This is a genomic window from Vibrio cyclitrophicus (assembly GCA_023206055.1).
Classification (GTDB): domain Bacteria; phylum Pseudomonadota; class Gammaproteobacteria; order Enterobacterales; family Vibrionaceae; genus Vibrio; species Vibrio cyclitrophicus_A.
The window spans coordinates 1845483-1903153 of sequence record CP065367.1 but is presented as its reverse complement, the minus strand read 5'-3'; the positions used below and the strand labels follow the sequence as shown (position 1 = coordinate 1903153).

The window sequence follows — 57671 nt, the reverse complement described above, 5'->3', positions numbered from 1 at the left end:
TGAATCACATTCACATGCGCCTCGTAAAACTGCTCCAGAAACTGCGCGTTATACAAAGCTTCCACTTTAATTTGGGTCTCTTCTTCAAACTCGCGCACGATAGCCTGCCAGCCTGTTTCACCTGCTTCAATCGATCCTGCGACATGGCACCAAAATTCGCCTTTCACACGCTTCATTAATAACATTTTCATTTGTCCGTTGATCTCTGAAATAGCGACACCGGATACAATCGAAGTATTGAATGGAATCATAACGTTACCTTAGGTTGAACAAGAGGGCGGCAAGGCTACCATCCTTCGTTTGTGAAGTTGTCTTCTATGATTAAAAACGAGAGGCCACTCATCAATTAATGAAGTTCAAGCCATAACTCATGGGTTCAGTGTTAACCATCTCGCTTAGCTATCCAGTAATAGAACCATTTCTTATTTGAGGCGCTTTTCGATAAAGAGTAGAATCGCCGCCTTGTACTGTGTTTAAAGCCTTTAAACATACACAGTAGACTCACAACCATTTATCACCATGATATAAGTATTAAGACGACTATGCACTCATCAAACTCAACGCACGACTCAGAAAACAGCCACACACCTGAGCATTGCTTCACTCGCTTTCAACAGCCGATCGAGTCATATTCGTTGCCTGAGCGTTTCACCTTCCCATTTTATTACGAACCGCACCCACTGTGTGAAATTGCCTCTTATCAGCTTCAACAGTATCTAGAAACTCAAACCGATTGGCAGCATGACTTCGGACTCGATTCTGACGCTGGTCGCGGCAAAATGTTTGGTGTGTTACTGGTGAAAAGTCCTGAAGGTGAATTGGGGTACTTCTCAGCTTTCTCTGGAAAAATCGCCGACCAAAACCTACTGCCTCACTTTGTTCCTCCTGTATTCGACATGCTGAGCAGCGACAGCTTTTTCCATCAAGACACGGCTGACATGATGGCTGTGAATGCGAAATTTAAAGCCCTGCAAGTGAACGCTGAATACCTAGAACTGTGTCAGCAGCTAGCACAACAGAAAGCACAGGCAGAACAAGAGATCGAAGCGCAACGTTTGTTGATTATTGAAGGCCGAAAAACGCGTAAAGAGCAACGTGAACAAGGCAAAGAAAACCTTGATGAGCAAACTTTCGAACAGCTAAATAACGAGCTTAACAAAGCCAGTGTTGCCGACAAGAATCAGCAGAAGTACCTTAAACTCAACTGGGAACAAACTCTGAATGAGCTTCAAGGCAAAGTTGACGTGTTTACGACTCAATTAGCTGAACTCAAAGAGCAAAGAGCTCACATTTCTCATCAGCTTCAACACAAGTTGTTTTCACAATACGCTTTCCAGAATGCGGAAGGTAACATTGAGGATCTAAACCAGATCTTTGAAGACACGCCAAACAAAGTGCCACCAGCAGGCTCAGGCGAATGCGCTGCGCCCAAATTGCTGCAATACGCGTACTTGAATGGTTACACGCCATTAGCATTGGCTGAGTTTTGGTGGGGTCGTTCGCCGAAATCTGAAATCCGAAAACACAAGAAATACTACGCCTCTTGCCAAAGTAAGTGTGTACCGATTTTAGGCCATATGATGAAAGGTCTTGAGGTCGACCCAAACCCATTGCTAGAAAACCCAGCAGAAGGCAAAGAGCTGGATATCTTGTTCCAAGATGAGCACATCGTTGTGGTACACAAGCCTGCAGGTTTTCTATCCGTACCGGGTAAAACCATCAAAGATTCGGCATACACACGCGTTCAAGAAATGCATCAAGATGTTGAAGGGCCCTTTGTTATCCACCGTTTGGATATGGCGACCTCCGGCATTCTAATCTTCGCCCTCACTCGACGTGCGAACAAGAGCTTGCAGAAGCAGTTCATTACTCGTGAAGTCGAGAAGCGTTACGTGGCAATGATTGAAGGCGTTCTAGCAGAAGATGAAGGTTATGTTCGACTGCCATTGCGTGGTGATTTGTATGACCGCCCTCGTCAGATTGTCTGCTTCGAACACGGCAAGCCTGCAGAAACCAAATGGGAAGTGATTGAGCGAAACCAAGACACCACCAAGGTTTATCTGCACCCGAAAACTGGCCGTACGCACCAGTTACGGGTTCACTGTTCACATGAAGAAGGCCTTAACATGCCTATTGTCGGTGATGGCCTGTATGGTAACAAAGCTGACCGACTGCACCTACACGCAGAAAGACTTACGTTGCACCACCCTGTGACCAAAGAGTGGATGGAATTCCAGTTCGACGCTGAATTCTAAAAGCTCTCACTAGTACCGAGCTTTGATAAGGAGTCACAACCGCTTGTGGCTCCTACCTCTTTTGGGTATATCTCCACGCTTATTGCACTACATCAAGATTCACTTTGTTGTGAAGAGTAGCATGCCCACCTCCTTCTCTCCTTGAGGCCTTTGATATGTCATCAGCTGCTTTGAATTTACAATCCAATACACAACCTCCTTCTATGATGGCGCCTCAAGCACTAAGCTTGGAACCACTCACGAATAAGAAGCCAGACTTAAACTCGGCGATGTTGAATCTCATCGAAGAAGTAAAAAACGAACTCCCACTTTACGAGTCAGAGACGTTTATCTGTGGGCCAAAAGGAAACTGCTCGGGTTGCTCTAAGAAACTACTAGAGATGGTCGACAGTGAGTTAATGTATTGGGAACACAGTATTTCAATCGGCCAAGGCCCTAATTTCGAAGAATTACGCCGTTTTGGTAAACTATGCAGTAGCGTAAGACGCGGCTTAGAACGCAATGGCTTGGTAGAAAAGCGCCCAAGAAAAAGATAAAACACTGATTCACAGCGAACACAATCTATCGCTTAACATTACAATCTAAACGATTCACTAACTGGTTGAACTCATTAGCTATAAGAGTGATAATATTTTGTAATACAATTAAGCGATCAGACAATATCCAAAAAACTTTCGCCACCTTCTTTAGCGAATCCATTCTACATGTCTGACATGCCTATGCCTTCTGAAACACAACATCACATCCATTAGAAATCTTTTCTTGGGATAACGAGGAGAGACCTTGAAGAAACCACAACCAGTACTGGGTAAGACCGGTATGCTATTTTTCCTCGTCATCATCAGTGCGTTTCCTCCATTGACCATCGACTTGTATTTGCCAGCCCTTCCACAAATGGTTGAGGTGTTCAATACCGACCAATCGATGGTCAACCTAACCCTGAGCAGCTACTTCGTGACCTATGCGGTTGGCCTATTGTTCTGGGGACCGCTTAGCGAAAAATTTGGCCGCAAGCCTATCCTATTGATTGGCTTAGCAAGCTATATGGTCGCGAGCGTGATATGCGCAATGACCAACAGCATCGAGCAATTGATTGGTGCTCGTGTATTCCAAGCCTTTGCTGGCAGTGCTATCACTGTTATCGCATCCGCCATCGTGAAAGACCTTTATGACGGCCGAGAACGCGAAAAGATCATGGCGACTATCATGTCATTGGTGATCATCGCGCCTATGGTCGCGCCTGTATTTGGTGCTTTCTTGCTGAAAATCGCATCTTGGAGAATGATGTTTGTCACTCTCGCTATTTTTGGTGCGTTCGCCTCAGCATTAGCTTTCTGCTATCGAGAGACGCTCGAAAGCAAATACCAAGGTTCTATATTCCGTTCATGGGGAAGAATGGGCGTGGTCATGAAAAACCGCTCGTTCGTCAAACTACTGGTCATTTTCTCTATCATTCCGATGGCATTGATGGGCTTTCTTGCGGCAGGGTCTTATATTTACATCAATCACTTTGGGTTGACCGAACAACAGTTTAGTTACGCGTTCGCATTCAATGCATTATGCGCCTCATTTGGTCCTACAATTTACATGAAGTTGTCCTACCGAATGCCGGTTCAAAGAGTCATCTCAGGATGTTTTACTTTGTTGGCGCTTGCGGGAGTCTTCACCCTAACCATCGGTGACCTGTCACCTTGGTTCTTTGCTTTCATCGCAGCCCCAGCCACTTTAATGGCCATCATTATGCGAGTACCCGGCACTAACTTGATGCTGAACCAACAAGACCACGACACAGGCTCTGCAGTTGCACTGATTCAGTTCTTTAGCATGATCTGTGGCTCACTAGGCATGGTCTTAGTTTCAATCCGTCCAGACTCGTTGATTGAAAACCTCGGCTTTATCCAATTATCCGTTGGCACACTAGGTGGCTTGATGTGGCTGATGGTCAGAAATAAAGAGTATGTGACGACAAAGCTGAATTAAGGTGTTCAAGTAACCTCAATACAACACACGAAACCGCCCACATGGGCGGTTTTCTTTTAAGCTAAAACTTGAATCATTTGGGCTATAGGCTTTCGATAGCTTGCTCTTCTTCAGTTTTGTATTCTTGCGTACTTAAATCCGGAATCAACAAGGCAGCAGACACCGCGGTGAGCATCCCAACCGCTAATATCAAAAACATCGCCGCAAATCCTGCGGTTGCTGAATAGACCGAAGAAATAAGCCAATAGGCTATTGGCGCGCTACTAAAACTCAAGGTGTATTTGAGAGCATAGATTCGAGAACGCCACGCTGGTGCTGAGTAATGCCCAACCAACCAGTCATTCACTGGAATTTGCGCATAGGTACTCAACATCAGCCCCATAAATACCGGAATAAGCCACCACCCCTGCACTACAGTCGTTAATAACAAAAACGCCAACTGGCAGACAGTAATCAACACCAATAGCTTTTTGACTGACATGCGCTCAATCAGTTCGCCGATCGACAACTGGATAAAAGCTGCACACACAAAAATGAACGTTGTCAAAGCCCCTGAGAAACCAATTGATGAAGTCAGTTGAGTGTGCAAAACCTTAGGTAAAGATGTCGTCGTGGTTTGAAAAACAAGACCACCAACAAAGGCTATCAGCCCTATACAAGCGATTAAGCGAGCGACCTTATTGGTAGAAATCGGCTGCATGTTGTCATTCTGCTCAACCTTGTGCTGACAGGGTTTAACGTCGCAAACATAACAGTACACAACGCCAGCAAAAATGCAGACCACACCCGGAATCATGAATGAGACTCTCCAAGAGAAAGTCTGTGACAAATACGTCGTCACTACCGCTGCTAACGCTAACCCCAGGTTGCCATACAAGCCATTAACCGCGATCGCTCGACCCGTTTTTTCAGAAGAGCCAAAAACAAGTGCAGTGCCAACGGGATGGTAGATAGAGGCAAACAAACCGATAACACATAGGCCAATACTAATTTGAAAAGCGTCTTGGGCAAACCCAGTCGCAATAGCTGCTGAACCTGTCCCAAAGAAGAACACCTTCATTAATCCTGTGCGGCTCCAATAGTCGGCAAGCCAACCTACAGGTAAAGACATCACGCCATAAACAATCATTGCTGCACTGCCAACGCTCAATAGCTCGGCATAGCCCATCCCCCACTCTAAATGCAACGTCAGCACGGCACTTGGGAAAATAAGCAAAACATAATGATTGAGGCCGTGGCCAAGATTGAGAGATAACGAATTGAGTAAGCGCTTCATGATAGAACCTTATTAGTCGGTGACATCAGAAGTTTAACTGGCTATGATTTGTCTCATAGCCCACAATAAGACAATCTTTTACTAAAATGAGCCAAACACCCAAAGCCATCGGTTCAACGTCAACCGCGATTACCTTGGACATTGATCAGCGACCTGCTGTCGTGGTTCCCAAGTCGTATCCAAATGGGTTTGTTATTGATTGGCACTTCCACCGTTATCATCAATTAGTATGTGCACGCTGTGGTGTCATGGCGGTAGAGACAGAAAATGACTTGTGGTTGATTCCACCGCAACGCGCGGTTTGGGTTCCCGCTTACCAAAAACACAAGGTTTACATGTATGGCGATGCAGAGATGAAGAACCTCTACCTGCATCAAAACATAGATCTCGACTTACCCAGTGAAAGTTGTGTGCTCAACATATCGGCCATGCTGAGGGAGATCATCAATCACCTTGCTGAGTATGCCGAACAGGCAGATCAAGCTCTCTTCAGTCAGCCTTATCGAAACTTGATACAAGTGGTATTGGATCAACTGAAAGTCGCACCGCAAGCCTCAGTGAATATTCCAACCCCCTCCGATAAACGGTTAGTTCCGATCTGCGAAGCGATCTTAGAAGATCCGGCGAATAACCAATCATTAAAGGAATGGGCAGAGCGAGCCAACGTCAGCAGTCGAACACTGAGTCGTATGTTTAGAAGTGATTTAGGAATGTCATTTATCGATTATCGACAACAAGCTAGGTTGTTTAGCGCTTTGAAATTGTTGGCAAATAATAACCCCGTTACGACCGTTGCTTTAAGCTGCGGGTTTTCCAGTTTCAGTGCGTTCAATCAGCTCTTTAAACTCAACTTCGGGGTCACTCCGGGTAAGTTTTTCAGTGACCCTTTGTAGACTGTATAGTAATAACAGACACAAAAAAGGCGCCGATTAAGGCGCCTTCTTATAGAAACGAGGTCTCGTTATGCTGTTGCAGTTTGACGTGCTGGGTGTTTGATAAACACAGCAACCACAGCCACGATTGCAAGAGCGAAACAGTAGTAAGAATTAGCCACGATATCCAAAGGCGATAAGTTAAATACCGAACCTAATAGCAATACCTGTGCACCGTAAGGTAATACGCCTTGAATCACACAAGAGAAGATATCCAGTAAGCTTGCAGAGCGACGTGGAGAAACGTTATTTTCTTCAGCTAATTGGCGAGCCACACTACCAGAAACAATAATCGCTACCGTGTTGTTTGCAGTACATAGGTTCACCATAGACACCAAGCCAGCAATACCTAGCTCACTCGCACGACCATTCGCTTGCTTAGAGTGTGAAGAACCAAATGCACGAATTAAACCGCTCACTAAGTTTGTCAAGAAAGCCAGTCCGCCTTGGCGACGCATCAGCTCACTCAAACCACCAATCAGCATCGATAGTAGGAAGATTTCCTGCATATTGCCGAAGCCTGCATAGATATCTTGAGCGTAATCCGTCAAGCCGTAGTTCTCAACAGAACCTAGGCTCACACCACCTGCCAGCAAGATACCAATGGTCAGCACAACGAATACGTTCATGCCAGATACCGCAAGAATCAGGATGGTGATGTACGGTAGTACTTTCAGCCACTCAATTGGGCCTGTTTCAGGAACTTGAGTTGCTGTGCTATTGAAAGCAAAGATAACAATCGCGATCAATGCAGCTGGAAGTGCAATGCGGATGTTCTCTTTAAATTTATCTCTCATCTCACAGCCTTGCGAGCGGGTCGCGGCAATGGTGGTATCAGAGATGATAGACAGGTTGTCACCAAACATCGCACCACTCAAAACAACACCTGCTGTCAGTGGAATGCTCATACCTGCTGAATCTGCAATGCCCAATGCAACAGGTGCTACCGCGGCGATGGTGCCCATCGAAGTGCCCATTGCTGTCGCGATGAATGCAGAAATAAGGAAGATACCCGGCAGAATCATGCTAGTTGGAATAGCAGATAGGCCAAGGTTTACAGTAGCGTCGACGCCACCAGAGGCTTTAGCTACAGCGGCAAAAGCACCCGCCAATAGGTAGATCATACACATTGCGATAATGTCTTTGTGACCCACTCCACCTAAGAATTGTTCGATAGCACGGTTCAATTTATCTTTGCTTAGCAGCAACGCCAACATAACAGCAGGCAAAGCCGCAATCGGAGCTGGAAGCTGATAGAACGCAAAATCGACGCCTTGCAGTGACAAGTACGTACCTACGCCAATAAACAGCGCTAGGAATACGATCAGAGGGATAAGCGCAACTGCCGAAGGGGCAATTACCGCATTAGAATTTTTTGAATTAGACATGGAACATCAACGCAATAGAACAGGAAGGTGAGCAGACTAATGTCACACTTAGAGCTTGTCAACGTCTAGACGTCTAAACGCCCAATTTAATGCAAAGTGATAGGCACACTATTGAACATCACATAATAGAAAAGGCTATTTACTCACCAGTAAATAGCCTTTTGAGAACAGAAAGCTTTTCGAGAACCGATAGCTTTTCGAGAACAAATAGCGTTTACACAGAAGCTAGCTTTTGCCTGCTTAGTGCTGCTGCTCATTTAGCTTTTTTCTTGCTTAGTTTTTTTGTTGGAACGTCACTTGATATTCACCAATGCCTTCGTAATGGAAGGTCGTTGGCTTATCGAAGCCCATCTCCACGATACCGCAGTAAGAGCCTGTGATAATTGCTTCACCCGCTTGGAAATCCACACCACGACGCGTCATGTAGTTAATCAACCAGTAAATTGGGCTTGGTGGCAGTGTATTCGGATGCTTACCGTCGAATGTTTGAACTTGCTCGCCTTGAGTTACTTCAATACTGATCTCAGCAGAAGTGAACGCTTTTTCGCGATCAATCTCAGGGCCTATGAACAAGCCTTGGTTTACTAGGCCGTCAGCAAGTCTTTCATAGAACTCGGCACCGCTGTCATCAGCAAAGCGAGATTGCATCAACTCAAGAGCCATATGGCAAGAACCAATCGCTTCATTGATTTGCTCTTCGCTGTAACCTTCTTGGTTTGCAGGCAGGCTCTTTGTAAGCCTAAAAGCAATTTCAGGCTCAACGCGCACTACGTCGTTGTCTGCAAACAGTTCGCAAACTTCGCCTTGTTGAACGCTACCCGAAAAGATAGGTGCAACAACAAACTTGTCTTCAGCCAGAGGAAGTAAACACTTCCAACCACCGACTTTATCGCTCTTGAGATCGATCATTGATGATTGGATCTTCAGGGCATCTTCCAAGTTGTTCGGACGGTACTGTTCGTCTAATCTTGGTGCTTTAGTTCCCGCAACGCGGCGACTTAGCAATTCTTCAGCTGCTTGCTTAAATACATTTGTCATATAATACCACCTTTATTTTTATGACCAGTATAATATCGGATTTATTGAAGCTTGAATAGACAATTCAACAACGAAGCAACGCCGAAAATTAAGCCATCAATTTTCGCATATTCTAGACGCAAACAACTGAAACTATTTTGATTTATACCAATCACAGTAAGTAAGTGTTCAGAAATAGCGCCGGAAAAAGGTTTGAGAACAAGGCATCATTTTTTGATGAGTAGTTATTCTACAATCAAAAATTATAACGCAGTTATCGAGCGTTTTAACCAGCTAGGCTGACCAGTTATTTACTACGATTGGTATTAGATATAAGAAAAGCCAGTAAGTTGGTTACTGGCTTTCTAGATGTACGATTGATGATTAGGCTTTACTGCCCTTTCAACGTCTTCTTAAGGTTTTGCATGAAGTCTCTGAAGTGAGGCATGAAATTCACGAACAGAGGATGCTTTCTATCTTGCATCATCAATGGGCCTAGCAAGCGAATGCTCACCCCGAGTCGCGCTGCAGATTGCTCGTCTAAACCACTGTCTTGTTTGATCTTCTCAACAATCGCGAACATATTTTCTCTGTCTTCCATTTCAAACTGCATGGTTTGAAGTTCGCGGTCTTCTTTAACGCTCACTTCTTCAATAGTGATGCGGTAGTTATTGTGTTTGCCTGTAAATGCTTTCATGTGGATCTCCTACAATGCTGTGAAATGTTTTGGCTAGCTCTTCATGAATCGTTCTAGCTTAGGTTTAACCGTCATCGACATCACGACCATGATCGTAAGGCCAACAGGAAGCGCGGCAATAAATCCATTAAACCATCCACTGGTAAACGCCGATGTATCCGAAAATCCAATATTATTTGCCGCTGTGACAAATGCCATGATGGACTCCATGATGAATGCCATAATCAATCCGACGATTAGGTTGCGAGCTTTCTCGCCGTAATTAGGTAATACCTTAGCGACCAACTTAGTCACCAAAGTCATCATCACCGTGCCAATTGGCATCATAATCACGACAGCAAGGCCTAACGAAGAAAGCCAGTTGCCGATAAATGCCTCACCGAACCCAACATTCATGTAAGTCATCACAGCCGTTAAGCTACCGCCAATCGTTAGCATTAAGCTCATCATGACCAAAATTTTGTATAAAACCGGTGTGCCTTTTTGCTCAGGAAGAGTTGGCGTTAGAGTTGCTTGAATCGTCATATCTATTTCCTGTCTTGAATTTACGAACAATTAAGTTGATAATGTCAACTATAAATACAGTGGTTGATAATGTCAACTATATTTCTAAGGATCGTTTATGTCTGATAACACATCGCTAGAATCTATCTTTCGTTTAGTGCACTCTTTGAAACGTCAAATGGGCGAACAGATTGAGAGCTTAGACTCAGAGATCGCACCTATGAACATTCGCGTCATGAAGATCATTACTAAGAAGTCTCCATGTACCGCTATCGATATCGCACACTTCCTAGATCGTGATAAAGCACAAGTCACTCGGCTCATTAATGCCTTGATCAATCAGGAACTTGTGAAGAAGTCTCCGAACCCGGAAGACAAGCGTAGCCAGTTACTGGTTCTGACCGATAAGGGTCAAGAGATCATGGGTAAGGTCTCGAATATTGATCGAGAGATGCTGCAGATAATGACCAAAGGCATGGCCGATGATGAGTTAGAACAGTTTCGAAAAATCGCGAACAAAATGGCTAAGAATCTCGAAAGTTGCTCTAAATAAGAAGAAATCCTTTCAAACAAGCCACTCGTTTCAAAAAGCAAAAACGCCACCGAATCCTACGATTGGTGGCGTTTTTGTATAAGCTGGGTTTGTACAGCTTATCGGTTTAGCTATGTCTATCTGGATACAAGCTCTAATTCGATGCCAGTTTCCACCATGCTTGAACAGGTACTGGTTCTGAAATCACCAAACGCTCACCCATCACAGGGCTCACCATTTGCACATCTCGCTCTTTGCTTATCGCGAGAGCTTGTTCCATTGGGTCTTGCCAATCGTGCATAGAGAGATCAAACGTACTGTTGTGGATTGGCATCATCACCTTACCTTGCAGGTCGATGTGCGCTTGAACACTTTGCTCTGGGAACATATGAATATCCGCCCAAAGAGAGTTATACGCGCCCGTTTCAACCATGGTTAAATCAAACGGCCCATAGCGCTCACCAATCTCTTTAAAGCCGCTGAAGTAACCGGAGTCACCGCCAAAGAAGACTTTCTTGTCTGAAGCGTCAATCACCCAGCTACCCCACAGTGTTTGGTCACGGTCAAGTAAGCCACGACCAGAAAAATGCTGTGTCGGCGTCAACGTGAACTCAATGTCTGAGACCGTTGCCGATTCCCACCAATTCAATTCGATGATCTTATTTTTATCCACGCCCCACTTTTCCAAAAGTGCGCCTACTCTTAATGGCACCAAGAATGTACCCACTTTGTCGGCGAGCACCTTAACGGCACCTTTGTCTAAATGGTCGTAGTGATCATGACTAATCACTACCACATCGATATCGGGTAGCTCTTGTACTGAGATTGGTGTTGGATGGAAGCGCTTTGGCCCCATCCATTGCACGGGTGATGCACGTTCACTGAACACAGGGTCAGTCATCACTAACTTGCCATCCAGTTTCATCATCACACTGGAGTGACCTAAGCGATAAGCAACATCATCTTGTTCTTCGACCAATTGCTCAGCTGTCATTGGAATCAAAGGCAATGTAGCGCGCGGCACTGGCTCGTTTCTTTCGACAGTCACGTATGCTTTCAAGATTGAAAAAATATCAGACATACCCGATTTGTATTCCAACTCACTGTTAGCAAACTGCTTTGGAAGCTTATCTAGATTGTCGTTTGATTGTGAACCTGTGCTTACGATAGCGACCACGGCAAGTACTCCTAAAATCGGTAATAGATATTTTTTCATTGGTATATCTTCATCGGTTGGGATGGAACCAACACATAAACTACACCAATCAGTTTACATACCAAAACTAAAAAGTAAACCACTGAGTGTAACTTTTAGTTTATCTAGACGTGAGCATGCACAAGTCGATTTTGGAGAAACTGACTTTGAAAACGAGTTAACTTAATTAGTAAGAAAGGCTAATCAGCAGACCATACATTCTTGAAATCTGGCCATCCCCAGTTAGTAATGGCCACGTTTTTCAGAATCCCTTGGAAACGAACGGTCTGTAAATGATGGAATATAGGCACTAACCAATAATCTGAGATCAGAGTAGATGCGATGGGTTCAAGCTCTGCCAAGTAATTCGGCAGTTCAACGGATGCTTTATGACTATCCAAGCGCTGCTTGAGCCAATCGCTGTTCACCTCTCCTAAAGCAGAATGCAAAACAGGATCGTTCATCATCCACGAGAACAGCGAAGACGGGGCATTGTCATCGAGGTTGAGGTTACACAGAACCAAGTCCTCCTTTAACTCGCCACTCTGAGATAACTGCGCCAACTCTCGAAAACTGTAGGTGTTGACCTCAACTTCCACGCCATATCGTTTAAGTATGTCGGATACGCAAATCGCACATCGATACAACGCATAATAGTCGTAAACTGCAATACTCATCTTTTTCGGCAGTTGCGCGTCTTTCGAAGGCGTTCGATACAATTTCTGCCAACTTGGCAGTATATTTTGAGCTAAAGAGACACTGAACAATCCCTTATTATGTTCCAACTGAGACAAAATCGCTTGTGGGTTGGTCAGCTCTGAAAGGTATTTTCGCTGCTCATTATTAAGCGGAGTTGTCGCTGAGTTCTGATTGAACAGAATAAACAAACACCCATCCTCGACTCGGCTACGAAGGCCATCAGTTTCAGCCGACACCAACTTCGCATCACTTTTTCCGAGTTGATGAAAACAAGACGAGTCTTCATAAGGTGACACCTGCATTTGGCTGTCATCGAAACGAGCACTGCCTGTCATGGACTCTTCAAACTGCCAGATGGTCACCTCATCGGTTAAAGAGCGACAACCATAATAGTGTTCAAATGCAGCGAGCTTGATTCGTTCATTGTTGGTTTCGACCACTTTAAATGGACCGGTTCCAATAACAGCATGTGACACCGAGTTTAATGGAGACGGCTCCCGGGTCATTTGCGCTGCGGGTTGAATCGAATACTTAACGCCAGCCAATAAGCCCGCGAAGCCAGTGTCTGCTTTGGTCAATTGGAAGCTGATTCTTAACGGCTGTTCACTGTAAACTGAAGCAACATGGGCTAACTCTGTCTGATAAAAAGGTAGCGGTTTTAAGGCGGAAAACAACGATACTAACTGCTTGGCGTCGACGGGTTGACCATCGTGGAAGGTTAGGCCTGGGCGCAAATAGAAAGTCCAAACTAACTTTTCAGCATCATATTCCCAATGGTGCGCCAGTTCAGGCTTCAACTTGCCCTTGCCATTACAAGTAACGAGGCAACTGAATACTTGTCTAATCAAAAATCGTTCGCTACTGCGGTGAATATGGTGCGGGAATAGATCTTCAAACTTACGTTTATAGGTTAATTGCACGTGCAGCAGCCCTTCACGCATCGTCGCGCCAGAGGTTTCTTGGAGGAGAGAGCTAAATACAGCGCGGTCATTGTCTAGAATTGAGAGTGCTTTTTCGTATTTGCCCTGCTCTATCAATTTACTGGCAACATGTTGATTCAATTCTTGATTGCTAAAACGTAAAGTCAGATTAGAACGTTGATTCCTGCCGACTTTTGGCTCCCACACCAACCATTCAGCTTGATGCATCTTGCCTAACAAAGTTCGTGCATGGCGCAAGCTGGTGAACAGCTTGTCTGCCACCTCAGTTAAGGTAACTGAATGTGAGAGATTAGGCTCAAACGAATCTAGCCTTGTGTAGTAACGCATCATGTTTAGATCAGACAAATAATGAACCTTTTTAGAAACAACCCTTCCTGATTAAGTCCATTATAAAACACATCAGCCCAAAAGTAGCGATAAAAGACAAAAACAGGAACAACTTAGTAAAAACCCATCTGTTTATTACTTCCTATTAATTGACCATAATTAATGGGTCAACAAGGAACTTTGAGTTCCCACCAAAGCCTAATACAAGAGAAGTAATCATCATGAGAAAATACTATCTTAATAAGCTTAAAAGCACCTGTAGCAAGCTCGAAAGAGAAGCACTACGAACACTTATAGAGCTATGTAACTGGCGTTATTAGTACACTTTTAAGCACCGAGTTAACGCGAGTTGAGTACAACCTAATAGGCTCCTACCCCCAATATGAGTTAGGTCTCAACTCGCTTTTCCATTCAAAACGCCCTCTAAACCCTGCCGTACCAATCACTCACACATACGATAAATTTCTGTTGTCGACTCGACAAATTTAATTCGTTTTCCTAGTTAAACGAAAAGCCTTAAGGTTCGCCCCGAAGCAAGCAAGGAGCCTCAGAAAAACTGAAAGCTCAGCTAACAACTAATTTATTTGCAGTTACCAATCAGGTATTAACTAAGGAAACGCCATGCGTATCGCAATTCTTTCTCGCAACGAAAATCTATACTCTACTTCTCGCTTAAAAGCGGCAGGAGAAGCTCGTGGTCACCAGGTCGATGTTATCGACACGCTGCACTGTGATATAGATATCGCGAGTAACAATCCGAAGATTCGCTACATGGGTGAAGAGCTACCTCAATACGATGCTGTTATTCCACGTATTGGCGCTTCCATTACCTTTTACGGCACTGCGGTTGTTCGTCAATTCGAAATGATGGGCACTTTTTGTATCAATGAGTCAGTAGCAATCAGTCGTTCTCGTGACAAACTGCGCTCACTACAATTATTGTCTCGTAAAGGTATTGGCTTACCAAAAACAGGTTTCGCTAGCCGCCCAGACAAAATTCAAGACTTGATCAAAAACGTAGGTGGTGCGCCACTGGTTATCAAGCTTCTTGAAGGTACTCAAGGTATCGGCGTGGTTCTAGCAGAAACAAACAAAGCAGCTGAAAGCGTTATCGAAGCATTCATGGGCCTAAAAGCGAACATCTTGGTTCAAGAGTTCATTGAAGAAGCTAATGGCGCAGACATCCGTTGTTTTGTTGTGGGTAACAAGGTTATTGCAGCAATGAAACGCCAAGCTGGTGAGGGTGAATTCCGCTCTAACCTGCACCGTGGCGGTACAGCTCAATTGGTTAAACTAACCAAAGAAGAGCGCGCTACAGCGATCAATGCAGCTAAAATCATGGGTTTAAACCTATGTGGTGTCGATATTCTACAATCTAAGAATGGCCCTGTTGTAATGGAAGTGAACTCTTCTCCAGGCCTAGAAGGTATCGAGAAATCAACAGGCAAAGATGTGGCAGACATGATTTTCGAGTTCATTGAAAAAAATGCAAAACCAAACGCTAACCGTACTCGTGGCAAAGGCTGATTAAACGCCGTTTACTCATGATTGGAAAAAATATGAACAATAAAATGATCATAGGGAATACAGAAGCACTTTGCTTACCAGAGTTAGGGATAACTGGACTACATACGCGTGTTGATACAGGGGCTCAAACCTCTTCTCTGCACGTAGACAATCTACTATGTGTAAAAACAGACGGTGAAAACTTCGTTGAGTTCGATCTTCACCCAGACGTTTACCACCTAGAAGAGACTGTGCGCTGCAAGGCGAAGCTGAAAACGAGTAAAAGAATCAAATCATCGAACGGCGAAGTTGAACACCGTTGTGTGATTGAAACCATGCTAAAAATTGGGGGTCAGGAATGGCCTATCGATATCACACTAAGCAACCGTCAGGATATGACTTATATGATGTTGCTTGGTCGTCAAGGCATGAGTGACAAAGTGATTGTTGACCCAGCGGGCGAATTTCTAATTTCTCACTAATTGAACTGCTCCACAGCTCAAATAGTGAGTCAACAACGCATAATAATAGAGGCCAGTCTTTGAGACTGGCCTTTTTTATTTATGGCGATTTTTTTTCTCTTTAAACCCAAACCGCCAAACAGATTTAACCAAACCTTTGAGTTTGATTTTAGTCACTCGCCAATGTGTCACTGGCCTTCTTGGCGCACTCATCAGCAGATGTTCAAACGCTTGCTCACTCAAATTCACTTGTCCCCCATGCGCCACCAGCAAGGTGTCGAGCTGCATGTCATAAATACGAGATACCGACTCTCGATACTTGTTAGGATGAAAAATTGGAAAAGGCGGAATCAGCTTCTTTTTGACCTCGACCATTAAGTCCGCCACATAGGCGACACTGTGTGATGGGCAATAGACAGAAAGATCTCTATCGGTATGGCCTGGCGTTTCCAGAACCAACCAATCATCAAAACCCGGAATGCTATCACCATCTGACAGCTTGTAGTCCGGCTTCAACTTTCTTGAATACCATAGGTTTGCTTTGGGCCTGCCCAATCGATTCGCCATCCATCGTGCCAATGCTAGATCGGTCAAATGCATCAATATGCCATCGATGCCGTGGTACCAATCCTTATCTCGATTTGCTGCAACCAAATTACAATTCGTGAGCTTTCTGAGTTTGTGGGCTGCCCCTGCGTGATCGGGATGCATGTGTGTAACCACAACCGTATGGAGATCAGCAAAATCACGCATAAGTTCTATTTCGATGAAAGCTTTCAAATGCGGAATGTCAGCTCGACATGCGCCATCAAGCAACAGTAATTTGTCTGGGTACTCCACCAAGTAGATGTCTTGGATGTAACCTTTAATGGTATGCAGCTGCAAACCTACTCCTTGTGATAAACCAACTGGTCAGACCTATACCATAGCAAATCCAATTTCAATTGTGATCATTTTGTTAAAACAACAACCTGAAACCGGATAGAGAACTCGAATCAAGATTTCTATTGGTATCCACAACGTTTCTCAGCTCAACTCAACTCAACTCAACTCAACTCAACTCAGAACAATGGGAACACATTCCAAAGATGCTCATCTATTTCATCCGATATTTTTCAGCATTATCGAATGCCCTCATTGCCGTAAACCTTGCTCTATAGGCCTTGCGATTCAAGCTGCCAAGACCATTTATCGTGACGACAAAACATGTGATTTGTTGACCTGAGTTATTAGGACTATATATGCGCCTCTAATTTATTGTCTGAGTGCTATACATGAACCAATTAATCGATGCTCTTTCTACCCAAGGTTATTTCGTTTGGGATGACTTCTTAACTCAAGAAGAAGTGGTGGCATTGAGGGATTGCATTCCAGAGAACTGGAAAAAGGCTAGGATTGGCCGTAACGATGACGTAGCGCGAGAAGCGACGATTCGTAGTGACAAAATTCAGTGGGTACGCCGTGACATGGGCGAACCAGCATCTCTGTTCCTAGACAAAATGGAACAAATTCGTTTAGAAGCAAACCAAGCGTTCTTTTTAGGTTTGTTTGAATACGAAGCGCACTTCGCGAAATACGAAAAAGGTGACTTCTACCAGAAGCACTTAGACTGCTTTAAAGGCAATGAGAACCGCCGCCTGACCACTGTGTTCTACATGAATGACGAATGGTCTGAGGAAGACGCAGGTGAGCTTGTGGTTTACGACCTGAAAGACAATCACATCGCGACCATTCCACCAAAGTCAGGCCGCTTATTTGTGTTCTTGTCTGAACAGTTCCCACACGAGGTACTGCCGACAAACACAGAGCGATTCAGTATTGCTGGTTGGTTCCGTATTAACGGCGTGAAAGACAACCAACTCGATATCGCACACTAAAACAAAGCAGATTGTTACAAGCTCTAGCTCATTCAAAGCCTCTCATTCGAGAGGTTTTTTTATTGAACAAATATTGAACAACAAACCTCTTAAAAACCGCACGCATTAAATATCAAAACCATCAATAACCTTCCCCTTAAATAAAATCGAAATGAATCTTTCATAGCAGTGAAACGGTTTAGCCACGTAAGTGAAATACGTCCTGTGCAAGATAGCTTAAAACGACACCCCTACCGTCTCGTTAACACTCTGACTCAATACCCCTACATAGATTTCATCCAAAAGGAAAAGAAGATGAATAAGCTAATTTTGGCAGGCGTTCTTTCTGCAACAGCAGCAATGCCAGCGTTCGCAACGACTCAAGTCACTTGGTGGCACGCAATGGGCGGCCAACTTGGAGAAACCGTCAACAAAATTGCGACTGACTTTAACACGTCACAAGATGATTACGAGATCACGCCAATCTACAAAGGGTCATACACAGAGACCTTAACAGCGGGTATCGCGGCCTACCGAGCAGGCGAAGCACCAAACATTTTGCAAGTCTTCGATGCGGGTGCAGCCACCATCATGAACGCCAAAGGTGTCGCGAAACCAGTACAGGATATTCTGGTTGAGTCGGGCTACAGCTTTGATTCAAATGATTACCTAGCGGGTGTTCGTAACTTCTATGCCGACAACCAAGGCAAGATGGTCGGCATGCCTTTCAACAGCTCGACGCCTGTTCTTTACTACAACAAAGACCTTCTTGCAGAAGTGAGAGCAGAGGCGCCTAAAACTTACGAAGAACTCGAAGTGGTTGCTAAGAAGCTAAAAGCAGAAGGTCACATTGCCTTTTCTCAATCTCTGACACCGTGGATCATGTTCGAGAACTTTAAGTCTCGTCATAACCTGCCGGTAGCTGACCAAAACAACGGCTACGACGGCTTATCGACCAAACTGATGTTCAACACCAAAGACATGATGATGCACGTCAGCAAAATGAAAGAGTGGTCAGATTTAGGTTACTACAAGTATTACGGCAGCGACTGGGATGCAAACCAAACACCTTTCGAACGCCAAGAAGTGGCAATGTGGATGGGTTCGTCTGGTTCATTCGGTGGCTTACGTAACCGAGTACCTTTCGAACTGGGTACTACCTACCTTCCTTATTGGAAATCAGTTAACCCAGATGCAGGCTTAACCTTCATTGGTGGCGCAGCATTGTTTGCGCTGAATGGCCACGACCAACAACAAGACAAAGGTGTCGCGGCGTTCTTTGATTACCTGACCAAGCCTGAAACTCAAGTCTACTGGCACAAAACCACGGGCTACGTTCCGGTAACGACAGCAGCTTATGACCTAGCGAAAGAGTCTGGCTACTACAAAGAACAACCAGACGCAGAAGTGGGCGTTAAACAATTGAGCCTACAATCAGGCGAATGGACTAAGGGTTATCGCTTAGGTTACTACCCTCAGATTCGTGAAGTGATGCATCGTGAGTTCGACAACATCTTCGCTGATCGTTCTAGCGTCGAGAACAGCCTAGACAAAGTAGAAGATGAAAGCAGCAAGCTACTAAAACGCTTCGCTCGCACCATGAACTAAATCGCTTTATGGGCTAGCTCTGTTTATGGGCTAGCTCTGTTTATGGACTGGATCTATTAATGAAATAGAGCGGTTCAACCGCTTAAAACTTAGCGAAACAAAGCAGTTCATTGCTCCTCACTACTTGTCCGTCACTTTGAATCAATAGAGGGATGACGAGTCGTGAGGAGATTCTTCACTCACGCCATTTCTTGCTCCAAAAACTACAACTCAACTGGAAGCATGTCTTGTTATAGCGCGAGTGGTTACGGTAACTAACAGTGGTTCAAGCCACTCATTTGGGGACTACCCTGTGGAACGACGTCAGCAATTTTTTCACTCTCCACTGCCTTACTTATTTTTGGCGCCTCAGATACTCATCATCGCGGTTTTCTTTATCTATCCGGCGGCAAAGGCGGTGTATCTCTCCTTTATGCTGGAAGACCCTTGGGGCACATCTTCGCTTTTCGTGTGGTTTGAGAACTATCAAATGTTATTCGAATCGAGTGAGTACCTAAGCTCGATTGGCTTCACTCTAATGTTCGCGATCGTGGTGTCTTTCTTATCGCTAGCGTTGGCGCTGCTGCTCGCCGTAAAAGCCGACAACATCATTCATGGCCAAGGGACTTACAAAGTCACTCTCACTTGGGTATATGCCGTGGCTCCCGCGATCGCAGGTGTTATCGGTGCTTTCCTGTTTAACCCGCACATTGGCGTGTTCACGGAGATATTTGCGGTGGTGGGTTGGGATTTCAGTTTCCAAACCGATCCTGTGGATGCCACGTTCGCTCTGATATTGGTGTCGGTGTGGAAGCAAGTCTCGGTGAATTTCATCTACTTTCTGGCTGGTCTTCAATCAATCTCGTACGCGGTAAAAGAAGCGGCGATGTTGGATTGTGTCAGCGATTCAAAACGCTTCTGGACCATTACCTTCCCGCTACTCGCACCAACGGGATTTTTCCTGTTGGTCATCAACCTCACCTACTCGTTCTTTGAAACCTTTGGCGTGATAGACACCATGACCAATGGCGGCCCGGGCGGAGGCACAACCTCGCTAGTGTACAAGGTGTATCGCGATGGTTTTGTTGGCGCAGATTTGGGTGGCAGTTCGGCACAATCGGTTGTGTTGTTGCTGTTGGTACTGACGCTCACGTTTATCCAGTTTCGTGTTGTTGAAAAGCGTGTTCATTACTAGCCCATCACGGCTAGGTTTTAACGCGACAGGAGTTATTCATGAAAAGTAATAAGGTCTCTGACCATCTAATTTTAATTGCTGGGATGCTGTTTATGTTGGTCCCAATCTGGCTGATCTTCGCCAGTTCGACCCATAACCCAAACACCATTGTCAGCGAAGGCTTGCAGTGGTTACCGGGCGATAACTTCGTGGCTATCTATAGCGAAGCTTGGAACAAGAGCATGGGCTTTAGTGGTGAAGTCACCGCCAGCAAAATGATCGCCAACTCGATGATCATGGGACTCGGCTTTGCGATCGGTAAGATCATCATTTCGATGATGGCTGCGTTTGCTTTGGTCTACTTCAGACTGCCTTACGCAACGGCTTGGTTCTGGTTGATTTTCGTCACTCTGCTGCTTCCACTAGAGGTTCGTATTATCCCGTCTTATGAAGTGGTTGCAGGGCTTGGGCTGCTCAATAGCTATACCGGTTTGATTCTGCCTTTGATCGCCTCTGCCACCGCAACATTCTTCTTTAGACAGTTCTTCAAAACCATTCCCGATGAACTGCTCGAAGCCGCTCAACTAGATAACGCAGGCCCGTTTCGATTCTTTGTCGATATCTTGCTGCCGCTGTCTAAAACCATGATCGCCGCGATCTTCATCATCATGTTTGTGGTGGGTTGGAACCAATACCTGTGGCCAATCATGATGACGACAGATGAGGGCTACAACACCATCGTGATGGGCATCAAACAAGTGCTTAATAACATTAATGAAACCAGTTTACCGCGCTACGACTATGTGTTCGCCATGGTGATTTTAGCGATGTTGCCACCCGTTTTAGTGGTGGTTGTATTTCAGCGTTGGTTTGTAAAAGGGCTCGTAGAAAGTGAAAAATAATAACGATACAACTCAAATGAATGATAACCGAATCCAGTCACTCGATGAGTATAAGACGTCTCACCAGACTTATCCCCAAAAGACAGAGGACACTTCTATGCCTATTCGCAATCACTCGTTAGCTCACAAGAATGCTGGTAGAGGGCATAAACTCAAGGCCAAGCCGCCCGCTATGCTGGGTATCAAGAACTTGGTGAAAACGTATGAAAACGGCCATCGAGCAGTGAAAGATGTCTCACTTGATATCGATAAGGGCGAGTTCCTTGTATTGGTTGGTCCTTCAGGCTGCGGTAAGTCTTCGATTCTGCGCTCTATCGCAGGCTTGGAAAGCATCTCTGGCGGCGAGATTCATTTGGGTGGTCGTCGGGTTGATAACGAAAAACCAGCACAGCGCGACATCGCCATGGTCTTTCAGAATTACGCGCTCTACCCTCACATGACGGTGTATAAAAACTTGGCTTACGGTTTAAAGAACCGAGGTGTCAGCCAACATGTGATTGAAGAGAAGATTGAAAAGGTCGCCAAGACACTTAAAATCGAAGAGTACCTAGATCGCAAACCAGCCAAACTCTCTGGTGGACAGCGCCAACGTGTGGCAATGGGTCGAGCGATCGTACGCGACCCGCAACTGTTCCTATTTGATGAACCTCTGTCTAACCTCGATGCCTCACTGCGAGCTCATATGCGATTAGAAATCAAAAAGCTGCAACGTGAACTCGGCGTGACCAGTGTTTACGTGACTCATGACCAAGTAGAAGCCATGACGCTAGCAGATAGAATTGTGGTTCTCAATAAAGGTCAGATTGAACAAGTCGGCACACCAAGAGAGGTCTACCACCAGCCCGCTAGCACCTTTGTCGCGAGCTTCATTGGCAGCCCTGCAATGAACTTCTTACCTGCCACACTCGACGACGGCTATCTTGAAATCGGCGATCAACAGATGTACTTGCCAGAGTACGCGCACGTTAAGAACACAGAAATAACGCTTGGTATTCGCCCTGAGCACTCTGAGGTTTGTTCCGATTTAATGATGAACACCTTACCTCTTGAACTGCGTATCAGCGTGGTTGAGCCGCTGGGGCCAAATCAACTGGTTCACGGACGTGTAAACGATCAACCTTTTATTGCCGTTACGCCAGAAACAACACTATGCCAAGCGGTGCCACTCGGATTAAGCATCGATAAATCCAACCTACATATTTTTGATGGCCGCGGGAAGCGTATTCAACCAAATAACTTCACCTCACAAGAGTTACACGAAGAGACAACAAGCTTAACGACGGCTCTAGCTTAATGGAGTACACTGATATTTAATGCGTTTTTACGGTGCGTCTTTAAGAAGGATTAATTATGTCGTCTATCATCGTAGGTCATCGGGGTGTAGCAGGTACTCACCCAGAAAATACCAAAGCAAGCATTGAACAAGCCGCTAAACTCGGTTTGAAATGGATTGAAGTAGATATTCAGCCAACTCAGGATGATCAACTGGTGGTTTGTCATGACCATACTCTTGAGCGCTGCAGCGATGGCAAAGGGCGTGTTGATGAACATACCCTTGCCGAATTGCGTCAGCTCGATTTTGGTAGTTGGAAGTCTGAGCAATTCGCTGGAGAGAAAATACTGACGCTGGAAGAGTTACTCGCGCTTGTTGAGCAATACGATCTCAGCGTTAACTTGGAGATCAAAGTCGATAGCCGACACCAAGCGCCTCACGTGGTGGATCTGCTGCATTCAGAACTGATTCGTTCAAACCTCGATACCGACAGAGTGCTGCTTTCAAGCTTCAGCCATCAAGTGGTTGCTGAAATGGCTCGTCACCTCCCAAGGTACCGTGTCGGTGTGATCACAGAGCAACTGACGCAAGACGATTTACTGCTGATTAATGAAGTAAAAGCGTTCAGCTGCCACATGAATTACGAACACGTGATTCAGAGCGATCTTGATACGCTCAGCGAAGCGAACATTCAAACATGGTGCTACACCGTAAACGATCCGTCTCGCTTCGAATTTCTCTCAAATGTGGATGCGGTATTTACTGATTTTCCAAATAAATTCAGCTCGATAAATTGACCTTGTAAATACTATAAAAGTAACCCTGAGAGACTTTAAAATTAACCTCTAGAAACCTCAAAATTAGGTAGCAAACACAAGTGAGTAGGAGTACATTCCGCTACTCACTTGGTTTCATTAGCTCGCTCTATTCAGACAGCTTCATTGGTTACTTAATTTATGGATCTCATTTTTAGTCCAACTTTCCCAATTTTGGGTGCAATCTTCATTTTCGCCGCTATTGTTCGTGGCTTCTCAGGTTTCGGTTTCACCTTAGTGGCATTGCCATTAAGTGCGTTGTTCGTGCCTGTTATCGAACTGGTTCCTGTTTTCATGTTGATCGACCTACTCGGCAATGTTCAATTGCTGCCTAAGGTTCGAAAGCACGTTAACTGGCGCTGGGTTTCAAAGGTATTTGTCCCTTGTTTTGCCTTCACACCAGTCGGCTTACTTCTGCTTAAATCGGTTAGCCAAGACACGATCATCTTGATCATCAGTGCCTTCATCTTTGCGTCTGCATTAATGATCTACAAAGGTTTTCAGTACAAAAGCGAACCAAGATTTGCCCCTTATATTCTAGGTAGCCTTGCAGGGATCATGAATGGTGCGGCGTCGATGTCTGGGCCTCCGGTTGGCACGCATGCCTTAGCAAGCCCAGTCGCTCCGCACATTGCCAGAGCTGGCCTGATTGCCTTCTTCGTGTTGGCGGATTCAAGTGCGTTTGTTTCAGCATCCATCGTTGGGTTAGTCGATCGAGATGTGGTTTGGCTGACTCTTGTGCTCTTGCCAAGCAGCATGTTTGGCGGCTATGTCGGCTCTAAACTGTTCGAGAGATTTGGTGGAGAGAAGTTCAAGCCCGTTACTATTGCACTGCTTATCGTGATTGCTATTTTCAGTGCAGGGCGAGTTTTACTGTAACGAGCTTGAGAAGATTTGAAATCACTCTATAAAAAGAGTTCTGGAAATGGGTGCCAATGTCTACCATTCAATATGGATAGGGGTGCCCATTTTTACGAGTTGAATAAACTCATCCATGTCTTGATTGGTTAGTGCAATACAGCCATCCGTCCAATCAAAGCTTTGAATGAAGCTCGGTGATCGACGCTCACCATTCTTGATACCGTGGATTTTGATGTTCCCACCAGGGTCGACATCATTGTTTTCTGCCCACTGCCTATCCGAAGGTTGCGGGTAGTTGATATGCACTGAGCGATAGAAATCCGACTCTTCCATTACATAGTCGAGTTGGTATTCCCCTTCAGGCGTTCGGTTGTCCCCTTCGAACCGTTTATGTCCTTTCGGTTGCTTACCTAATGCAATACGAAACTCCTGAATCACCTCATCTCCTTTCATCAGATACATTCTACGTTTCGATTTATCCACTTTGACCAAGGTAACCACTTGCAGCAATGGGTCTATCTCTGGGACATCGTCCGGAACATTATAAAACTGTCGAGATGAACTTTGAGGTGGGCGTTTAGATGAGCCCTGAGAAAGCTGAGCAACCTGTTTGTCTGAATCATTGTTAAGCACATCATCGACAATAATCACATGCTGGGATTTTGAACCTGCTGAAGAGGAAGAAGAGGTTGATACACGCTGAGAATGAGAAGGTGCAGACTCAAACACGATGGTTTCAATAGCAGTCGCGTCAGAAACTATTTTCTCAACCACAACCTTTTTGGCTTCCGGTGACGGAACATACTGCGGGGTGTCGGTAGCAGAGGCTGTCACTGAATAAATCAGCGAACTCGATAAAAGCATGCACAGTGTTAAAGGCAAAAAACGACGCACCTTTAGATCTCCTCAAAACTCATGGACATGGTTCGAGATTGAGTTTCCATTCCTAGCGACTCGTAGAAACTTTGAGCTTGTTGGTTAAACTCCATCACCTCTAATCTAAGTTCTATCGCCCCTCTTGCCTGCGCCCATTGGTTGAACGACTTCATTAATGCGCGTCCTGCCCCTTGGCTCTGAACCTGATCGCTCACCACAATGGTGTTTACCCTTGCCACCTTGTGTGACTGGATAAAACTGACGCCTTTGTTCTGCGTTACCTTACCCGCTAAAAAGCCAACCACTTGCTTCTCATCCACCGCCACAAAGAACGCGCCAGTCGGGTCAATCATCAAGCCTAGCCAATACTCTTCACTGTCTGCAAAGCTTTGAGAAGGTGGCGCAAATACCATAGGCGCACCAAGATGATGTTGACGGTTTATCTGATCAGAGAGCGCTAAGATCGCGTTAATGTCAGTTACCTTGGCTGTCCGGATTTGCATATCATCACCTTGTTTGAATTCAATAACACCTTAGCAAAAATGGCTTAGTTGTGCACCGTTACACTGGTCGACTCAGACGCTCTGTGAAGGCGGGTTATTAATATTAGGCACTAAGTTTGGGGAAATTGTTCCGTAAATCTCAGGCACATTGCCCGCCTTTGAGTGCTACTATCTCTGCAGAATCAATACACTAACGACTGGATACCTCTATGATTAAGTTCGCTGTAATTGGAACCAATTGGATTACACAAAAATTCGTTCAAGCTGCACATGAATCACAATCGATGCAGTTGGCTGCGGTTTATTCACGAAACCTAGAGAGCGCCGCGCAATTCGCTCAAGAATTTGGCGTCGAAGCCACCTACGATTCACTCGATGCATTAGCCAATGACAGCACGGTCGAAGCGGTGTACATCGCTTCACCAAACTCACTGCACTGCGAACAGTCCATCTTCATGATGGAGCACGGTAAGCACGTTATCTGTGAAAAGCCGGTTGCATCAAACATTGATGAAGCAACACGCATGTTCGAAGTCGCTGAGAAAAACGGCGTGGTGTTGTTTGAGGCGTATAAATCTCAATTCCTACCAAACTTTAAGCAAGTCCAACTCGGCCTAGAAAAGATCGGCAAGGTACACAAAGCGCACATCAACTACTGTCAGTATTCATCGCGTTACCAGAAATACCTGAACGGTGAGAACCCGAACACTTTCAATCCGGCTTTCTCGAACGGTTCATTGGTCGATATTGGTTTCTACTGCGTAGCTGCGACGGTTGCTCTATTTGGTGAGCCGGAAAATGCTCAAGCTTCTGCAAAGCTGCTTGAATCCGGTGTGGATGCGCATGGCTGTGCGATCTTCCAATACCCTGAATTTGACGTAACCCTAGCTCACTCTAAAGTCAGCGACTCTTACGCACCAAGCGAGATCCAAGGTGAACAGGGAGCGATCATCATCGATCACATCGCAGAATGCACCGACGTTAAGATCCACTACCGTGATGGCAGCATTGAAAACCTCACTCAAGCGCAAAGCGAAAACTCAATGAGTTACGAAGCACAGACCTTTGCAGGTTGTATTGAGGGTGATAAAGAAACTCAAGCTCAAGCCAAACTGCGAGCTTTAACCGTTGCCAAGTTAATTACAGAGATGCGCCAACAAGTTGGTGTCGTTTATCCAGCCGATAAATAACATCACCATTAGGTTAACCAGCTGATTTTTAACAAATACCGATTTATGCATAACTAAATTTAATCTTTACGACAAACAACCGGATTAGTCGATTGGGGTACCATCTGTTTAAATCCGCGTTCGATATCTATCGTATTAATTTAATTTATTGAAGGTGTGTAAAGTGTTTTCAGTTGATGATCGCGTTGTAGCAACAAAAGGTGTTGAGCTAGGTGAAATGGTTGTAATTGGCCTAAGTGCTGGTGGCGGCTACGTTCACGTTACAACAGTAGAAGGCGCAATAATGACGCTTACTTACCCTGCAAAAGACCTTAAAAAAGCATAGTTTAACCGCTCCGCTCTTTTAGTAGTCACTCTGCTAAAGGTAACAAAATTGAGGCCTTGGCTGATTTCACTCTTCTGCATTAGAGTGAACAGCCAGGGCCTTTTTTATGCCTGCGATTCCTTAACAGGCTTCCCATTACTTTACTCGTTGCAGTAAAACCGAATCCAACAGACAATAGAATCAATCAAAAAGTATTTACACCAAGTACTTATTGTCTGTTGATGCTTAGTATTCGCAACACTTTCTGGTACATTAGCATTATCTTATATTTATAATGACCTGAACTGAGGGAAGCTATGAAGCTTTATATTTACGACCACTGCCCTTTCTGTGCAAGAGTAGCCTACATTGCTCAATCTCTAGGCTTGGACATCGAGCTTGTCTCTGTCGATTATGATGACGCCCAAACACTTATCGATCTGATCGGTAAAAAAATGGTGCCTGTATTACAAAAAGACGACGGTTCTATCATGGCTGAGAGCCTAGATATCATCGCCTACTTCATGGATTTAAAATCAAGTGACGAACGCCGTGTACCATCAGAGCAAGTCACTGTGTTCCAAACTCGCGCATTCCCGCTAAGCCAGCGCATCGGTTTGCCACGTTGGTGGAAACTGGATCTTGCTGAATACCAATCACCAACAAGCAAAGAAGCATGGCGCGCAGCCAAAGAGACTGAAGAGCTCAACTTCGATAAGCTGATTGAGCAAACTCCCCAGTTTGTTGAACAGATTAACCCGCTTCTGAAAGATGCAGAGCTACTTCTGAACCTAGAAAATGGTGAGTCGTCACTGCCTCTTATCGACCAAGCGGTGTACTTCTCTATGTTGCGCGGTTTCTGCGTAGAGCCAAGCATCACATGGCCACCAGCGCTAGAACGTTGGTTAGAGAAGCAAAGTGAAACCCTAAAACTGTCTCTGCTTCGCTAATTCGCTAATTCGCTAATTCGCTAAAAATAGCAAGTAACAAGTAAAAACGAGAATCTCACCGAATGAGATTCTCGTTTCTTTATACACTCAATTCCCTTTATCAGAGCAAGCGCCTTCTCAACCCTGTACGTTCCAAGATTCGTGTCGAAATCTCCTCAACAGACAGTGACGAGGTGTTGATGTAAGGTATCGCTTCACGGCGGAACAACCCTTCTACCGTTTGCAGCTCATACAAGCATTGAGAGTCACTCGCGTACTCACTACCTGCCAATCGATTTTCTCGAATCTCGGTTAGCCTTTCCGCATCAATCGTCAAACCAAACAACTTATGACGATATATCTCAAATTCCGGTAGCAACCTTAAGCGAGCAATATCATCATGGATAAACGGATAGTTTGCGACGCGTAAACCAAACTGCATTGCCATGTACAAGCTCGTTGGCGTCTTACCGCTGCGAGAGACACCCAACAAGATGATGTCGGCTTCTTCCAGCCCTTTGAGCGTGATGCCATCATCGTGTGCGAGTGTGTACTCAATCGCAGCAATACGGTCGAAATACTTGACCGAATCCTTATTCACACTGCGTGAGCGTTGCAGTTTAGGCACAGGTGCCATCTGAATATCATCCTGAACCTTTTGAACGATACTCTCCAACACGTCATAACAGTGCGCGGGTGCTTCTAGCAATTTCGCTTTGATATTGGGAATCACAATCGAAAAAAACACCAACGGTTCTAACCCGGTATCGCGATACGAAATTTCGATCTCTTTTAATAAATCAGAAAGTTTGTCCTCACTTTCCACAAACGGAAAGGTTTTTTCATTGGCTTTGAATGGGAATTGACCTAGAACAACATGCCCTAAAGTCTCGCATGTTATGGCCGTTCCATCAGAAACATAGAATACATCACGACTTTGAATATCAATTTGCATTTTTTATTTAATGTTTAAAATTATTTTGAGTAGGATGGGAACCATAATATAGATAATAAAACCCTGCTGACTATTACGTCCCCCACAGCTTTAAAAAATAATTTACATTTTTTTAAACTGATACGTAATCGTTTGCCTTTAAATCCCTACAATGCTTGCTATGTTTCTGGAGAAATAAATGCAAAATAACACCCTATGGTTCAATGGCCTTTCCATGGAAGATGTCGACAAAGTCGGCGGTAAGAATGCTTCACTTGGCGAGATGGTTTCTAACCTAGCCAACGCTGGCGTATCAGTACCTAATGGTTTTGCTACCACATCTTATGCGTTTAATAACTTTCTTGACTACAAAGGTCTTGATGAGCGCATTCACCAACTCCTTGATGAACTTGATGTTGAAGACGTTGACGCACTGCGTAAGACAGGTGCAACGATTCGACAATGGGTTCTAGACGCACCATTCCCAGAATCACTAGAGCAAGACATCCGTGATAACTACCGCGAGCTGATTGAAGGCAACGAAGAATTGTCTGTTGCGGTTCGTTCATCGGCAACGGCTGAAGACCTTCCAGATGCTTCGTTTGCAGGCCAACAAGAAACCTTCCTTAACGTGAAAGGTATCGATGCGGTTATCGAAGCGACTAAACACGTGTTCGCTTCTCTGTTTAACGACCGCGCGATCTCTTACCGAGTACACCAAGGCTTTGACCACCGAGGCATTTCATTGTCTGCGGGCATCCAGCGTATGGTTCGCTCAGACAAAGCTTCTTCAGGAGTGATGTTCACGCTTGATACTGAATCAGGCTTCGACCAAGTGGTATTCATCACCTCTTCTTGGGGCCTCGGCGAAATGGTTGTACAGGGCGCTGTGAACCCAGACGAGTTCTATGTTCACAAGCCAATGCTAGAAGCGGGTCACTACCCAGTGGTTAAAAAGACGTTTGGTTCTAAGTTGATCAAGATGATCTACTCAACCAACCAAGAGATCGGCAAGCAAGTTGATATCATCGACACTGATACTCAAGAGCGTAACGAGTTCTCACTGAACGATGAAGAGATCAAAGAACTAGCAAAACAAGCGATGATCATCGAGAAGCACTACCAACGTCCAATGGACATTGAGTGGGCAAAAGATGGCATCGACGGCAAGCTTTACATCGTTCAAGCTCGTCCTGAAACCGTATGTTCTCAAAGCGACCAAAACGTTATCGAGCGTTATGAGCTAAACAACAAGGCAGATGTACTAGTTGAAGGCCGTGCTATCGGTCAACGTATCGGTTCTGGCCCTGTTCGCTTGGTTGACTCTCTAGACCAAATGTCACTGGTTCAAGAAGGTGACGTGCTAGTCACTGACATGACAGACCCAGACTGGGAACCTGTGATGAAGAAAGCGTCTGCGATTGTGACTAACCGTGGCGGCCGTACTTGTCACGCAGCAATCATTGCTCGTGAGCTCGGTATCCCTGCAATTGTTGGTTGTGGTACAGCGACAAGCAGCCTGAATGACGGCGACACAGTAACAGTGTCATGTTCAGAAGGCGAAACCGGCTACGTTTACAACGGCAAACTCGACTTTGAAATCAAACGTTCTGAGGTTGATGAGCTACCAATGCTGCCAACCAAAGTAATGATGAACGTGGGTAACCCAGATCGCGCCTTCGACTTCGCTCAAATCCCGAACGAAGGTGTTGGCCTTGCTCGTCTTGAGTTCATCATCAACAAGATGATCGGTATTCACCCTAAAGCGCTGCTGAACTTCGATGAGCAAACGGATGAGATCAAAGCAGAAATCAACCAGCGCATCCGTGGCTACAAAGATCCTATCGATTTCTACGTAAGCAAGCTAACAGAAGGCATCGCGACCATCGCTTCTGCATTCTGGCCTAAGCGTGTGATCGTACGTATGTCTGACTTTAAGTCGAACGAGTACAGCAACCTTGTTGGCGGTAAAACGTTTGAACCACATGAAGAGAACCCAATGCTGGGTTTCCGTGGCGCATCTCGTTACATCTCTCCAGTCTTTGAAGACTGTTTCGAGCTTGAAACTCAAGCGCTGAAACGTGTTCGTAACGAAATGGGATTGAAGAACGTTGAAATCATGATTCCATTCGTTCGTACTCCAAGCGAAGCGGCATCGGTTATCGACATTCTGGCTAAGTTTAACCTGCGTCGCGGCGACCAAGGTTTGAAAGTCATCATGATGTGTGAGCTTCCATCCAATGCGATTTTGGCTGATGAGTTCTTGAAGTACTTCGATGGTTTCTCTATCGGTTCGAACGACATGACGCAGCTTACACTTGGCCTAGACCGAGATTCAGGTGACGTGGCACATTTATTCGATGAGCGTAACCCAGCGGTTAAAGCGATGCTGAAAATGGCCATCGATGCAGCAGCTAAAGCAGGTAAATACGTGGGTATTTGTGGCCAAGGCCCATCTGACCATGATGACCTAGCTGAATGGTTAATGGAGCAAGGCATCAGCTCGGTTTCGTTGAACCCAGATACGGTTATCGACACCTGGTTGAAACTGGGCAACGTAGCAAATAAATAACGCTTCGTGCGATACCTAAACGACAAAAGCCAGTCACGATGACTTAATGCCGATCGTTTAAGAAGACTTGAACGATCTTGCAGTTAGCAGATAATCCCCATCAACAACGTTGATGGGGATTTTTTTTATGCTTGAACAAGAATTAGCAATGGCACACGAGACCATTGAAGATGCCGACAATTATGAATCTGTCGTCGACGCCATTCAGATTGAGTGGATAGAACAAGCTCTTCTTGAAACCAATAAAGCGAGCATAAGACGACGCCGACTTCCCGCTCAGCAAGCTGTCTGGTTAGTTATTTGGATGGGACTGCAACGCAACATGTCTATCAAAGAGGTATGCAGTTCATTAGACATCGCACTTCAGCCTAAACCTGAAGATAGTTGGTCTCGTGTTGCACCCAGTGTCCTAACTGATTCACGCCGACGTCTAGATGAGAGTCCGTTAGCGGCTCTGTTTCACACAACGGTAAAGGCTTGGCGCGAAGATATCCTTCAACAAGACAAAGACTTAGGGCTTAATGTTCTTGCTGTCGATGGGACAACATTTAGGTGTCAAGATTCCACAGAGAACGCTGAAGAATTTGGGTTCATCTCTAAAAAATTGAAACCTTACCCTCAACTTCGTTTAGTCGCTTTGATGTCAACAGAAACACGAATGATTATGGGGGCAGCTTTTGATGGTTGTCATGTCGGTGAAACGACCCTAGCCAAGCGCCTATTCAATGATATCCCCGCACACTCATTGACCTTATTTGATCGTTGTTATTTCTCGGCAGACCTTTTGTTGTCGTGGCAAGAGAGTGCGGAAAATGCTCACTGGTTAATGCCTGCAAAACGTAAGCTACGCTATGAAGTGTTGGAGAAATATGCTGAGAACGACATGCTCATCTCAATGCCTATCTCTCCTCAAGCTCAACGGCAGAATCCGAATTTACCCGCACGTTGGGAAGCCAGATTAGTCCTATATCAAGAGCCAAAAGGTGAGATAAAAGGTTTTATTACTTCACTTACAGACCCTAGTAGATACTCGCTAGAAAGCCTGCTGCGTATTTATTGGCAACGCTGGGAGATAGAAGAAGGTTATGGTGAAATTAAACAGACTCAACTGCAAAGTCACGTCACTTTACGAAGTCGTTTTTCTGCCGGAGTGAAGCAAGAGCTTTGGGGCGTATTACTTGCCTATAACTTAGTGCGATTAGAGATGGTTAAGATAGCTTCAGAAGCCGGGGTTCGAGCAACTAGGGTAAGTTTTACCGCCGCAATTAACCTTATTGATGCGCAATTACGTTGGCTAGCTTTAAGCCCAGACGGAACCCTACCAGTCAAACTTAAAAGGATGAGAGAAAGTCTGAGTCACTTCATTCTTCCGGATAAAAGAAAGGACCGAACGTTTCCACGTTCAGTCCTCTTTGTTCCAGCCAAATATCCGTTTAGGTTCAAGCAGTAATGCTTATCCGAACGGCATTAAGTCACGATGACTGGCTTTTTTAGGATCTTTGCATGTTAGCAAGCTAGGGGGTTAGAAGTAGTATCTCACACCAATCCAAGCCTCGGTTTGCCAATCATTCGGCATTGACACACCTTTCACATCAACATCTGCTTTGGTAATGTCATAACGCGTATTCAACCACCAAGTTCTTGCACTGTTCATCGGTACATTTAATGATGTTTTAAATGAGAAATTCTGCATATCGATGTCATCGCCAGAAAGGTCCTGCCACTCAGGTACTAGAGATACATAAGCGCCAGAGTCACCGAGATGTTTCGCTGTAATCAAACCAAGCGAGTATCCCGTTAGGTCATCTTTAGATGAAGTAATACCAGGGATCTCCATACTACCCGTCATCAGCCCTGCTCTTGGAAAGAGTAGGAAACCACCAGTGTAAGCAGGATTAATCGCAACAACTCCACCAACCGACAACAAATCGTTTTTAATGCTAGTACGCGTATTAATGTAGTCTAATGAAAGACCCACTTTAGGCGTCGCCTTAGTACCCGTATCAAAGACATGGAAATACTGGACTCTAGAGTTACTGTACTCAGTGCCAAACTGGTCTGGATCGCGAAGCGCTGTGTTACTTTCATCGACAAACGTCGCTTCAGCAAGTAGGGCAAACTGTTGGCCGTTGTCTAAGCCGCCAGAGACTTGTCCCTGAAATTGAATATCTGAGCTACCATTCAACATCAATGCAGCTTGAGTATAAACTTTGGTGACATCAGCAGGGTCGATAACTCGTTCTGTATCTGAATCTGCATGTGCAGGAAGGGCTAGACCTAAACTCAACGGGATTAATAGAGCAAGCTTTTTCATTATATCTCTCGAAAGTCGTTTGCTTCCTCCTTGAAGCCTGAAACATCCTGTTGGGTAATAAATAGATTATTTGTCTGCAACTAGTTTTGCAGCTGAACGCATTAGTGCTGGGCCTTTATTCTCACCAAAACCAGAGTGGTATGGGTTGGTTGAGAACATCACGCCTACGAAATCACGTTCCGGATCGATGTAAATGAACTGGCCAAGGTTGCCACTTTTTGACATCGCGCCGTCATTGAACACATAGTCGAATTGATAAGCGTTGTAGTCGGCTTTTTCATTAAAAGCATGAACTGAACTGCTCTCTTTACTAGTGCCTTCGAAGGTTTTCGGATCGCCACCATTATGAATGCGATCAATCACCGCTTGTGAAATCACAGGTTCATCAGCGACTGCTTTCCAGCTTGGTGTAAATAGTGTTCCCCAACGCGCCATATCTTCTAAGGTCGTCGAAACCAAGCCTACGGCAATAGCCATTCCATCTGGCGTTAGATTGAACTGCATAGGCTGACGAGCATGTACTTTAGACCAAACACGGTCTTCAAATACCTCGGTCCAAGTCTTGTTTTCAATGTTTTCTACTAGCTTGGTCAAAACCATTGTATTGATAGAGGCATAGCGGAAATGATCACCCGCTTTTTCACCCTCTAGCTGCTGTGCTCCTTTCGCAACATTCATCCACGTTTCCATCTCACCGGTTTTAGCTCTTGGTGAATTAAACGATGCAGCAAAGAAACGCACTACGTCAGAATCAGGATTCAGTATCGATTCAAGCGTTTCTTCGTTGTCTAGCGCAGTCGACATATTGAGAATCTGATGAACAGTGATGCCTTCCCAATTAGTTGCTTTGAGTTCGGGAACATAGTGAGTAATGTCTTGTTCAGGATCGACTTTTCCCTCTTCAACCAACATTGCTACTACTGCGCCTACTGTCGTTTTCGCTGTTGACGCCCAAACGTGGGTGTCTGTTGGGCTCATGCCTGGGTAAGCCTGATAAACAATTTCACCCTTGTGAATTAACATGAAGCCTTGAGTTCTGAACTGCTCATCCGCTAGATATTGCTCCATCGTCAGTTCACCTTTGGTTTCGGTGTTTACCGTTAATTTAGCAAGGCGTGAATCGATATTTTTAACCAATGGTTTATATTCAGCATTTGGAGCAGCAAGAGCCGTCGGCAAAAATTCACTCATGTGCATGTTGTAGTAGACACTGTGATCACCACCCATTTGCCAATGGAAGTTATTGAAATTTTCGCGAGCTGAATCAACGAAACCAGGACTAAAAGATTGATGAGCATCTTTCACAGGTAGAGTAACCTGCGCGCCTTCAATTTTAAGCGCGGCTTCTACTGGGTTTTCTGCAAGAGCCATCGATGAAATGGCAAGTGATGAAATAAATAGGGCAATGGGTGTAAGTTTCATATTCTTCTCCTCTTTGGGTTGGAAGAAGTATATGGAGTTACGCTACACTTAATTAGGTCATTTGGTGACATTTATAGGTAAACACTAACAACAATGAAAGTATCATCGAACATAACTAACATACTATTGAGCTCTACCAGTAATATTGCCCCATACATTGCGTATTGCGATAAGAGAGCGCTTGATTGGCGTAGTGTCGCTATCGAGTGCGGCTTACCAATTGAGCTAACACAATCTAACCAATGGCTTCCTACCCAAGATTTAATTCTTTTTATTCATCGACTTGAGCGTAAGTTTGGTTATTCGATTGGTATTGAGGTTGGGCGAAAAACCTCTCTGGAACAACTGTCACCACAGCTGCACTATGAGATAGAAAAATGCAGTTCGTTAGAACAAGCCATTCGCTGTTTGATCGCTGAAATGCCTAATTTGAACAACCACGTCACGATATGGACGGAGAAAAAAGAGGGATTGTGGTGGCTATGTCATCGCAGTTGCTATCATCCATCAACCTCTGGATTTGAACAATCCGAATGGTTTAGATCCCTTACAGTGATTACCCTATGCCGTAGGTTTATGGACGAAAGTTGGCAACCATCACACGCCAAGCTTGTCTCTAGTTACAACAGCGCACGTAAATTACCCAAACATTTCTTTGATTCTGATATTCAGTTTGAGCAGCAATATGGGGCGATTGCGATCCCACTTCCCGATGACTATCGCGCTATCTCAGAACAAAATAGTACCCAAGATTGGCATCAAGCAGTCAACACACTGATAAACACTTATTCGACTTTACCTTGGTTCAATATTGAGTGGTTTGCGACCATGCTCGGCATGACAAAACGAACGCTACAGAGAAACCTAAAGAGTAAAGACATTCTTTTTAAAGAAGCCAAAGAACAAGTTCGGGAAACCAAAGCAAAACAGCTACTCGAAGAGACTGACCTTTCAGTTCAAGAGATCAGTTGGCAAGTGGGTTACAGCGACTTGAGTAATTTCAATCGAGCATTCAAAGGTTGGGTTGGACAAACAGCCCCAGATTATCGACGTCAGATCCAGAACTCAGCAACAAAAAATCCGACCTAATGGTCGGACTAATTATTAACTCACAGAGCGGGTGACACCGACGACGTTAATCTAGTAACGCTCGTGCATTATCACCTTGCTCATAGATGCAAAGACTAACACTGGATAGGACTTTGATATCACCTAAAGTCACTAGCAACGAATTGATGCCATTGGAGAGATTTTGATTCAAACGGTTAACGATGAGTTGAACCTTAGCAATATCCTCTTTTGCTTTTGGAACGCGAGTGTTCATAAAGTTAAACCACTTTTCATTCATGTTACGAGACACTTTGGCGAGTACCTCTGTGTTAGTAATAGTGAATGGTTTGTCCAGTGTCCCGCCGTCACGTAGGATATCGTAAATGATATGGCCGTTCTTTTTCGCCACCATCATATTTTTGGTATTGAGTTGCAGTTCACCAATGTGTCCATTTTCCATTTCTAGGAAGAACTTAATATCTTTGTATCCGGCATCCGTTGCACCGCAGTTATATTTGGCTTTTTCACCTTTACTGGTGCCATAACGATCTTTCATCGCCGATTGATGGTGCTTAAGCTTGTCGAACTCTGTTGACAGAGCAATGATGGACTTGGCAGCAACCATATCTTGCATGGTTTCAAAAACGATCGTCATTCGCGCTGCATCTTTTAGATCGCCAATATCATAATGGCGTTTACGATTGGTAATTTTATCTAACGCACCATGAAAATCTTTAACACCTAAGTAAGCACCAGGTGGCTGTTTCAACGTGCCATTACAGACAGAAGCAACTTTTATGGCGTATTCTTTCAGCGCTTCTTGAGCTTCAACCGTCTCCATAAACATCATAAAAAGCTGCTTTTTCTTAAGTGTCGCATTAGCAACCTGATTTCGAGCACCAAAGTCTAGATTTCCATTGGCAAACTTTTGGCTCGTTGCGTCATCCAAGTAATCATTAATTTTCTCTTTTTGAGTCATGATGTCTAATATCACTTGGTCTTGTTGCTTGTTCGCGGCGTTTAAGTAGTCGAAGTTTTCTATCTTCTGTTTTAACGCCTGAAGCCTTTGATTGTAGTCTTCGACATTTACTAAGCGGAAACCTTGAGACATGATTCCTTGCTGGTTTATCTTCGCCAATACCTTAGCTTTGTTTTTTCTTGCTTGATCCGCTGTGATCTGAATATCTTCTGTCCCTGACATATTTAGTTCATTCTCAAATATGGGTTTAGTTAAACTCAACTCCTATGCTTATTAAACGATACTAGTTTATAGATATTGGAATTACATCAAGCAGAAATGATAAGCCTATAAAATAAATGAGGTTTGAGATACGGTTCTATAAAATTGGTCACTAAAACCTTACCCGTACAAGTTAATTATTTAACCAATCAACGCAACTACGAAATTTTCGTACTCCATAGATCTCCCGTCATTTATTGGTATCTTACTGACCTTACGTTATCCTTAGCGCAAATCTTCATTGAGAGGTTCATCAATAAAGTGAATCGACTATCAAGAATAATAAGAGTGTTATGAATTCTACTACCGCAACTCCCTCGCCTTCTCTTGGCCGACAACTCTATACAATGACATGGCCAATGCTATTTGGGGTGCTTTCCCTGATGAGCTTCCAGCTTGTAGACAGTGCTTTTATTGGCCAGTTAGGTGTGCTACCGCTCGCAGTTCAAGGTTTCACGCTGCCAATTCAGATGATCATCATTGGTGTTCAGGTAGGGTTAGGGATTGCGACAACCGCGGTTATCGCGAGAGCTATTGGGGCTAACGAGATACGCTACGCCAAACAACTTGGCGGGTTAGTGGTTGCGATGGGAAGCGTAAGTGTCGCGCTGTTCTCCGTCATCATCTATCTGCTGAGAGGACCAATTTTACAGCTGCTTGATGCGCCACCGACGGTATTACCGATCATCGATTCTTACTGGATCTATTGGCTGATGAGTTCTTGGACAGGGGCACTGCTCTACTTTTTTTACAGTGTGTGTCGTGCCAATGGCAATACCATGCTTCCCGGTTCAATGATGATCGCCACCAGCATCATCAACTTGATATTGGATCCGATTTTCATCTTCACGCTCGACATGGGCATCAACGGAGCCGCCATTGCGACCATCTTGGCGTTCGGCGCTGGTATTTTTATCGTTGCTCCTAAGGTGACTAAGAAGCATTGGGTGACATTCGACTGGCACGATCTTGATATCGGCAAGAGTGTTCGCTCTATTGGAAACATCATGGGGCCTGCCATGATCAGTCAACTGCTACCGCCAGTCTCTTCGATGCTCGCCACCAAACTGCTTGCTGGCTATGGCACCACTGCCGTTGCAGCTTGGGCGTTGGGTTCTCGTTTTGAATTCTTCTCCATTGTGGCTGTGTTAGCATTGACTATGTCGATGCCACCTATGATTGGCCGCATGTTGGGAGAGAAAAACCTCGAAAACATACGCAAGCTAGTCAAGATCGCGGTGATGTTCGTGTTAAGTTTCCAATTAGTGATAGCACTAGTGACGTGGTTGTTCTCTGGCGGGTTAGCGAACCTCATGACCAGTGACAACGAAGTATCAACGATTCTGAACTATCACCTACTGATCGTTCCAATCAGTTTAGGGCCACTGGGTATCTGTATGTTGATGGTTTCTATCTCTAACGCTTTGGGCAAGTCTTACACCGCATTAACGATTTCATCACTGCGCCTGTTTGCTTTCTTCTTGCCTTGCTTGTGGATTGGCTCTCAGCTAGCAGGGATTGAAGGTCTTTTCTGGGGTGCGATGGTAGGCAATATACTTGCCGGCACCTGTGCATGGTTTATGTACCGACGCGCGCTTGGACAAGTCGAGGCTAAGTTAGCCAACTAATACACTAGCAAGTTGTTATCTTTTAGTTGTTAAATACACAAAAAGCAGCCACTTAGGCTGCTTTTTTAGTTTTCAGAGTGAAAGGATATCGCGTTTAAGTTTATTCAAAGTGACTCAAAAACTCACCGCAATCTTTTTGGAAAAGTGGCAATGCTTCTGCTAGCTTTTCATCATCCCAATGCCACCATTCAAGGTTTTCTAGTCTCTCGCCATAGCTAGGATCATCAAAGCGAGGGCGTAGCACCTTGGCAGGGTTACCCACCACAATCGAATATGGCGGCACGTCTTTTGTCACCACACTACCCGCGCCAACGATCGAGCCATTGCCAATTGTTATACCCGGAAGCACGATAGCGCCGTGACCAACCCACACATCGTGTCCAACGTGCACTTTGTCTTCCTCACGCCATGAGAACACCTCATCGTCCAATGAAGTGGGATCTTCACCTAGTTGATACTTACCCGGGCGATAAGTGAAGTGATGCAGCGTTGGACGCCACCACGGGTGATTACTCGGATTTAGGCGAACCGCGGCTGCAATTGATGTGAATTTACCAATCTCGGTAAACATCAGATTACAGTCGTTTTGGATATAGCTGTAATCCCCAACCAACACGTTATTTAACACACAACGGTCAGCAATTTCAGTCCAACGCCCAAGTTCAACGTTGTGCAGCTTGCTGCTTTCAGCAACGCTAGGTTCACAGTTTAAGGTAGGGGAAAGCGGTTGGCTCATAGGGTTATCTCCTCGCCATCGTTGAGAATGCGCAATCGCTGTGAAAAGGCTTGTGGATGTTGTGCAGCCCAGCCAAGCATATGGTGGCTAACATGAATCAAGCCTAGGTTTTTCGGTCGACAGGTTTCTTCGATGTCTAATATGTGGTGGAAGTCATTGTGGTTTGAGTTCGATCGAACTTGAGGATCTTCAATTGGTGGGTAGTTACAATCGGTGATTAACCAATCAACGGGAAACTCTTTCAACCAACGCTCGGTTTGCTTCGGCAGCCCTACTGTATCGGTTAAATACGCTAATCGCTTTCCATCAAATTCAAAGCAATAACCAAGACAAAGTTTAGAGTGATTGAGTGGCAATGGCGTTACGCTTATTCCCTGCCAATCAAACGACTTAAACGCTTGAGCACGCTGTGAAAAATCTAGGATACCCGGATGCTTATAGAAATCATCACAACCCAGAGGATCATCAGGAGAAATCACCAAGATCTTATCGCCTGCACCCCATCGGAGATCAAACAAACTCTGAACATGATCCATGTGGTAATGAGTCAATAAGATCTGGTCAATCGATCCTGCAGGAAACCGGCGCATCAGGTCAGGCGCATTAGCATCCAACAGCAGAAACTTGCCATTATGTTCAAGGAACGCTGATGACTTTTCTCGTCTTAAACTTGGGTCTTCAAAGGCAGAAACACAAACCGAACAATCACACCCGTAAACTGGCACCATCGCGCTGTTGGCCGTGCCTAACATGGTCAGCTTCATGCGACACCGCCTGCTGGTTCTGCGAGCCTTTCAGCTTGCTCTTTTAACCGAGCAAACTGCGCAATGCTCTGTTCAAGCGTGCCACTGTTATCAATACACAGCGTGTTATTTAGAGTGGATTCTGAATCCACACAATAGTCAGCCGCACGTTGCAATCGAAGGGCAATCTCAGCTTCATTTTCTCGTCCGCGGGCTCGTAAGCGGGCTTCTAAGACCTCTGGCTTAACGCTCACTACAACGGGAACTAACCGCTCGCCAAATAAGTCTCTGGCTGCATCCAAATACGCACGTGATCCATTGACCACGACACTTAAGCCCGCATCCATCCATTGGTGAACTTCTTGACCTATGCCATAGCTCATACCATGTGCCTGCCAACTCATCGCAAACATATTGCGCGAGTAGCGAATAAAAAACTCATCATCACTGAGCTCTACATGATTTTCGCCACCAGCATCGGCCGCACGTGTGATGTAGCGATGAGCGACCACCAAGTCTTCAACAAACTGCTCTCGTAGCGCCGAGATAATTGAATCTTTCCCTGCTCCAGAAGGACCAATTACGTAATAAAGCTGGCCCGGTTTGTCAGCTTTAGGGGCAGCGTTCACCACCCCATTCACATCAAATGAGTAACCTTTAGACATGGATTAGAATACCTTCTTGCCTTCACGCCACACACGAGATACCAGCTGGTGATCATCTAAACGATGCGCTAGCACCAGATCGGCACGCTTACCTTCTGCGATGACACCACGGTCCGTTAAGCCAAGAGCTTGTGCAGGATTCAATGTCGCCAATTGCACCGCTTGTGCTACATCGAGGTTGTTGCGTTCATCATTCACTAGCGTAAATACCGCATCTAACAAGCTCACTGGGTAGTAATCAGAAGACAAAATATCCAACACGCCCAAAGACGCCAGTTCATGCGCTGCGACATTACCCGAGTGCGAACCGCCACGAATCACGTTTGGCGCACCCATCATTACCTTCAATCCTAATTCGTGAGAGCGCTTCGCTGCCTCAACTGTGGTTGGAAACTCTGCGATGACCATACCCAACTCTTTAGATTCCGTCACATGCGCGCTAGTTGCATCATCATGACTTGCCGTTGGAATGTTCAACTCTCGGCACTGACGACAAATCTCATCACGATTCTGTTTCGACCAACGTTCTGACTGAGCAACTTGGTCTTTTTCGTACACCGCCATTTCAGCATCCGTCATGTTGTACTTTCCTTGATAGTAAGTTCGATACTTATCTAGGTTTACAAACTGACGCTGTCCGGGCGCATGGTCCATCAAAGACACCAACTGCACTTCTGGCATGTTCACGTAACGCTCAAACAGACCAACCGTGGTTGAGTGCGGCACTTCGCAACGCAAGTGAATACGATGCTCAGCACGAGTTAGACCGCGTTTCTGGCTCTCGGCTACAGTATTAATAAACTGATCGAGGTTCTCTTGACGATTGCCATCTCGATAATCCCCTAAAGCAACCGCATCAAGCACTGTAGTGATGCCTGAACCAATTAGCTGAGTGTCATGTGCACTCATTGCTGAAAGCGGCGGCCAGTTCACCTTGGGTCTTGGCGTGAAATACTTCTCTAGGTTATCGGTATGCAGCTCAATCAAGCCCGGCATCAAGAAGCCATTTTCACCATCAAAAGCACCTGGTAGTTGGCTTGTCGAATCAGACATGTTGGCAATTACGCCGTCTCGCAATTCAACCGAGCCCCGTACCACTTCATTTTCAAGCACCAGATTTACGTTGGTAATAATCATTTGCGTCAGCTCCCTTTACGCACACGCTGTAGTAAGTTGTTTTGGTGAAATGTCTTGTTGTCGCTTCACGTCGTATAGACGATCAGCGACCAAGTCTCGTGTCGCTTCGTCATGGAAGATACCGATGATTGCAGCGCCGCCCGCTTTGGCCTCTTCAATCAAACTCACGACGACCGCACTGTTAGTCGCATCAAGCGAAGCCGTTGGTTCATCAAGCAGTAGGATTGGGTAATCAACAATAAAACCACGTGCGATGTTCACACGCTGCTGTTCACCACCAGAAAAGGTTGCAGGCGCTAAATGCCATAAATGCTCTGGCACGTTTAAGCGTGTCAGCAGTAACTTGGCTCTCTGTTCTGCTTCTTGCGCGCAGCCACCCATTTCCAACATAGGTTGCATCACTACTTCCAATGCACTGATACGTGGAATCACACGTAAGAACTGACTCACCCAACCTATGGTGTGTTTACGTACGTTGATGATTTCTCTTGGTGTTGCTTTGGCAAGGTCTAGCGTGTTGCCCTTATGCACAATATTAATCGAGCCAGAATCCACCAAGTAGTTGGCATACAGCGCACGCAGAAGCGTTGATTTACCTGATCCAGAGTGGCCGTGCAGAACCACACACTCGCCACTGTCTACCGAGAAGTTCGCGCCAGTGAGAACTGGCAGTTCAACACCATTTTGGTTGTGCAGCACAAAGGTTTTGCTGACGTTGTTTACGGTTAGTTTAGTATTCATGTCATCGTCCTTAATTCTGCAATACAGAAGAAACCAGCAGTTGTGTGTATGGGTGTTGAGGATCGTCAAGCACTTGATCAGTAAGGCCGCTTTCGACGACTTCACTGCGGCGCATCACCATTAACCGATGTGCAAGCAAACGAGCCACAGCAAGATCGTGGGTTACGATCACCACAGCTAATTCAAGCTCTGTGACTAAGCGACGAAGAAGATCAAGCAACTTGGCTTGAACAGACACATCCAAACCGCCTGTTGGTTCATCCATAAAGATCAACTTAGGGTGAGTCACGAGGTTGCGTGCGATCTGCAATCTTTGCTGCATACCTCCAGAAAAGGTCGTCGGCATGTCGTCCATTCTATCCGTTGGGATCTCGACATCACCGAGCCATTTCGCTGATTTCTCGCGAATTTCGCCATAGTTACGTTCACCCACTGCCATCAGGCGCTCACCAATATTGCCACCCGCCGATACTCGGCCACGCAAACCATCCATTGGATGTTGATGTACCACGCCCCACTCGGTACGAAGCAAGTGACGACGCTGACTTTCTGCCATTTGGTATAAGTCTTCAAGTTGTGAGATTTGCTTATCCGCGTCACCACGTAAGTAGATCACTTCACCGCTGTCTGGTGTTTGGCGGCCAGAAAGTGACTTCAATAAGGTACTTTTGCCAGAGCCAGACTCCCCGACAATACCCAAGACTTCACCGGGGTAGAGGTCGAAAGATACGTTCTGGAAACCTTTACCAGGCGCATACAACTTAGTGAGGTTAGAGACAGACAACAGAGGTTGCTCTGACTGATTCCATTCGTGTTTCATGTTCGTTACCGCATTCATGCGTTGTTCTCCTGTTTATGACTAGACCCTTGTTGCTCACGGCAGTAATCCGTATCTGAGCAAACAAACATATGTGAGCCTTGGTCATCCATAACAACCTCATCAAGGAAGGTATCCGTTGAGCCACAAATCGCACACGGCTCGTCCCACTTCTGAACTTCAAACGGATGATCTTCGAAATCTAAACTCTGAACCTTGGTGTAAGGAGGAACGGCGTAAATGCGCTTTTCGCGACCCGCGCCAAACAGTTGTAGTGCGGCCATGTTGTCCATTTTCGGGTTGTCGAACTTAGGGATTGGCGATGGATCCATGATGTAACGATCATTGACTCGCACTGGGTAAGCGTAAGCCGTTGAGATATGACCAAAACGAGCAATGTCTTCATACAATTTGACGTGCATGATTCCGTACTCTTGCAGCGCATGCATTTTGCGAGTTTCAGTTTCACGTGGCTCGATGAAGCGAAGTGGCTCTGGGATTGGCACCTGATAGACCAAGATCTGATCTTCTTGAAGATCAACTTCTGGGATGCGATGTCGAGTCTGGATGATGCTCGCTTCCGTGGTTTTCTCAGTCGTACTTGCACTGGCGATAGACTTGAAGAACTCACGAATCGACACCGCATTGGTAGTATCATCTGCACCTTGGTCGATCACTTTTAGCGTGTCTGATTGGCCGATAATCGCAGCGGTGATCTGCACACCACCAGTACCCCACCCGTAAGGCATTGGCATTTCACGACCACCAAACGGCACTTGGTAACCCGGAATCGACACCGCTTTAAGTAAGGCACGGCGAATCATTCGCTTGGTTTGCTCGTCAAGGTAGCCATAGTTATAACCCGTCGCTCCTGCTGGGCTGTGAGATGCTTTCTCGTCGGTATTTAACGTCGCTGAAGCGTTACCTATCGGTGCATTAAGTGTTGCTGTGTTCATGCCTGATCTCCTTGTACTTCATTACCTTGTTCGTCATCACCTTGTTGAGCCATCAATTCATCGTGCTCTTTGTGCATTTTTCTAAGCAGCTCCAGTTCAGCTTGGAAATCGACGTAGTGAGGAAGTTTTAGGTGAGACACAAAGCCTGCAGCTTCTACGTTGTCTGAGTGAGAAAGCACGAACTCTTCATCTTGAGCTGGGCCATCGACGGGTTCATCGTATTCTGCGGCTTGTAAAGAACGGTCAACCAACGCCATCGACATTGCTTTACGTTCAGTAGCGCCAAACGTTAAGCCGTAGCCGCGAGTCAGTTTGGCTTTCTGCTGTTTATTGCCAACAAAGCCGTTGATCATCTGACATTCAGTCAGCTCAATTTCACCAATATCGATGCTAAAACCTAGCTCTTCAGGTTCAATCGATAACGTTGAGAAACCGGTGCGAATCTCGCCCGCGAATGGGTGGTTTCGACCATAACCACGCTGAGTCGAATAGCTTAGTGCCAACAAGAAGCCTTCATCGCCACGCACCAAGTTTTGTAGACGTGCACTGCGGTCGCATGGGTAGTTCACCGGATTCATGGTGATGTCTTCGGGAGCCTGTTGGTCGTCTTCTTCGGTCAACATCATGTCGAGGTTTTCAAGAATGCCCAATACCTGCGGGCAAGGTTCAGACTCAGTCACATCATGAGTAGGGAGCTGCGGAGTTTCACCTTCAGCAAGCAAACTGAAATCCAACAGACGATGCGTGTAATCGTAGGTTGGGCCTAAGATCTGACCGCCAGGTAGGTCTTTATAGGTTGCCGAAATACGACGTTCAATTCGCATTGTATTGGTATCAACGGGTTGAGCAGTAATCAGGCGAGGTAAAGTGGTGCGATAAGCACGCAACAAGAAAATAGCTTCAACCAAATCACCGGCTGCTTGTTTGATTGCCAATGCCGCGAGTTGTTTGTCGTAAATGCCGCCTTCCGTCATCACTCGGTCTACCGAACCCGACAACTGCTCTTGAATCTGCTCTACGGTCAACTCTGGCAGCTTTGGGTTTCCGCGACGCTTCTTAGCTTGCAGTTGGTGCGCCAGACTAATGGCCTTTTCTCCACCCTTTACAGCAACGTACATGATGTCGCCTCCACTTTGGTTGTACGAGGCAGACACAGCACTTGCTGATCCGCTACAAAGATAAAGTCGACACCTAATGGAAACTTCACCAATAGTTGACGCTCTTTGAGGTAAGCGACAAAGTCCGCCGGTAATCCGCTAAAAAACGCAGCTTGTTCACTTTGAATACCCGGGCCACTCAGAGACAGCTCAGCTCCAGACGTTAAGCTATCAACCTCTATCACAACTGTTGTTGAGGTATCTGGGTACTCTTCGTTACCGAGATTGAATGTCAGTTCTGACCAATCAACATCCTGTAGATCTTGTGCTGAAATCGCAGCAAAGCTCGCTTGTTGAGTCTGTTCTACAATCGGTGCGCCAACATGAAACTTGATGTTTTCAGTCACTGCGTGATCGGCTTTTAATGTCTCAGATAGCCAAATTGGCGTCGCGTGGTCGGCCATTGAAAGCAGTGTTTGTGCCGCTGCACTCATCATTGAACCAAAGCCTTCACAACGGTTTAGTGTTACTACGGTGCCGGGTTCTGACATAGCCTTGAGCAATAATCGAAAGCACTGCTGGCTGTCATGAACTGCATCTTGAAATGCAGGAGAAATCATACTCATTGAATTCGTTCTAACCTGTTTAATTCGTTAATCTTATTCTTGAATGACATGTGGTTATTTTGCTTACGAGCGAAGCTTTTCTTTACTAAGCCAGTCTTCTTCACGGGCCTAGTCTTCTCCGCGAACCATGGTAAAAAAGTCCACTTTGCTTGACGCCACTTCTTGACGACGTTGACTGTCTCGTTCGTGCTTTATCGCAGCCAACGGCTCAATAAGTTGCGCGTTGATCACCTCGGCTTGTTGTCCGTTTTGCATCAAGGCATCAACAACAGCGGCTAGCTCTGCATGAGGCTTGCTTCGTCCCTGTAGGTAGCTGTACCCAAGCTCTCCACTTGTTAGCTTGATGACGGCGCGAGTAATCGTGACATCCCCCATATTGAACTGACGGCCTGTTGAGCCCATACGTGCACGGACTTGTGCTAAACCAATCTCTGGTTGGCGAACCATGGCGTATTCTGCGTCTAGCCCTAATGCTTCCCAGCGCGTTTTCAATTCTGAAAACTGGCTCTGCGCGAGTACTGACATCCACTTTTGTCGCTCTTTCAAAGCTGTCATTTAGTGCTCCATTACTATTTCGGTTGCGTCGGCACGGGTATTGGAACTCGAGAATTCCGCTATTACTTGAGTGCCTTTAATTACGTTGGTGGTTTTAATTTTGAGTAGCGGTGTACTGGTACTGATTTGCAATAAACGACACTCTTCATTGGTTGGAATTTTCGCGCCCACTCGAGTCTCTTTTCGCTCTAAATCAGTCTCCAAACCACGCTGAATAAATTGGTGCAATGAACCGTTGGTGAAGTTCTTGAGAATCGGCCACCACTCCAAGTTCGGTAAGTAGTGGTCGATGATGGTTCTCGGCGTATCTCCGGTTTTTCGCAGGGTACGGATATGAATAACTTTGCTCCCTTCTTCCACCTTCAAGTAACCCGCAATCTTGGGTGATACATTGATAAGGCGAGACTGAAGCACCTCACATCTTGGCATTGCCCCTTGCTCAATCAGGTTCTTGGTGAAATGTGCGCCCGAGTGAAGTCGATACTCACTTGGCTGACGAATCACCATGTTGCCTTTGCCTTGATGGCGTTGAATCAGGCCCGTTGACACCAGTTCATCGACTGCGCGGCGAAGCGTGTGACGATTCACTGCAAAGCGTTCAGCCAATTTGGATTCAGGTGGTAAGTAGTCACCCGGCACAAAGTGGTCTTTGACTTCCTTTTCCAGCTCTGAGGCAATATCTAAGTAAACGGGCATAAGGGTTTTCTTTCCTAAAATTCAATCACTTATCTAGACAAGTTCTTTTAAATAGACATCTAAGATGCCTAAATAAACTTCTTACGAATGATTTGAGAAACGAAGTCGATAATGCTTACCGTCACGATAACAATCGCCATAATTGCGGCAGTTTGTTGCAACTGGAAACCTGAGATAGATTGCCAAAGCAATACACCGATACCGCCCGCGCCAACCATGCCTACAACCGTTGCCGAGCGAATGTTCGACTCTAAGCGATACAGTGAGTAAGAAATCCAAAGTGGCATCACTTGTGGAATCACACCGTAAAGAATCACCTCGATAGGGTTTGCACCTGTCGCTTTCACCCCTTCCATTGGGCCGGGTTCAATCGCTTCGATCGCTTCTGCAAATAGTTTGGCAAGCACGCCTGTGGTGTGAATGAACAGCGCCATCACACCTGCAAACGGGCCCAATCCAACAACAACCACAAACAGCATCGCAAACACCATTTCGTTGATAGCGCGTAAACAGTCCATCAGGCGACGAATTGGAAATGTCACCCAACTCGGCATCAGGTTCTCAGCACTCAAAATGCCAAATGGAATCGCTAACAAAATCGATAACACGGTTCCCCAAATACCCACTTGAATCGTCACCAGCATTTCGCTGAGGTACACGTTGCTTTCACTGAAATCCGCGGGGAAGAAGTCTTTGCCCAGCTGAACCATATTCTCTGGGTGTTCGAAGAACATCATTGGTGCCATTTCTGCGCCTTGCCACGCCCAGCTAAGGACCAGTAGCGCTATCACAGCAATCACGCCGTTTTTAATCGACAGCTTCGATGAAGGCTCGTAACTTTGAGTCATTGCAGTCATTGTTCTCATACTCTTTTATTGCGCCGCTCACAGCGGCGCAGGGGGAATTGGATTAACCTTTCAGCGCATCAATTTCTGTTTGCAGCTGGTCGATTTCGGCTTGGTATTGCGCCATACGATCGGCTCTCACTTTCTCGCTTAGGTTGCTGTTGTTTTCAGCTTCAACCAGCTTCTTGAACGCTTCCATTTGACGAATAGGCAGTAGCTGGTTGTTGTCAGTAGCAGCAAAGCCAGACCAAGCCAGTTGATTTAGGTTTTTAAGCTGCTCTGGCTGTTTTCCGTAGCTGACAAAGAAATCACGCGCCTTTTGTTTCAAGCCTTCGTCTAAATCTTTGCGGTAGGTAATTACATCTGATGGGATAAGCTCTGACTGCCAAACCACCTTCAGCTTGCTAAGCAGCTCAGGGTTCTGATCTTCAATGCGAATAAGACTCATGGTGTGATTAGTTGCGACATCGACTTGGTTATTCGCTACCGCCATCACGTTAGCGCCATGGCTTGCGGTCACATTGCGGTGGAAGTCGTTCGCGGAGATGCCATTGTTGGCAAATGCTTCGAAATTCGGGACGAGAAAGCCCGAAGTAGAGTTAGGATCGCCATTACCAAGCTTGAGTGTTTTGTGTTGCTCTAAAACATCTTCAAGTGTGTTGATATTGTCGTTTTCAGCATTAACAATCAGTAAGCTGTAATAACCCTGTAAACCATCCTCATCGATGTAACGAACAAAGGCTTCAGCGTTTGCACGGTCAACAGCTTCCATCGCTGCCTTATTTCCATAGTAAGCAAAATCAACCTTGCCAAAACGCTGCGCTTGAATGATGCCAGCATAGTCAGGAGCAAAATAGGCGTTCACTGGCATGCCTAACGCTTTACCTAAGTCATCCAGAAGAGGCTCCCAGCGGCTGCGCAAGTTTTGTTGTGCATCGGTCGCGATAATGCCGAAGTTGATTGAATCTTTTGCCACCGCGTGACCAGCTGTGAGTGTGGTCATCAATACAGTCGCTAGTGTCACTGCCTTCTTAATTCCTGATTTCATTGAATGAAACATCTTGATTTCCCTGATATTTAAAAAGACGCAGCGAGCACGTCGTTAGATTGGATGTGTGGTGTGTTTGTCGATTTTTTCGAACGGTATAGGTCTTCAAGCTGAGGCTTGGTTAATTCCGCACTCTTCCCTTCATAAAACACTTGGCCATCTTTAAGCGCGATGATGTTTTCGCAGTACTTAAGGGCGTGGTCGACTTGATGAAGTGTGACGATGACAGGAATGCCTTCCTTCTCATTGATATCCGTAAGCAGTTCCATCACAATGCGCGCGGATTCTGGATCAAGCGACGCGATAGGTTCATCGGCAAAAATGATTTTGGCTTTCTGCATCAGTGCGCGTGCGATAGCGACACGTTGTTGCTGACCACCGGAGAGGTTGCCAACACGCTGATCTGCGAAATCTTCCATGCCAACTCGACGCAATGCTTCAAGCGCCTCTTGCTGTTGCTCAACCGTAAAAATACCTGTCAGAGTGCGCCACTTCGGAGTAGAGCTCAGTGCGCCAATCAGTACATTGGTCATCACAGATAAGCGGTTAACAAGATTGAATTGTTGAAAGATGTAACCCGCTTGCGAACGGATGTTGCGGACATTGTTGTCTGCCTTACCATTCGCTTGTACCGTTTGACCAAGCACGTTGATTTGAGAATCCGTGCTTTTGTCTCCGATGATTAAGCCGCTTAAATGGCGAAGCAACGTAGATTTACCTGAACCCGATGGGCCAAGTAGCGCTGTCATCTTGCGGCTTGTAATCGTCAAGTTGATGCCATTCAGAGCCTTGTTCGAACCGAATGTTTTGTTGACCTTCTTAACTTCAATGATGTTATTCATCGTCAATGTCCCTGTTTGATTTAAGGCCACTTTGACGTCTGATTATTAAAGTTACGTGTCGGTTTATTTGCAGAAATGAAATATTCCAATCGGTCAGACAACTTGTCTAGACAAGCTTAACTCGCTGTTTTAAATACCAAAATCAGGAGAGATTTGAAGGGGAATATCAACTTATATACGGACGTAATTCACAGTAATTTGACAATAAAAAGCTCAATAAACATGGCAACGTCTTGGTGTTCTCCAAGCAATAGATACACACCTCCAATAACTGCTAAATTCACATACAAAAAAGCACCCCATAAAGGAGTGCTCAAAGTGATTAAGTGATTAAGTGATTAAGTGATTAAGTGATTCATTTTAAAGCGATAACAATACAGGTTGGTCAAAGTCTAAATCGACGGCACTCTATGTTGTCGGAAAAATCTACGTTGTCAGTAAACCTTATATTTTCGATAAAGACGGCTGAGAGCGAGCTAAATGTAACCTTGATACGGTGACTATAGAGATAAAACCAACAACTGCACTACCAAAGATACTCCACAGTACCCATTGATAACCACCCATCTGCCAGATAACCGCACCAAAGTATGGCGATAACGCAAACGCCAACAAATAAGGTACCGCCATTGCACCCGCTAAAGAGCCAAAGTTAACTTCCCCCATCACCTCACGAGTCGTCAGTGGTTTCACAATGCTCATCACACCATAAGCGGAACCTTGTAAGAGTACAAAACCGAACACTAGATACAGAACATTCTCAGACAGAATCAAACACAAGGTCGCACAACAGATGCTCAGAAAGCACGCGACAGTGATTCGCATGATCGACCAGTGTTTATCAACCAACAACCACATCACGCGCCCAGCCAATGTCAGCCCAAGCATAAATTCAGAACGACTCCAGTCGTGTACTTGCTCCCAATGCAGAAGCATCGCCGGAAAAACGTAATAGAGACAACACCAGAGCAATGTCTGGCCAAGGGCTAACCCCCAAACCGCTTTGTTCATAAATCCACACTTCTAGAAAATTCGAATAATTTAAATACAGTTATAGTAAAAGGCAGCATCACCTGCTCACCTTATCGCTCAAAAGTGACAATCTAAAGAAAACCAGATGAATAGTTTGCAAAGCGTGTTTTAGCTGAATGTAGAACTTGTCCTAGATCATCAAAACATTCAATAACGCAACCTTTGATTTTAAATATGTAAACTTTGATAGGGTTTAAGAAATTAAACCTATTTTGGCTATCTTTGGTGATCTTGTTCAAATTTCACTCGTGATTTAGATCCAAAATTCCATTTTCGTTGATGTTTTGAACGCTTTTTGTCGGTTTACAGAAGTTTACTGCATCTTGCCGAAATACCACCAAAGGAGTAGTTTTCAGTCATTGAGTTCAAAAATGTAAACCGAAATCATGAATGTAAAACAAGTTCGATTCACCGATGAAGACAGAGAATGTTTAAGCAATTACTTCCGCTTAGCGGACACAATTGCTGACTTGATTGGCCCTTACTGTGAGGTGGTCATTCACTCCTTTGAAAGCTTAGAAAACTCTGTTGTGAAGATCGTCAATGGTCACCACACGGGGCGTGAAATTGGTTCACCGATCACCGATTTAGGTTTACGCATGTGGAGTGCATTCGAGAAGACTGGCGAAGTTTCTCCAAAAAGCTACTTCACCAATGCAGCAGACGGATCCCTACTAAAATCGACTACCTGCGTATTGGCTGGTCCACAACAAAAGCCGATCGGCATGCTGTGTATCAACATGAACTTATCTTTCCCATTTCCAGAAATCGTCAAAACGCTGATGCCGCAGTGCAATGTGCCGCAAGCCATTGTCAGCGAGACATTCAGCAACAATGCAAACGACGTGATTCAACAAGCATTGAGTTCAGCCATTAACGAGGTTGACCAAGACGAGTCGGTTTCTTCCAAAGGTCGCAATAAAGCCATCATTCGTTGTTTATTTGATAACGGCGTATTTGAGCTAAAAGAGACGACTACACAAGTATCAGAGCAACTTGGGATCAGCCGACAGGCGGTTTACAAGTTTATCCGTGAATTTAAATCAGAATAAAACCAATAATTTAGGAGTTACATCGTGAAACAGATCATTGCCACTGAACAAGCACCTGCAGCTATCGGCCCTTACTCACAAGGTACGTCTTACGGCGACATGGTTTATACATCAGGTCAATTACCTCTCGTTCCAGAAACCATGCAGTTTGTTGAGGGCGGTATCAAAGAGCAGGCTCGTCAGTCTCTAGAAAACTTAAAAGCTGTATTAGAAGCGAGTAATGCGGGACTGGACACAGTGCTTAAGACAACCTGCTTCCTATCAGACATGGAGAACTTCGTAGCCTTTAACGAAGTGTACACAGAAGTGTTTGGTACAGAGAACGCACCAGCTCGTTCTTGTGTTGAAGCAGCAAGATTACCAAAAGACGCATTGGTTGAAGTTGAAGCCATCGCATACAAAAAATAACCGACTTAGTTATTAATGGGTATCATAGGAGATTCTCATGAGCGTTTCATTTATTGGATTAAGCATACTGTTCTTTGGGTTCTACGCACTGCTGTCGAACTTCAAAAAGCAAAAGAAAAGTTTTAACTTCCGCGTACTGAGTGCACTTGCTGCTGGCTTGCTGTTCGGTGGCGCGATTCAACTTGTATTCGGTGTCGGTAACGTTGCGACATCTGGCTTTGCTGAACTGATTTCAGTGTTCGGTAAAGGCTACATCAAACTTCTACAAATGATCGTTATCCCACTCGTATTCGTGGCAATGATCTCTTCGATCATGAACGTTGAAGGCGGCGGCGCGTTATCTCGTATCGCACCAAAAATCATCGGTATTCTACTTTTCACTTGTGCAATCTCAGCAGCCGTTGGTATCGCAAGTATTTACCTATTTGGTATCGATGCGAACGCGTTAGTAAGCACAATCGGCACAAACAGTGCGATTGAAGCTCGCGGTGATTCACTGGTAGCAACACAAGATGCAATGGCGAGCAGTGGTCTGTCTGGTATGGCTCTGTCTATCATTCCAACCAACATCTTCGACATGCTAACGGGCTCTCAACGTACTTCTACACTATCAACTGTACTGTTCGGGATGTTCCTTGGTTACTGTATCCTTCAAGTGAAGAATCGTAAGCCTGAGAAAGTGCAAAACTTCGTTGATTTCATCAACTCTGCAAAAGAAGTGGTTCTTTCAATGGTTCGTGAAATTCTGAAGCTAACGCCTTACGGTGTATTCGCTCTGATGACCACGTTCATGATGACGAATGACCTATTCGCACTGGCTGAAATGGGTCGCTTCCTTCTAGCAAGCTACGTAGCAATTGGCGTTATGTTCGGCATCCACTTCGTGATGGTGTCAATGTTCGGCCTATCCCCTGCTAAGTTCATGAAGAAAATCTGGCCAGTATTGGTATTCGGCTTCGGTTCTCGCTCAAGCATGGCAGCTATTCCGCTAAACGTTGAAACGCAAACTCAACGCCTAGGTGTAGATGAAGAAACAGCAAACATGTCAGCGACATTCGGTACCAGTATCGGTCAGAACGGTTGTGCGGGCATCTACCCTGCAATGCTAGCCATCATGGCAGCACAAGTAATGGGCATGCCAGTTGATTTAAGCTTCATTTTACAACTGATAGCTGTTATCGCGATTGCTTCATTCGGTATCGCAGGTGTCGGTGGCGGTGCAACGTTCGCAGCAGTAGCAGTACTGACCATAATGGGTCTAGACATCACAGTAGTCGCAATTCTGGTGTCTATCGAAGCATTGATTGACATGGCTCGTACAGCGCTAAACATCTCAGGCTCTATGTTGTCTGGTGTTCTAACGGCTAAGAAGAACGGCTCGCTCAACACAGAACAATACGACGCTGACGTTACAGCGACAGTATCAAAAGAAGCAGCAGTATAATTCTCAAACTTAATTAAGAGCACTCCACGTGAGTGCTCTTCTGTTTTTCCTGAGTTCAGGTTATTTAGGTAGTAAATATGAAAGTTGTTGTTATAGGCGGTAGCGCCGCTGGTATGAGTTTCGCAGCAAAGTACAAACGTAATCAACCAACAGACGAAGTCATCGTTTTGGATAAGCGTAGCTACATCTCTTTCGGAGCCTGCGGCTTACCTTACTTTGCAGGCGGCATGTTTGATGACACCGAGAGAATGATCTCTCGTACACCAGAACAAGCCATTAAATCTGGCTTGGATGTACGCGTAGAAACAGAAATGGTGTCGTTCGACCGCACTGAAAAGCAAATTACGGTACGTCACCAAAATGAAGAAAGCGTCATCGATTACGATATGTTGGTCATTGCAACAGGTGCGCGACCAATCGTTCCATCATTCGGTGAATTCAATCCAGAACACGTACACACACTAACCAGCATGGAAGACGGCTTGTCGGTTAAAGAGGCGCTAAAGGATAGTAACAAGAAGCGTGTGTGTGTTATTGGGGCAGGCTTTATCGGCCTGGAAGTATTCGACGCTGCACACGGCTTAAACAAACACGTGACGATCATCGAACGTGAACAGCACATCATGAGCCGTCAGTTCAGTCCTGAGATCATTGAAGTGGTCGAAGGAGCAATTCGCGAATCCGGTGCTGATCTTAAAACAGGTTGTGGCGTGTCTGCAATTCGCGATGCGGAGCAAGGTGGTTACATAGTAGAAACCGATAACGGCAACGTAGAAGCCGATGTCGTGATCCTGTCACTCGGCTTCAAACCAAATACCGAAGCATTCGAACTGCCAAAAACCGCAAACGGCGCTTTGCTGGTAAATGAATATGGTGCCACTGAAGATGCTTACATCCATGCTGTAGGTGACTGTGCCGTTGTCCATCATATGGCATTAGGCAAACCCGTTTATGTTCCTCTAGCAACCACAGCCAACAAACAAGCACGTATGATGGCAGACAAGCTAGCCGGTAAAGATACTTACATGTCAGGCTTCTTAGGTTCATCTTGCTTGAAAGTACTCGATTACGAATTGGCATGTACCGGCGTATCTGAACTTCTTGCGAATGAACACAGCTTAGATGTGAAAGTATCAACGATTTCAGATAAGAACCAAACGGATTACTACCCAGGCCAAGAAGACATTAAGGTGAAGTTGGTTTATCACCCAGAGACTAACGTTCTTTTAGGTGGTGAAATCGTAGGTAAGAAAGGAGCGGTTGGCCGTATTAACGCACTAGCAGTTGCTATCACCGCTAAGATGACCACTCAACAGCTAGGCTACATGGATTTCTGTTACGCACCACCATTCTCCCGTACATGGGATGCACTGAACGTGGCAGGTAACGTAGCAAAATAGGCCTTGTTAGTCGCAAGGACATACAACTAAAACATCAAAGCAGAGCCTAAACGCTCTGCTTTTTAATACCTAAACTCTACATAACCTAAAGCAAAATAAGATAACGACGTATCTAATAGTATTTGAGCATTCTTTTGCCAAATTCAAGACGAAAAAAAGCCCGCTGATTTCTCAGCGGGCTTTCTAATGGTGGTGGAGGGATAGGGATTTGAACCCTAGAAACTCCGACATTCATTCATGAAACAACCTGATATCAATAACTTAATCATAACGCAGACTAAATTTGCTAATGATTGACTTACCAAATTGACTATAGTTTGTTATTCGTAAATCCGTCAAGTAACGCTTCTAAAATATCCTATATTCGTTCACTTTAGACTAAAAATCACTCCCGCTCACAGGCCGCGTTTACACTAAATCACCTATAGTTGAAACTTGGGCAAACAGGCGCTTACTGGCAGGGTAGCTGTCACTGTTAGAATTTAACCAGTTTGGGCGATGAAGAGTAGTTGTGTCTCGTATCTCAGTAGAAAGAAAAGAAGCGATATTGAAGAAGCTATTGCCTCCCTATTCGATGTCAGTTAAATAAGTGTCGGAAGAGGAAGGAATTAGCACTGCGACCCTGTATCATTGGCGGCAGTAACTCAGACGTTCAGTAGCCGCTGTGCCAGATAGCAACACTTCATCAGAGCAGTGGTCTGCTCAAACTAAACTTACCATTGTAGCTGAAACCGACTCAATGACAGAAAGTGAACTCAGCCAATATTGTCGTGAAAAGGTCTTTTTCCAGAACAAATCCAAAGCTGGCGCAGCGAATGTATGCAAGGGTTTAAGCGAGTAAAGAGCAGGAAGCCGAGAGCCATTTACGGGGAAGAGCCAGAGGGCGACTAACCTCAACCGATGAAAGGCAGACCCTAGTGACTCTTATCCTTGAAGCGAAGCAATACGGATGTCGTTTAGAGCCAGCTGACATGAAGTTCAAATAGACTGAGAACGTACCGTCGCTGGTATCAGCAAGGTGAAGTTCAGCTGACAAAAGGCCAATATGCATCAGACCTGAGCCTGCTAACAAGCTGTCGCCGGAAGAGCGTGATGCGATTATCGAGGTGTGTCACCGTTCTGAGTTCGCAAGCTTACCTCCAACTCAAATCCTCCCGACACTGCTTGATAGAGGTGAGTATATCGCCTTTGAGTCGAGCAAATATCGAATACTGAGTACGCAGGGGCAACTTCACAAACGAGGTCGTCAGCGGAGCAGACAGAAGCAAGCGAAGCCAACAAGTTAGACAGCGACGGACTCGAACCAAGTCTAGACGTGGGATATCACTTACTTACCTTCAAAGGTTCGAGGCAACACTATTACCTGTATGTCATTGAGGACATCTACAGCCGAAAAATTGTTGGTTATGAAGTGTATGAGCATGAATGCGGTGAGTTGGCGTCACAACTTCTGCAACGAACGTTGATGCGAGAGCAATACTTCAATCAAGCGCTGGTTTTTCACTCAGATAATGGTGCACCGATGAGGCCTTGTTGCGTAATTCAATGGAACTAAAACAAGAGCCTACGATCAGATGAGCTACGTCCACTCTCTCTTAGCCCTATGCCTAAACCTCTATACAAAACAACCAATCACTCATTAACCGTGGCTCTCTGATTTTTTGATTGATGAAGAGGCAATAAGCGGGTGG

Annotated in this window: 55 protein-coding genes and 1 pseudogene (2 of these 56 cut by a window edge); 26 read left to right on the top strand and 30 right to left on the bottom strand. The window is 45.4% G+C overall.

The window, feature by feature from the left end; all coding sequences use genetic code 11:
* On the bottom strand, window positions 1-251 hold the 5' portion of the coding sequence (locus tag ITG09_24115; protein UPR54433.1) for an NUDIX domain-containing protein. It extends 202 nt beyond the left edge of the window; only the first 251 of its 453 coding nucleotides appear in the window; the start codon lies at window positions 249-251; its stop codon lies off the left edge, out of view.
* A 291-nt stretch (window positions 252-542) separates the two neighbouring features.
* Here ITG09_24115 and ITG09_24110 point away from each other — a divergent pair, with 291 nt between their 5' ends.
* From ITG09_24110 to ITG09_24100, 3 genes are all read left to right on the top strand, one after another.
* Window positions 543-2255, top strand: a complete 1713-nt coding sequence (locus ITG09_24110; GenBank protein UPR54432.1) for an RNA pseudouridine synthase — start codon at window positions 543-545, stop codon at window positions 2253-2255.
* 155 nt (window positions 2256-2410) lie between these two features.
* A complete protein-coding gene (locus ITG09_24105; GenBank protein ID UPR54431.1) occupies window positions 2411-2791 on the top strand; it encodes a hypothetical protein in 381 nt (126 codons plus the stop codon).
* Between the two features lie 283 nt (window positions 2792-3074).
* Window positions 3075-4235: a multidrug effflux MFS transporter gene (locus tag ITG09_24100; GenBank protein UPR55252.1), complete on the top strand. Its 1161-nt coding sequence runs from the start codon at window positions 3075-3077 to the stop codon at window positions 4233-4235.
* Between the two features lie 82 nt (window positions 4236-4317).
* Here ITG09_24100 and ITG09_24095 read toward each other — a convergent pair whose 3' ends face one another.
* Window positions 4318-5511 (bottom strand): MFS transporter, encoded by a 1194-nt coding sequence (locus tag ITG09_24095; protein UPR54430.1) that lies wholly within the window; start codon window positions 5509-5511, stop codon window positions 4318-4320.
* An 86-nt stretch (window positions 5512-5597) separates the two neighbouring features.
* On the opposite strand from ITG09_24095, the gene ITG09_24090 reads away from it, so the two are divergent.
* Window positions 5598-6404 carry a helix-turn-helix transcriptional regulator gene (locus ITG09_24090; protein ID UPR54429.1) on the top strand — a complete coding sequence of 269 codons (807 nt, stop codon included), beginning with the start codon at window positions 5598-5600 and terminating at the stop codon, window positions 6402-6404.
* Between the two features lie 68 nt (window positions 6405-6472).
* Here the strand turns inward: ITG09_24090 and ITG09_24085 are convergent, their stop codons facing one another.
* The 4 genes from ITG09_24085 to ITG09_24070 form a co-directional block, all read right to left on the bottom strand.
* Window positions 6473-7831: a Na+/H+ antiporter NhaC family protein gene (locus ITG09_24085; protein UPR54428.1), complete on the bottom strand. Its 1359-nt coding sequence runs from the start codon at window positions 7829-7831 to the stop codon at window positions 6473-6475.
* Window positions 7832-8104: 273 nt separating this feature from the next.
* The gene (locus ITG09_24080; GenBank protein ID UPR54427.1) at window positions 8105-8869 is read right to left on the bottom strand and encodes a hydratase; all 765 of its coding nucleotides are present in this window, start codon (window positions 8867-8869) and stop codon (window positions 8105-8107) included.
* A 370-nt stretch (window positions 8870-9239) separates the two neighbouring features.
* Window positions 9240-9545, bottom strand: coding sequence for a DUF3861 domain-containing protein (locus ITG09_24075; GenBank protein UPR54426.1), 306 nt, complete (start codon window positions 9543-9545; stop codon window positions 9240-9242).
* 33 nt (window positions 9546-9578) lie between these two features.
* Window positions 9579-10070 (bottom strand): DUF2798 domain-containing protein, encoded by a 492-nt coding sequence (locus tag ITG09_24070; GenBank protein ID UPR54425.1) that lies wholly within the window; start codon window positions 10068-10070, stop codon window positions 9579-9581.
* Window positions 10071-10167: 97 nt separating this feature from the next.
* Here ITG09_24070 and ITG09_24065 point away from each other — a divergent pair, with 97 nt between their 5' ends.
* On the top strand, window positions 10168-10602 hold the full coding sequence (locus tag ITG09_24065; protein ID UPR54424.1) for a winged helix-turn-helix transcriptional regulator: 435 nt from the start codon (window positions 10168-10170) through the stop codon (window positions 10600-10602).
* Between the two features lie 133 nt (window positions 10603-10735).
* Here ITG09_24065 and ITG09_24060 read toward each other — a convergent pair whose 3' ends face one another.
* Together ITG09_24060 and ITG09_24055 are read right to left on the bottom strand one after the other, a co-directional pair.
* Window positions 10736-11797 (bottom strand): MBL fold metallo-hydrolase, encoded by a 1062-nt coding sequence (locus ITG09_24060; GenBank protein UPR54423.1) that lies wholly within the window; start codon window positions 11795-11797, stop codon window positions 10736-10738.
* 179 nt (window positions 11798-11976) lie between these two features.
* On the bottom strand, window positions 11977-13761 hold the full coding sequence (locus tag ITG09_24055) for an SgrR family transcriptional regulator (GenBank protein ID UPR54422.1): 1785 nt from the start codon (window positions 13759-13761) through the stop codon (window positions 11977-11979).
* Window positions 13762-14364: 603 nt separating this feature from the next.
* Between ITG09_24055 and rimK the strand changes: the two genes are divergently transcribed.
* A complete protein-coding gene (gene rimK / locus ITG09_24050; protein UPR54421.1) occupies window positions 14365-15270 on the top strand; it encodes a 30S ribosomal protein S6--L-glutamate ligase in 906 nt (301 codons plus the stop codon).
* A 32-nt stretch (window positions 15271-15302) separates the two neighbouring features.
* Window positions 15303-15731, top strand: coding sequence for an ATP-dependent zinc protease (locus ITG09_24045; protein UPR54420.1), 429 nt, complete (start codon window positions 15303-15305; stop codon window positions 15729-15731).
* Between the two features lie 75 nt (window positions 15732-15806).
* On the opposite strand, the gene ITG09_24040 is transcribed toward ITG09_24045, so the two are convergent.
* A complete protein-coding gene (locus ITG09_24040; protein UPR54419.1) occupies window positions 15807-16595 on the bottom strand; it encodes an MBL fold metallo-hydrolase in 789 nt (262 codons plus the stop codon).
* Window positions 16596-16984: 389 nt separating this feature from the next.
* Here ITG09_24040 and ITG09_24035 point away from each other — a divergent pair, with 389 nt between their 5' ends.
* The 7 genes from ITG09_24035 to ITG09_24005 all read left to right on the top strand — a co-directional run bounded on the left by ITG09_24035 (window position 16985) and on the right by ITG09_24005 (window position 24196).
* Window positions 16985-17587: a 2OG-Fe(II) oxygenase gene (locus ITG09_24035; protein ID UPR54418.1), complete on the top strand. Its 603-nt coding sequence runs from the start codon at window positions 16985-16987 to the stop codon at window positions 17585-17587.
* A gap of 294 nt (window positions 17588-17881) precedes the next feature.
* Window positions 17882-19174 carry an extracellular solute-binding protein gene (locus ITG09_24030; protein ID UPR54417.1) on the top strand — a complete coding sequence of 431 codons (1293 nt, stop codon included), beginning with the start codon at window positions 17882-17884 and terminating at the stop codon, window positions 19172-19174.
* A 292-nt stretch (window positions 19175-19466) separates the two neighbouring features.
* Window positions 19467-20348 carry an ABC transporter permease subunit gene (locus tag ITG09_24025; GenBank protein UPR54416.1) on the top strand — a complete coding sequence of 294 codons (882 nt, stop codon included), beginning with the start codon at window positions 19467-19469 and terminating at the stop codon, window positions 20346-20348.
* Between the two features lie 38 nt (window positions 20349-20386).
* Window positions 20387-21229 (top strand): sn-glycerol-3-phosphate ABC transporter permease UgpE, encoded by an 843-nt coding sequence (ugpE, locus tag ITG09_24020; protein UPR54415.1) that lies wholly within the window; start codon window positions 20387-20389, stop codon window positions 21227-21229.
* Window positions 21219-22523: a sn-glycerol-3-phosphate import ATP-binding protein UgpC gene (locus ITG09_24015; GenBank protein UPR54414.1), complete on the top strand. Its 1305-nt coding sequence runs from the start codon at window positions 21219-21221 to the stop codon at window positions 22521-22523. The genes ugpE and ITG09_24015 overlap by 11 nt, the downstream gene beginning before the upstream one ends.
* Window positions 22524-22579: 56 nt before the next feature.
* Entirely contained in the window at window positions 22580-23299 is a 720-nt protein-coding gene (locus ITG09_24010) for a glycerophosphoryl diester phosphodiesterase (GenBank protein UPR54413.1), read from the top strand.
* A gap of 159 nt (window positions 23300-23458) precedes the next feature.
* Window positions 23459-24196: a sulfite exporter TauE/SafE family protein gene (locus tag ITG09_24005; GenBank protein ID UPR54412.1), complete on the top strand. Its 738-nt coding sequence runs from the start codon at window positions 23459-23461 to the stop codon at window positions 24194-24196.
* A 60-nt stretch (window positions 24197-24256) separates the two neighbouring features.
* On the opposite strand, the gene ITG09_24000 is transcribed toward ITG09_24005, so the two are convergent.
* Together ITG09_24000 and ITG09_23995 are read right to left on the bottom strand one after the other, a co-directional pair.
* The gene (locus ITG09_24000) at window positions 24257-25072 is read right to left on the bottom strand and encodes a L,D-transpeptidase family protein (protein ID UPR54411.1); all 816 of its coding nucleotides are present in this window, start codon (window positions 25070-25072) and stop codon (window positions 24257-24259) included.
* A gap of 2 nt (window positions 25073-25074) precedes the next feature.
* Window positions 25075-25557 carry a GNAT family N-acetyltransferase gene (locus ITG09_23995; protein ID UPR54410.1) on the bottom strand — a complete coding sequence of 161 codons (483 nt, stop codon included), beginning with the start codon at window positions 25555-25557 and terminating at the stop codon, window positions 25075-25077.
* Window positions 25558-25766: 209 nt separating this feature from the next.
* Between ITG09_23995 and ITG09_23990 the strand changes: the two genes are divergently transcribed.
* The 3 genes from ITG09_23990 (at window position 25767) to grxB (ending at window position 28001) form a co-directional block, all read left to right on the top strand.
* Window positions 25767-26747, top strand: coding sequence for a Gfo/Idh/MocA family oxidoreductase (locus ITG09_23990; protein UPR54409.1), 981 nt, complete (start codon window positions 25767-25769; stop codon window positions 26745-26747).
* 163 nt (window positions 26748-26910) lie between these two features.
* Complete coding sequence (locus tag ITG09_23985; GenBank protein ID UPR54408.1) at window positions 26911-27072, top strand: hypothetical protein; 162 nt, start codon at window positions 26911-26913, stop codon at window positions 27070-27072.
* Window positions 27073-27368: 296 nt separating this feature from the next.
* A complete protein-coding gene (grxB, locus tag ITG09_23980; protein ID UPR54407.1) occupies window positions 27369-28001 on the top strand; it encodes a glutaredoxin 2 in 633 nt (210 codons plus the stop codon).
* Between the two features lie 100 nt (window positions 28002-28101).
* On the opposite strand, the gene ITG09_23975 is transcribed toward grxB, so the two are convergent.
* Entirely contained in the window at window positions 28102-28935 is an 834-nt protein-coding gene (locus tag ITG09_23975; protein UPR54406.1) for a kinase/pyrophosphorylase, read from the bottom strand.
* 178 nt (window positions 28936-29113) lie between these two features.
* Between ITG09_23975 and ppsA the strand changes: the two genes are divergently transcribed.
* Window positions 29114-31486, top strand: coding sequence for a phosphoenolpyruvate synthase (ppsA, locus tag ITG09_23970; GenBank protein UPR54405.1), 2373 nt, complete (start codon window positions 29114-29116; stop codon window positions 31484-31486).
* Between the two features lie 127 nt (window positions 31487-31613).
* The gene (locus tag ITG09_23965) at window positions 31614-32936 is read left to right on the top strand and encodes an IS4 family transposase (protein ID UPR54404.1); all 1323 of its coding nucleotides are present in this window, start codon (window positions 31614-31616) and stop codon (window positions 32934-32936) included.
* A 72-nt stretch (window positions 32937-33008) separates the two neighbouring features.
* On the opposite strand, the gene ITG09_23960 is transcribed toward ITG09_23965, so the two are convergent.
* Together ITG09_23960 and ITG09_23955 are read right to left on the bottom strand one after the other, a co-directional pair.
* Window positions 33009-33800: a hypothetical protein gene (locus tag ITG09_23960; GenBank protein ID UPR54403.1), complete on the bottom strand. Its 792-nt coding sequence runs from the start codon at window positions 33798-33800 to the stop codon at window positions 33009-33011.
* A 66-nt stretch (window positions 33801-33866) separates the two neighbouring features.
* Window positions 33867-35222: a beta-lactamase family protein gene (locus ITG09_23955; protein UPR54402.1), complete on the bottom strand. Its 1356-nt coding sequence runs from the start codon at window positions 35220-35222 to the stop codon at window positions 33867-33869.
* 93 nt (window positions 35223-35315) lie between these two features.
* On the opposite strand from ITG09_23955, the gene ITG09_23950 reads away from it, so the two are divergent.
* Window positions 35316-36311, top strand: a complete 996-nt coding sequence (locus tag ITG09_23950; GenBank protein UPR54401.1) for a helix-turn-helix transcriptional regulator — start codon at window positions 35316-35318, stop codon at window positions 36309-36311.
* A 46-nt stretch (window positions 36312-36357) separates the two neighbouring features.
* Here ITG09_23950 and ITG09_23945 read toward each other — a convergent pair whose 3' ends face one another.
* Complete coding sequence (locus ITG09_23945; protein ID UPR54400.1) at window positions 36358-37473, bottom strand: hypothetical protein; 1116 nt, start codon at window positions 37471-37473, stop codon at window positions 36358-36360.
* 332 nt (window positions 37474-37805) lie between these two features.
* Here ITG09_23945 and ITG09_23940 point away from each other — a divergent pair, with 332 nt between their 5' ends.
* Entirely contained in the window at window positions 37806-39140 is a 1335-nt protein-coding gene (locus ITG09_23940; GenBank protein ID UPR54399.1) for an MATE family efflux transporter, read from the top strand.
* 100 nt (window positions 39141-39240) lie between these two features.
* On the opposite strand, the gene ITG09_23935 is transcribed toward ITG09_23940, so the two are convergent.
* The 15 genes from ITG09_23935 to ITG09_23865 all read right to left on the bottom strand — a co-directional run bounded on the left by ITG09_23935 (window position 39241) and on the right by ITG09_23865 (window position 51655).
* Window positions 39241-39876 carry an acetyltransferase gene (locus ITG09_23935; GenBank protein ID UPR54398.1) on the bottom strand — a complete coding sequence of 212 codons (636 nt, stop codon included), beginning with the start codon at window positions 39874-39876 and terminating at the stop codon, window positions 39241-39243.
* Entirely contained in the window at window positions 39873-40640 is a 768-nt protein-coding gene (gene phnP, locus ITG09_23930; protein ID UPR54397.1) for a phosphonate metabolism protein PhnP, read from the bottom strand. The genes ITG09_23935 and phnP overlap by 4 nt, the downstream gene beginning before the upstream one ends.
* Window positions 40637-41284, bottom strand: coding sequence for a ribose 1,5-bisphosphokinase (phnN, locus tag ITG09_23925; GenBank protein UPR54396.1), 648 nt, complete (start codon window positions 41282-41284; stop codon window positions 40637-40639). The genes phnP and phnN overlap by 4 nt, the downstream gene beginning before the upstream one ends.
* Before the next feature lie 3 nt (window positions 41285-41287).
* The gene (gene phnM / locus ITG09_23920; GenBank protein ID UPR54395.1) at window positions 41288-42421 is read right to left on the bottom strand and encodes an alpha-D-ribose 1-methylphosphonate 5-triphosphate diphosphatase; all 1134 of its coding nucleotides are present in this window, start codon (window positions 42419-42421) and stop codon (window positions 41288-41290) included.
* Between the two features lie 15 nt (window positions 42422-42436).
* Window positions 42437-43162, bottom strand: coding sequence for a phosphonate C-P lyase system protein PhnL (gene phnL, locus ITG09_23915; protein UPR54394.1), 726 nt, complete (start codon window positions 43160-43162; stop codon window positions 42437-42439).
* Between the two features lie 10 nt (window positions 43163-43172).
* Window positions 43173-44000, bottom strand: coding sequence for a phosphonate C-P lyase system protein PhnK (gene phnK, locus ITG09_23910; GenBank protein ID UPR54393.1), 828 nt, complete (start codon window positions 43998-44000; stop codon window positions 43173-43175).
* Window positions 43997-44935, bottom strand: a complete 939-nt coding sequence (locus tag ITG09_23905) for an alpha-D-ribose 1-methylphosphonate 5-phosphate C-P-lyase PhnJ (GenBank protein ID UPR54392.1) — start codon at window positions 44933-44935, stop codon at window positions 43997-43999. Before ITG09_23905 ends, phnK begins: the two co-directional genes overlap by 4 nt.
* Complete coding sequence (locus tag ITG09_23900; GenBank protein ID UPR54391.1) at window positions 44932-46053, bottom strand: carbon-phosphorus lyase complex subunit PhnI; 1122 nt, start codon at window positions 46051-46053, stop codon at window positions 44932-44934. The genes ITG09_23905 and ITG09_23900 overlap by 4 nt, the downstream gene beginning before the upstream one ends.
* A complete protein-coding gene (gene phnH, locus ITG09_23895; GenBank protein UPR54390.1) occupies window positions 46038-46658 on the bottom strand; it encodes a phosphonate C-P lyase system protein PhnH in 621 nt (206 codons plus the stop codon). The genes ITG09_23900 and phnH overlap by 16 nt, the downstream gene beginning before the upstream one ends.
* 108 nt (window positions 46659-46766) lie before the next feature.
* Window positions 46767-47213, bottom strand: a complete 447-nt coding sequence (gene phnG, locus ITG09_23890; GenBank protein ID UPR54389.1) for a phosphonate C-P lyase system protein PhnG — start codon at window positions 47211-47213, stop codon at window positions 46767-46769.
* A complete protein-coding gene (phnF, locus tag ITG09_23885; protein UPR54388.1) occupies window positions 47214-47909 on the bottom strand; it encodes a phosphonate metabolism transcriptional regulator PhnF in 696 nt (231 codons plus the stop codon).
* A 68-nt stretch (window positions 47910-47977) separates the two neighbouring features.
* A complete protein-coding gene (gene phnE / locus ITG09_23880) occupies window positions 47978-48766 on the bottom strand; it encodes a phosphonate ABC transporter, permease protein PhnE (protein ID UPR54387.1) in 789 nt (262 codons plus the stop codon).
* A gap of 52 nt (window positions 48767-48818) precedes the next feature.
* Complete coding sequence (gene phnD, locus ITG09_23875; protein ID UPR54386.1) at window positions 48819-49814, bottom strand: phosphonate ABC transporter substrate-binding protein; 996 nt, start codon at window positions 49812-49814, stop codon at window positions 48819-48821.
* Window positions 49815-49831: 17 nt separating this feature from the next.
* On the bottom strand, window positions 49832-50644 hold the full coding sequence (gene phnC, locus ITG09_23870; protein ID UPR54385.1) for a phosphonate ABC transporter ATP-binding protein: 813 nt from the start codon (window positions 50642-50644) through the stop codon (window positions 49832-49834).
* A 444-nt stretch (window positions 50645-51088) separates the two neighbouring features.
* Complete coding sequence (locus tag ITG09_23865) at window positions 51089-51655, bottom strand: hypothetical protein (protein ID UPR54384.1); 567 nt, start codon at window positions 51653-51655, stop codon at window positions 51089-51091.
* Window positions 51656-52062: 407 nt separating this feature from the next.
* Between ITG09_23865 and ITG09_23860 the strand changes: the two genes are divergently transcribed.
* The 5 genes and pseudogenes from ITG09_23860 to ITG09_23840 all read left to right on the top strand — a co-directional run.
* Window positions 52063-52728 carry a PAS domain-containing protein gene (locus ITG09_23860; protein UPR54383.1) on the top strand — a complete coding sequence of 222 codons (666 nt, stop codon included), beginning with the start codon at window positions 52063-52065 and terminating at the stop codon, window positions 52726-52728.
* A gap of 24 nt (window positions 52729-52752) precedes the next feature.
* The gene (locus ITG09_23855; GenBank protein ID UPR54382.1) at window positions 52753-53136 is read left to right on the top strand and encodes a RidA family protein; all 384 of its coding nucleotides are present in this window, start codon (window positions 52753-52755) and stop codon (window positions 53134-53136) included.
* A gap of 37 nt (window positions 53137-53173) precedes the next feature.
* Window positions 53174-54580 carry a cation:dicarboxylase symporter family transporter gene (locus ITG09_23850; GenBank protein UPR54381.1) on the top strand — a complete coding sequence of 469 codons (1407 nt, stop codon included), beginning with the start codon at window positions 53174-53176 and terminating at the stop codon, window positions 54578-54580.
* 77 nt (window positions 54581-54657) lie between these two features.
* The gene (locus tag ITG09_23845) at window positions 54658-55980 is read left to right on the top strand and encodes a CoA-disulfide reductase (protein ID UPR54380.1); all 1323 of its coding nucleotides are present in this window, start codon (window positions 54658-54660) and stop codon (window positions 55978-55980) included.
* A 1603-nt stretch (window positions 55981-57583) separates the two neighbouring features.
* Window positions 57584-57671: pseudogene (locus ITG09_23840) on the top strand (IS5 family transposase) (it continues 732 nt past the right edge of the window).

Bases quoted from the DNA above. Each gene is read 5' to 3' on its own strand.
- phnD (UPR54386.1), bottom strand. From the start codon at position 49,814: ATGTTTCATTCAATGAAATCAGGAATTAAGAAGGCAGTGACACTAGCG.
- ITG09_24030 (UPR54417.1), top strand. From the start codon at position 17,882: ATGAATAAGCTAATTTTGGCAGGCGTTCTTTCTGCAACAGCAGCAATG.
- ITG09_23845 (UPR54380.1), top strand. From the start codon at position 54,658: ATGAAAGTTGTTGTTATAGGCGGTAGCGCCGCTGGTATGAGTTTCGCA.
- ITG09_23865 (UPR54384.1), bottom strand. From the start codon at position 51,655: ATGAACAAAGCGGTTTGGGGGTTAGCCCTTGGCCAGACATTGCTCTGG.
- phnM (UPR54395.1), bottom strand. From the start codon at position 42,421: ATGATTATTACCAACGTAAATCTGGTGCTTGAAAATGAAGTGGTACGG.
- phnC (UPR54385.1), bottom strand. From the start codon at position 50,644: ATGAATAACATCATTGAAGTTAAGAAGGTCAACAAAACATTCGGTTCG.
- ITG09_23950 (UPR54401.1), top strand. From the start codon at position 35,316: ATGAAAGTATCATCGAACATAACTAACATACTATTGAGCTCTACCAGT.
- ITG09_23905 (UPR54392.1), bottom strand. From the start codon at position 44,935: ATGAACACAGCAACACTTAATGCACCGATAGGTAACGCTTCAGCGACG.
- phnN (UPR54396.1), bottom strand. From the start codon at position 41,284: ATGTCTAAAGGTTACTCATTTGATGTGAATGGGGTGGTGAACGCTGCC.
- ITG09_24090 (UPR54429.1), top strand. From the start codon at position 5,598: ATGAGCCAAACACCCAAAGCCATCGGTTCAACGTCAACCGCGATTACC.
- ITG09_23965 (UPR54404.1), top strand. From the start codon at position 31,614: ATGCTTGAACAAGAATTAGCAATGGCACACGAGACCATTGAAGATGCC.
- ugpE (UPR54415.1), top strand. From the start codon at position 20,387: ATGAAAAGTAATAAGGTCTCTGACCATCTAATTTTAATTGCTGGGATG.
- ITG09_23940 (UPR54399.1), top strand. From the start codon at position 37,806: ATGAATTCTACTACCGCAACTCCCTCGCCTTCTCTTGGCCGACAACTC.
- rimK (UPR54421.1), top strand. From the start codon at position 14,365: ATGCGTATCGCAATTCTTTCTCGCAACGAAAATCTATACTCTACTTCT.
- ITG09_23850 (UPR54381.1), top strand. From the start codon at position 53,174: ATGAGCGTTTCATTTATTGGATTAAGCATACTGTTCTTTGGGTTCTAC.
- ITG09_24105 (UPR54431.1), top strand. From the start codon at position 2,411: ATGTCATCAGCTGCTTTGAATTTACAATCCAATACACAACCTCCTTCT.
- ITG09_24080 (UPR54427.1), bottom strand. From the start codon at position 8,869: ATGACAAATGTATTTAAGCAAGCAGCTGAAGAATTGCTAAGTCGCCGC.
- ITG09_24065 (UPR54424.1), top strand. From the start codon at position 10,168: ATGTCTGATAACACATCGCTAGAATCTATCTTTCGTTTAGTGCACTCT.
- ITG09_24100 (UPR55252.1), top strand. From the start codon at position 3,075: ATGCTATTTTTCCTCGTCATCATCAGTGCGTTTCCTCCATTGACCATC.
- ITG09_23955 (UPR54402.1), bottom strand. From the start codon at position 35,222: ATGAAACTTACACCCATTGCCCTATTTATTTCATCACTTGCCATTTCA.
- ITG09_23990 (UPR54409.1), top strand. From the start codon at position 25,767: ATGATTAAGTTCGCTGTAATTGGAACCAATTGGATTACACAAAAATTC.
- ITG09_24095 (UPR54430.1), bottom strand. From the start codon at position 5,511: ATGAAGCGCTTACTCAATTCGTTATCTCTCAATCTTGGCCACGGCCTC.
- phnL (UPR54394.1), bottom strand. From the start codon at position 43,162: ATGAATACTAAACTAACCGTAAACAACGTCAGCAAAACCTTTGTGCTG.
- phnK (UPR54393.1), bottom strand. From the start codon at position 44,000: ATGAATGCGGTAACGAACATGAAACACGAATGGAATCAGTCAGAGCAA.
- ITG09_23960 (UPR54403.1), bottom strand. From the start codon at position 33,800: ATGAAAAAGCTTGCTCTATTAATCCCGTTGAGTTTAGGTCTAGCCCTT.
- ITG09_23995 (UPR54410.1), bottom strand. From the start codon at position 25,557: ATGCAAATCCGGACAGCCAAGGTAACTGACATTAACGCGATCTTAGCG.
- phnF (UPR54388.1), bottom strand. From the start codon at position 47,909: ATGCCCGTTTACTTAGATATTGCCTCAGAGCTGGAAAAGGAAGTCAAA.
- phnP (UPR54397.1), bottom strand. From the start codon at position 40,640: ATGAAGCTGACCATGTTAGGCACGGCCAACAGCGCGATGGTGCCAGTT.
- ITG09_24110 (UPR54432.1), top strand. From the start codon at position 543: ATGCACTCATCAAACTCAACGCACGACTCAGAAAACAGCCACACACCT.
- phnE (UPR54387.1), bottom strand. From the start codon at position 48,766: ATGACTGCAATGACTCAAAGTTACGAGCCTTCATCGAAGCTGTCGATT.
- ITG09_23945 (UPR54400.1), bottom strand. From the start codon at position 37,473: ATGTCAGGGACAGAAGATATTCAGATCACAGCGGATCAAGCAAGAAAA.
- ITG09_24035 (UPR54418.1), top strand. From the start codon at position 16,985: ATGAACCAATTAATCGATGCTCTTTCTACCCAAGGTTATTTCGTTTGG.
- grxB (UPR54407.1), top strand. From the start codon at position 27,369: ATGAAGCTTTATATTTACGACCACTGCCCTTTCTGTGCAAGAGTAGCC.
- ITG09_24070 (UPR54425.1), bottom strand. From the start codon at position 10,070: ATGACGATTCAAGCAACTCTAACGCCAACTCTTCCTGAGCAAAAAGGC.
- ITG09_24085 (UPR54428.1), bottom strand. From the start codon at position 7,831: ATGTCTAATTCAAAAAATTCTAATGCGGTAATTGCCCCTTCGGCAGTT.
- ITG09_23935 (UPR54398.1), bottom strand. From the start codon at position 39,876: ATGAGCCAACCGCTTTCCCCTACCTTAAACTGTGAACCTAGCGTTGCT.
- ITG09_24075 (UPR54426.1), bottom strand. From the start codon at position 9,545: ATGAAAGCATTTACAGGCAAACACAATAACTACCGCATCACTATTGAA.
- ITG09_24060 (UPR54423.1), bottom strand. From the start codon at position 11,797: ATGAAAAAATATCTATTACCGATTTTAGGAGTACTTGCCGTGGTCGCT.
- phnH (UPR54390.1), bottom strand. From the start codon at position 46,658: ATGAGTATGATTTCTCCTGCATTTCAAGATGCAGTTCATGACAGCCAG.
- ITG09_23860 (UPR54383.1), top strand. From the start codon at position 52,063: ATGAATGTAAAACAAGTTCGATTCACCGATGAAGACAGAGAATGTTTA.
- ITG09_23900 (UPR54391.1), bottom strand. From the start codon at position 46,053: ATGTACGTTGCTGTAAAGGGTGGAGAAAAGGCCATTAGTCTGGCGCAC.
- ITG09_23975 (UPR54406.1), bottom strand. From the start codon at position 28,935: ATGCAAATTGATATTCAAAGTCGTGATGTATTCTATGTTTCTGATGGA.
- ppsA (UPR54405.1), top strand. From the start codon at position 29,114: ATGCAAAATAACACCCTATGGTTCAATGGCCTTTCCATGGAAGATGTC.
- phnG (UPR54389.1), bottom strand. From the start codon at position 47,213: ATGACAGCTTTGAAAGAGCGACAAAAGTGGATGTCAGTACTCGCGCAG.
- ITG09_24045 (UPR54420.1), top strand. From the start codon at position 15,303: ATGAACAATAAAATGATCATAGGGAATACAGAAGCACTTTGCTTACCA.
- ITG09_24010 (UPR54413.1), top strand. From the start codon at position 22,580: ATGTCGTCTATCATCGTAGGTCATCGGGGTGTAGCAGGTACTCACCCA.
- ITG09_24005 (UPR54412.1), top strand. From the start codon at position 23,459: ATGGATCTCATTTTTAGTCCAACTTTCCCAATTTTGGGTGCAATCTTC.